This is a genomic window from Paenibacillus sp. GCM10023250 (assembly GCF_042653205.1).
Lineage (GTDB): Bacteria > Bacillota > Bacilli > Paenibacillales > Paenibacillaceae > Paenibacillus_Z.
In genome coordinates, this window is sequence record NZ_JBHSHY010000006.1 from 54,895 (window position 1) to 111,801 (window position 56,907).

The window sequence follows — 56,907 nt, forward strand, 5'->3', positions numbered from 1 at the left end:
GTATATCGGCGGCATTCCGGTGAAGATCACGTACGCGTGCTCCTGCATCGCCGCGGGCGTCGTCTCGCTCGGCCTGTACGTCGCGCTGCTCATTCTGCTCAAGGTCGTCACGCACGAGGACGTGCAGCAGTTTCCGGGCGCGCTGCGCCGGCTGCTGAACCCGCTCATGCGGATCGCGGGGCGCCGCGGACCGGAATCTAGCAGATAACGCTTAACCTTCCAAATATCCCCTGTTCATGGTAGAATAGGCCGTAGCCTTTTTACCTATGAAAGGGGATTTATTCGTTTATGAAATCATGGATTCTGCGCAAGAAAGCGCTGGGCGTGCTGCTGCTTTCGCTGGTCGTGCTCGTCGTGGCGGGCTGCCAGGCCGTGGGCGGCGTCGACTTCAACGCGATGTTGAAGCAGGCGATGAAAGTGACGGCCTACGAGGGCAGCGAATCGGTAGAGTTCAAGCTGCTGCCGAAGGAAGGCGCGGCCGATGTGTTCGAAGGCGAAGCAGGCGAGCTGCTGAAGCTGGTCTCCAACGTCAAGCTGACGCTGACCGACGTCAAGACGAGCGAGAAGGACGGCATGTCCGCCGCGGGCAATCTCGCGCTCGGCGAGAAGAACATCGGGTTCAGCCTGAAAATGAACAACGAGGCTGCCGAGCTCGACCTGGAGGGTGCCAAGCAGCCGATCCTCCTGCCGCTAGCGGAGGGCGGATTGGCCATCCCCGGCGCTGGGATCGGGACGGATGCCGGCGCGGCGTCCGTGACGGAAGCCGGCAAGGCGATCATTGACGCCGTCAGCGGCTACGCGATCGACAATCTGCCGAACCCGTCGCATCTGAAGGTGACGCCGGGCCAGGAGACGGTCAACGGAGAGTCCGTGACCGGGATGAGCGTGCATGCCGAGCTGACCGGCAAGGAGCTGTGGAACTGGCTGAAGTCGTACTTGGACGCGCTGATCGCCGACAAGGAAGGCCTGAAGGCATTGCTGAAGGGCGTGCTCGAGGCGGTGCGCAGCCAGGAAGGCGCCATCGCGGCGTCCCCGGCCGAAGAGCTGTTCGGCACGCTGCCGGAGGAGGATAACCTCGACGAGGCGGCCGACCAGATCTACGAAGCGCTGACGCAGCTGAAGGCCGAGCTGGCGAAGGCCGAGACGGAAGAGGCCGACGCGCTGAACAGCGTGTTCAACGACGGCACGTACGTGAAGGGCGATCTGTTCATCGACGGCAAACTCGACATTCGCAAAGCCGTGCTCGAAGCCGGCGTCAAATTGACGGACTCGGCCGCCGCCGAGGATGAAGAAGAAGCTATGGGACTGAGCGCCATGATGCCGTTCGAGGGCATCCAGCTGAAGATAACGTCGGACCGGTGGAACGTGAACGGCGACGTGAAGCCGCTTCAGCCGTCGGCCGGCAAGCCAGCCTTGAGCGCCAACGCGCTGATGTCGATGCAGGGCTACGAAGTGCTCCGCCAGTTCGAGCCGAACTCCGTCGTCTACGACCTGCTGCGCAATCAGGCGCATATCAGTCAGCAGATGGTCATCATGAGCGCGGACTACGACCGCAGCGCGCCGATCATTACGCCGGGCGGCATTACAATCGTGCCGCTGCGCTACACGGCCCAGTCGTTCGGCGCGACGCTGGCGAAGTCGGGCAGCTCGCTGATCGTGAAGGACGGCGCGACGAACGCGACGATCAGCTTGAAAAACGGCAGCGGCAATGCCATTATTAACGGTAAGACGGTCAAGTGGAGCTTCCCGACGACCGTCGTGAACGGCGTGACCTACGTGCCGGCGCGCGATTTCGCGAAAGCGCTCGGCGCCCAGATCCGCTGGGAGAACATGTTCGGAACCAAAGTGCTGATCATGGACCGCGAGCCTTAAGCCGCGAACCAAGGTCCGCGCGCATCAACCCGTTTCCCACGGCATCGCGATCGAAGGCACGCCACGAAAGGAGAGGGATATCGATGGAACGAATCACGACGGAAGAAGCCTTCCGCGAAGCGATACAAGCGGACGGCGTGACGGTCGCCGTTTTCAAGGCAACCTGGTGCAAGGACTGCCATTTTATCGAGCCGTTCATGCCGGACGTGGAGGCCGCGTACGGCGGCCGGATCCGCTTCCTGGAGATCGACCGCGACGAGATGGCCGATCTGTGCAGCGAGCTGAACATCCTGGGCATTCCGAGCTTCATCGCCTTCCGCAACGGCGCCGAGCTCGTCCGTTTCGTCAGCAAGCTCCGCAAGGACCGGGCCGAGATCGAGCAGTTCCTCGACCGCGCTCTGCAAGTATCCGAAGCGCTGGCGAAATAATCGCCGAATGCGCGAAAAAGCCCGCCGCGGCGGCCGTTTACGGCCGTCCGACGGGCTTTTTTTCGCGGCGCAGGCGTTCACAGTTTGAACATGGTATTTGTCGAATAGGTTCGTTATAATGGGAGTTGATTCTGAGGAAGCCAGGTGATGAAGTTGAATGACACCCGCTATCGCGCGCTTGCCATCTTGACGTGCATCGGCATGTTTCTCGTGCTGATCGCCGGCGCGTTGGTCACGAATACGGACTCGGGTCGCGGATGCGGCACGGATTGGCCGCTTTGCAACGGCAAATTCGTGCCGGCCTATACCGTCGAGTCGTTGATCGAATATTCCCACCGCGTCATCAGCGGCGGCGTCGGCCTGCTCGTGCTGGCGACGTTCATCGCGACGCTCATGCTGTACCGCAACGATAAGGAGCCGATCTATTATTCGGCCGGCGCGGGCCTCTTCACGGTGCTGCAGGCGCTGCTCGGCGCGGCCGCCGTCGTCTGGCCGACGACGCCCGCGGTGCTGGCGCTCCATTTCGGCATTTCGATTCTCGCGTTCATGTTTACGCTGCTGCTCGTCATCTGGTCGTATCGCAAGAAGCACGGGACGCTGACGGACAAGCCGTCCAGAGCGCTTCCCCAAGCGGTCTTTTGGTTGTCATTGCTGATTCTTGCCTATACGTACTTCGTCATCTATCTGGGCGCGTACATCCGCCATACGGAATCGTCCGGCGGCTGCGTCGGCTGGCCGCTGTGCAACGGCGAGCTCGTGCCGAATTTGGACGGCGCGACGCTTTACGTATTCATGCACCGCGTCGCCGCCGCGATCTTGCTGATCGTCATCGGCGCTTTAATGGTTTACGTGAACCGCGTCTGCGCCGATCCGGGCATGCGCCGGTCGATGACGGTGACGTTCGTGCTCGTCTGCTGCCAGGTGCTGAGCGGCGCGCTGCTGACGATGACGCTGCGCGACGAGGACTGGTTCGTCTTCACGAGCATTTTGCACAATATGATCGTATCCGGGTTGTTCGGCATCCTGAGCGATTTCATGATCCGGGCCTGGAAATGGCGCGAAGGGCGGTTGCAGGCATGAGTTTCACCGATTTGCGAGGCTTGATCGACACGCTGCGGCGCGAAGGCGATCTCGCCGTTATCGATGCACAGGTCGATCCGTACTTGGAGCTGGCGGAGATTCACCGCCGGGTCATCGACGAAGGCGGACCAGCGCTGCTCTTCACTAACGTCAAGGGGAGCCCGTTCCCCGTCGTGACGAATTTGTTCGGCACCGTGCGCCGCGTGGACCTCGCCTTCGGACCGCGGCCGGAGGCGTTCATGAAGCAGGCGATCGGCGCGATGGACCGGCTGCTGCCGCCGTCGCCGAAGGCGCTCTGGGGCGAGCGCAATTTGATCTGGGATGCCCTGAAGGTGGGCATCAAGGAAGTGCCGGCGAACGCGGCCCCGATTCTGGGCGCTGTGCGGAGAGAGCGGCCCCTGGAGGGCTTGCCCGCGCTGACGAGCTGGCAGCTGGACGGCGGCCCTTTCGTCACGCTGCCGCTCGTCTACACGGAGCATCCCGAGCACCGCAGCCAGCATAACCTCGGCATGTACCGGATGCAGATCTTCGATCATTCGACGACGGGCATGCACTGGCAAATTCATAAAGGCGGCGGCTTCCACTACCACGAAGCGGAGAAGCGCAATGAGGCGCTGCCGGTATCCGTCTTCCTCGGCGGGCCGCCGGCCCTGATCGCCTCGGCCATCGCGCCGGTGCCGGAGCATCTGCCGGAGCTGCTGCTCGCGTCGCTGATCATCGGCGGCAAGCTGCAGGTCGTGCAGGATCCGTACGGCCGGCACCGGATCCCGGCCCATGCGGAATTCGTGCTGAGCGGGAAGGTCGAGCCGCATGTACGGCGTCCGGAAGGCCCATTCGGCGACCATTACGGCTATTACTCGTGGACGCATGATTTTCCGGTGTTCGACGTCAGCCACATGTGGCACCGGAAGGACGCGATCTATCCGGCGACGATCGTCGGCAAGCCGCGCCAGGAGGATTACTACCTGGGCGACTTCCTGCAGCGCCTGCTGTCGCCGGCGTTCCCGCTCGCGATGCCCGGCGTCAAGGAGCTGTGGACGTACGCGGAGACGGGCTTCCACGCGCTCGCCGCCGCCGTCGTGCGCGAGAGTTATTCGCGGGAAGCGCTCGGCACCGCATTCCGGATCTTGGGCGAAGGCCAGCTGACGCTGACGAAATATTTAATGATTACCGACCGTCCGGTCGACCTCGGCGATTTCCCGCAGCTGATGGAAACCGTGCTCGAGCGCTTCCGGCCGGATACCGATTTGTTCGTCTTCGACAAGACGTCCCACGATACGCTGGATTACACCGGCGGTAAACTGAATCACGGCAGCAAGGCCGTCATGCTCGGCGTCGGCGAGCCGGTGCGCGAGCTGCCGGCCGTCTACGACGAAGGGCCGATCGACGAAATCGCGGACGCCCGGCCGTACTGCCGCGGCTGTCTCGTCGTATCAGGCGCATCATACGAGCAGGAGCCGGAGCTGGCGGTCCGGCTGCTCCGGCGGCTGCGCGAGCGCGGCACGGCTTGGCCGCTCGTCATTCTGGCCGACGACGCGTCGATCGCCGAGGCGCAGACGCCGTTCCTGTGGACAGTGTTCACGCGGTTTAATCCCGCCGACGACATCTACGCGGAGACCCAGCTGAACCGGCATCACGTCGGTTATGGCCTGCCGCTCGTCATCGACGCGCGCATGAAGCCAGGGTATCCCGACGAGCTCGTGCCGCGCGAGGACGTCGTGAAGCTGGTCGACGACAGATGGCATTCGTATTTTAACCGCTAAGCGCGTATACTGATAGAGAAGCCGCCCACGCTTGGACGCGCCGCCGCGCCGCATGATCGTGCCGTCGGCGGCGACAGATCCTTTTGGCCGAGGATGGAGGAACTTGACGATGCTCCGCATCTTGTTTGGCGAACCCCCGCGCAAGGACGAGGGCAAGCTGCTCGAGGCGTTTCAAGCGATGGAGCGGTTCGCCGCCCTGCTGCACGAGCGCATCGAGCGAGGCTTGGACCCCGACCATCAGCTGCGCAAATACGAAATTTACACGCTCGGGCTGATCTCGTCGTTGGACGAGCTGGAGCAGAGCGTCTACGCGGCGTCCAAGTACGCGGCATTGGTGACCTCTCCGACGCTCGAGGGCATGACGGATGAAGAGCAGGTCAACTACAACCGCTATGTCTACTTCGATAAGAACGCGTTCATCCGCCTCTTCTCGCTGCTCGACAAGCTCGGTACGCTGATGAACGATTACCTTCATTTGGAGACCGAGCGGGTCAAGCCGCATTTTTCGTATTTCACGGTGCTCCGCCGGATGCGGGAACGGCTGTCGGGCACCGAATTGACGGCCAAGCTGCTCGAGCTGAAGGAGAGCGGCATGGAGTCGATGAATCGGCTGCGCAAACGGCGCAACATGGAGATCCATTACATGAATTCCGAAATGAAGGACGATCTGCAGCAGAACCATGAAGCGTACTTCGAGCAGCACCGTCTCGAAAATCTAGCGCAGCAGACGCAGGACCTCGCGCGGATGCTGGACCTGGTGCTGGATACACTTAAGCTGACCTTTCATCATGCCTACAGCCAGATCAAGCATTGAATTGAACTGACCTGGGAGGGTGCTATGGAGCTGAGAGGAAGAACGGCCCTGATTACCGGGAGCGCCAAAGGCTTGGGCAAAATGACGGCGCTTACGCTGGCCGCGATGGGCTGCGATATCGTGCTCAATTACGTGAACAGCGAACGGGAGGCGAACGAGCTGGCCGCGGAGATTCAGCGGCTGCACGCGGTCAGGGCGACCGCCGTTCGCGCGGACGTCGCCGTGCAGCGCGAGGTCGACGCGTTGGCCGCGCAGGCGCTCGCATGGTCACAGACCGGCACCGTGGATATTCTGATTAACAACGCGGGTCCGTTCATCCGCGAACGCCGGCTCTTCGCCGATTACGACGCCGCGTCCATCACTGGCCTCGTCAATGGCAATCTGCTCGGCGTGATGCTGCTCGACCATCACGTGCTGCCGGGGATGCGCGGCAGGCAGTGGGGGCGCATCATTCATTTGGGCTTCGGCCATGCGGGGGAAGGCCGCGCCTGGCCGCACCGGGCGGTGTACGCCGCGGCGAAGACCGGCCTCGTCTCGTTCACGAAGACGCTCGCCGTCGAAGAAGGGGCGAACGGCATTACGGTGCACATGGTCTGTCCCGGCGATATTCGCGGCCTGAACAAGGAGCGCACGATCGCCGAGGTAGCGGGCGAGCGGGACGAGGAGTCGCCCCGCGGCCGTCCGGGCAGCGGCGAGGACATCGCGCGCGTCATCGCGTTCCTGTGCTTGCCGCAGTCGGACTACATGACCGGCAATATCGTCGACGTGACGGGCGGATTCGACCCCATCAAGACGTCCATCAAATCCAACGCCTGACGGCTGCCGTCAGGCGCACAGCAAAAAGCGTCTTGCCGCCGGCAAGACGCTTTCAGGTTTAGTAGGGCAAAAGGGGCAAGCTTAGAATACTTGCATAACCTCTTGGACGCCTTCGACTTCCTCGAGCAGAGCGCGTTCGATGCCCGCTTTCAGCGTGATCGTCGAACTAGGGCAGCTGCCGCAGGCGCCCATCAAGCGAAGCTTGACGATGCCGTCCTCGACGTCAACGAGTTCGACGTCGCCGCCGTCGCGCTGCAGGAACGGGCGAAGCTTGTCGAGCACGTCGAGTACTTCGTCATACATGGTGCTTTGTGCGTTTTCGCTCATTGCAATCCACTCCTTTCTCCCCTATTATAGTACAAAGCGACGCAATTGAAAATGGATATCAGTATCTAAAGGCCAGGTGATTCATCATGTTGAAACCCATCATCGAATTTTGCGCAAGCAATATGCACCACGGCACGGATAAGCTGATGAAGAAGCTTGAAGCCAATCCGGACTACGAGGTCATCGAATATGGCTGCCTCGGCAACTGCGGCGAGTGTTATCTCGCGCCGTTCGGCATGGTCAACGGCACGATCGTGTCCGCGGACACCGTCGAGGAGCTCGAAACGAAAATGATGGATGAGATCGAAGAACAGCAAGCCGTGCAAGAAGCGCTGGATCGGATCATCGACGATCTGTAAGACCGCCGCGCGAACCGCTTCTTACACGCATTCCTATAGGCTAACCGAAGTGATGCTTGGACATCCACAAGACGCCGCTCTTGACGAGCCGCGGCACGCGTCCGAGCATCGTCGCGCGGCCCATGAGGCCGAAGCCGTCCTTCTTCCCGAGGGAGCCGAGCGTGCCCTTCAGCTTGATCTTGCCGAGCTTCGGCATCTTGCCGGTCCAGAGCGCCTGCATGACTTCGGCGACTTGCTTGCCTTGGCCTTCGGCGGCCTGGGCGCTCGGCGAGAACGGCAGGGAGGCGCAGTCGCCGACGATGAACACGTCGTTGTAATCCGGCAGCTGGTGATATTCGTTGATGATGAGCCGGCCCTGATTGTCCTTCGGCAGGTTCATGCGCTGCACGAGCGCCACCGGCTGAATGCCAGCCGTCCATACCGTCACGTCGGAGAGAATCGGGCTCGTGCTGTTGGCGTCGTGCAGGACGCCGTCTTCGAGCTTGTGCAGGGACACATTGCCCCGCATTTCCACTTCGTGCTCGATAAACCACGAGGATACATATTCCTGCAGCTTGCCCGGGAACGCGGAGAGAATGCTCGGGCCGCGGTCGATGATGCGGATGTTGAGGTCCGGACGACTTTCGCGCAGCTCCGCCGCGACTTCCACGCCGCTCAGGCCCCCGCCGACGATGGAGACTTGGCCGTAAGGCTTCACGTCGTTCAGCGCCATGTAGGTTTTCCGGGACGACGACATCGTTTGGATACTGTTGGAGTACAACTCCGCGCCTTCGATGCCGTGGTACTTGTCCGTACAGCCGAGCGCGACGACGAGCCAATCGTAGGACAGCGGCTCTTGGCCGGCCATGACGATGTGCTTCTCATCGAGGTTGATGTCCGTCACTTCGCCATAGGTCACGATCAGCCGCGGATCCGATGGGAACGCCACCCGGAGATCGACTTCCGGCGACGTGCCGGCGACGAGCGCGTAATATTCTGTCTTTAAGCCTTGGAACGGCATGCGGTCGATCAGGACGACGACTGTATCGTCGGGCAGCTCGCCTTCGAGCAGCGCGTGCGCCACCGTCAGACCGCCGTAGCCGCCGCCGAGAATTACGAATCTTTTCATAATAAATCCCAACTTTCTATGGATGCGTAGTACTGCCGATTCGGATTTGTCATGTAGTATGCACACGACAGACCTTCGCAATGAGAGGTCCTCGTCGCGAAGGTCATGGGAATGACTGCTTATTCGTACACTTTGACTTCGTTGTAGAACGTGTCGCGTTCCACGGGAATGCGGCCCGCGCCTTTGATGAGCCAGATCAGGTCTTCGCGGGTGATGCCTTCCGGCGTCAGCGCGCCCGCCGCATGGCTGATCCGTTCCTTGACCATCGTGCCGTGGACGTCGGAGGCGCCCATCGTCAGCGCGACCTGGGTCAGCTGCGTGCCGATGTTGATGAAGTACGCCTTGATATGCTGGAAGTTATCGAGCATCAGCCGGCTGATCGCGATCGCCTTCAAGTCGTCGAACGCGGAATTGCGGCGACGAATGCTCGCCTTCGGGCTGATCGGCTGCATAGACAGCGGAATGAAGACTTGGAATCCGTTCGTCTCGTCCTGCAGCTCGCGAAGCTGAAGCATGTGGTGGATGCGGTCTTCCTTCTTCTCGACGGAGCCGTAAAGCATCGTCGTATGTGTGCGGAGGCCGAGTTGATGCGCAATCCGGTGCACCTCGAGGTACTGGGAGACGTCGGCTTTGTCGACGCGCATTTTTTTGCGATACTCGTCGGACAGAATTTCCGCGCCGCCGCCGGTCAAGCTTTGCAGTCCGGCCGCTATCAGCTCCTGCAGCACTTCCTTGTAGGTGAGTCCGCTGATCCGGGAGAAGAAATCGATTTCCGCGGCCGTGTAGGCTTTCAGCGCGACCTCCGGAAACCGCTCGTTCAGCGCCTTCAGGGAATCTACGTAATATTGGAACGGAACATGGGGATTATGGCCGCCGACGATGTGGAACTCCCGGACGTCCGGGTGAATATGCTGTTCCACGTAGGCGATCATCTCGGGTCCGCTCAGCGTATAGGCGCCTTCGTCGCCCTGATCCTTGCGGAAATTGCAGAACGCGCAGTGCGCTTCGCACACGTTGGTGAAATACAAGCTCATATTCTCAATAAAATACACCTTGCGGCCGTTCTTCTTGAGGTTGACCTCGTTGGCCAGCTGGCCGATCGTGAGCAGGTCGTCGGAGCGGTACAGGAACTCCCCGTCTTCCTGGTTCAGCCGTTCGCCGGAACGAACCTTTTCCACGATGGCCTGCATCTGTTTGTCTGCTGTCGGTATTGCCACATTCATGACGGCTTCCTCCTAAGTCCGCCGGGCACGCGTTTCGTTGCAGGTCCGGTGAATGATGTAAAGAACTGAAGCGACTTTGTGAAAAAAATTACTTATTCTTTCCCCAAAAAACCATTGAAACGACTTTCCTTATTATAAACCTCATCCCAACGGGCGGCAACCATTAACTCGTGGCAGCCCGGCAAGGAGCTGGAAGTCCCGTTCTTGCCGAAGCCGGCAGCTTTTGAACCGGCTGTCGAATTCACGTACAATGAAGACGGGGAGAATACAAGCTTGCATCGCGGAAAGAGGGAAGAAATGGCAAACACATATACCTATACCCGCAAAGAAGAAGCGGTAAACGCGATCACCCACGGCGTCGGCGCGGTGCTCAGCCTTGCGGCGCTCGTGCTGCTGATCGTCTTCGCTGCGCTGAAGGGCAGCGCGGAGCACGTCGTCAGCTTTACGGTCTACGGGTCCATGATGCTGCTGCTCTACGTGGCGTCCACGCTCGTGCACAGTTTTCCGGAGGGCAGGGCCAAGCAGGCGTTCGAAATCATGGACCATGCCTGCATCTACCTGTTCATCGCCGGCACGTACACGCCGATCGTGCTGCACGTCGTCCAAGGCGCCGCCGGCTGGACGCTGTTCGGCATCGTCTGGGGACTCGCGCTCTGCGGCGTCGTGTTCAAATTGTTTTACGCGTCCAAGTTTCTGTTCACGTCGACGTTGGTATACATTCTCATGGGATGGATGATCGTCTTCGTCTGGGACTCGCTGCGGACGAATTTGGCGCCAGAGGGTTTGCATCTGCTCGTAGCGGGCGGGCTGCTCTATACGGTCGGCACGGTGTTCTATGTGTGGCGCAGCTTCAAGCATCATCATGCGGTCTGGCATCTGTTCGTGCTCGGCGGGTCGGTGCTGCATTTCTTCGCGATCATGCTCTACGTCCTGCCGCGATAACGGAAGGAAGCGGCCGGGTTATCCGGCGGAAGCGCCCGATACCGTGCCGTACGCGTATTGAGTCCCGGACGGAAGTGCAGTATACTGATTACTATAGAATCGTAAGTAGGATTGCGCGGATTGACCCTAGGAGGGATAGCGATGATCAAGATCAGCGACACGGCCAACGAGAAAATCAAAGAAATGCTGGAAGCCGAAGCTTCGCCGGAGCTCTTCCTGCGCGTCGGCGTGAAAGAGGGCGGCTGCAGCGGGTTTTCCTATAATATGGGCTTCGACGACGAGCAGGCCGATACCGATAAAGCGATGGAGCTGAACGGCTTGAAGGTCGTCGTGGACGAAGGCAGCGCCAAGTACTTGAACGGCCTCGAAATCGACTTCAAGGAATCCGCCATGGGCGGCGGCTTTACCATCCATAATCCGAACGCCACGGCGACCTGCGGCTGCGGTTCTTCGTTCCGCACGGCGACGGAAGCGGGCAACCCTTCGGCCGAACCTTGCTGACCGGATGACCGGACGGCCTCTGCGGGCGGGACGCCCGCGGCAGCCATAAGCGCTTTGAGGCAGGAAGGCTCCCGGTTTCCGGGAGCCTTTTTCGCATGCTTGCGGGCGCTCCGGCCGGTGCCGGTCGAACAAAAAAGTTATTATTTAGTAAATGAAATATCTCTGTTATACTGAAAAAAATGCTAGTGACAAATTACTCATATCAGGATAGAACTTTGTTGCTAGATCGCTTATTATTAAGGTATACGAAGGCGCGGCCGCAAAAAGCAGCAGCAAACGGGGCGGCGCCGCCGGCTTGCGACATATCGCGCTTCATTTGCGCTTCACGGCTGATCGGGCGATGGTACATGCGGACGGTTCGTCCGGCGGCAGCGCCAGGGCGGGGCGAAGCGGAATCGAACCGGCGAACGGAATGTTGTTTAGTAGAAGGCGGAGGACGAAGACTATCATGAATTATGCACTGTTCTTATTGGGCTCTTTAATCGAGTATTGCACAACATTCGTTCTGATGTTCGCTTTATTCCGCTTCCCGCTCCGGGGAATCTTGATCCAGATCGTCATCATCGCCTTCATGATGAGCCATTTCTCCTACATAACGCGGCATTTCACCGAGATCAATAGTTATTCGTCCTATTTGCAATTGGTGCTGCTGATTATCGTCACTTGGGCGGTGTTTCGGGTGCCGCCGTTTTATTCCTTCATTATGAACGGAGCCGGGTTCATCAGCTTGTTCGCGGCACAGGGCATCACGATATTTCTGATCGTCATGACGGGCACCCCGTTCTCCCACATTACCAAGGATCCGGAAATCATCTTCGCCACGCAGCTGCTCTCCGGGATTATCCTGGTTGCCGTCAGCCGGTTCGTCGTCATCAAAAACTGGGGCTTCGACTACGTCCCCGCATCGCACCGGGTCTATATCGAATTCAACCGGACCAATTCGGCCCTGTTTGCCGTAATCGCTTCCAGCATCGTCATCGCGCTCGTCGCGGGCATCGCGCTCAAGGGCGATTTGGAGAAATACATCGTCGTCGCGGGAACGACGTTCCTCTGTTCCATTCCCGTATTCCTTTATTACAGCAGAAGGAAGGATGTCGAGGATGCTCGATAAGCTCGCCGTCGGCCTGCATAACCGGATGGTGGCCGCAGGTGTGGAGAAAGCGCCGTCCGCGGCGGTCATCAAATACGCGTTCGACATCTTGACGAATACATTGTCCGCGGCTATCGCCGCGCTGCTCATCGGCGCCTTCACCGGCGAATTCCGAAGCACGTGCTTCGCGCTGCTCGTGCTGGCCGTCATCCGCTACATGTCGGGCGGCTATCACTTGAAGTCGAGCCTGCTGTGCGCCTCCGTCTCCACGCTGACGCTCGTCGCGATCCCGCATATTCCGGTCGCGGACGCGTGGATGCCTTATCTCACGGGCTTTGCGGTCGTTATGATGCTGATTTTCGCTCCCGCGAACTACGACACCTACGCTACGCTGCCTGCTCGCTACTATCCGCTGCTCAAAGTCCTTTCGGCGTTATTCGTCGCTTCGAACTTTCTCGTTCATTCTGACATCATGACGGTTGTATTCGTCCTGCAGTCGATGCTTCTCTTATTCAAGGAAGGAGGTGAAGCAGAATGAAGAAGAACGTATACCGTTTGCTCGGGGTCGCTATCGCCGGCATCGCCACGATGTTCGTCACGACGGGCTCTTATGTTATTTTCCACAAGCCAAGAATCCCGGCTGAGCTCAGAAAGCAGGTGTAAGCATGCTGATTCCGCTGGTCAAACGCTATAACAAGAAGGATTTCGATATCGTTTACGTCCACCGCAACGACGTGCTGCTGATGCACAGCAATTACGGACAGATCAACTACCAGCACAAGGACGGAACGATTTTAAATCCGCTTTCCACGTTTGAGGAGCATGAACGCTTTTTGACGCAGGACAAGTTTGCCAGAGTCGACCGCTGCTACGTCGTCAACATGGACCGCGTCGAATTCTTCGACGAGGAACGGCAGCGGGTATTCTTCGATCCGGAACCGGTCGGCAAGACCGCGCCTAGCGCTCCGGTATCATTCTCCCGCATGGATACGGTTAAGGACGTTCGCCGAGGAATCGCGAACGGAAACCCCGTTCAATCCGGGAGTGCTCATTTCTCGCGATAAGTAAAAGTACAGGCTTTCCTGCCGAAGGAAAGCTTTTTTGTTTTTCCCGCCGATTTGGAGCCGCAGACCGCGCGTGAAGGAACGCAAAAATTGCCCGGGCAATATCGGACAATTCCCCATACGCGACATACGCGGGCGAATCTAGCATGCGCGATCTATCAGCCTACCAAATCAGGCGAGTTGACCATATCAATCATCCAAGAGACAGAAAGGGAGGAGGCATAAGCTATCGTATAGGAAACCAGGAAGGGGAGGACTTTGATGTCGGATGTACAACAAGGGAGGCAGCTGGCAAGCAAATGGGCCAAGACGGAGGCACTGCTTTCGCATGCGCAAATCGCGCCCCATATTCCGCCGACCCGGATGTTCACGAGGGATAACTTGAACAGCATGCTGAGCCAGCACGGCATGGTCGTCATCAAGCCGGTGAAAGGCGCGGGCGGGCACGGGGTCATTAAAGTCACCCGCGATGGAGGCAGCTACAAGTATACCTACTATTCGAAGACGAACCGGTTTCAAAGCTTCGACGGACTCTATCGGTCGTTGAACTCGAGACGGGGAAACCGCCGGTACTTGATCCAGAAGGGGATTCGTTTGGCGACCATCGGCGGACGGCCGATCGATTACCGGGTGAAGTACGTGAAGCAGCCGGGCGGTCATTGGGCCATCACGGCGATCGTCGGCCGATTGGCGAAGCCGGGACTGTTCGTGACGAACATTTGCCGCGGCGGCACGCTGCTCAGCGGGTCCGAGGGCATTCGCCGTTCGTTCTCCCAATCCGCCGTCGTCTCGAAGAAGCGTGAAATGCGAATGCTGACGCAGCTGTCGACCTCCGTGCTCGAAGGCCGTTTTCCCGGCATCGGGCAGTTGGGCTTCGATTTCGGCATCGACCAGTCCGGCAAGATTTGGATCTTTGAAGTCAACACCCGGCCTCAATAATATCGTAATATAATCGGTTGATAGGTTGATAGACGACCATTAAACTTTTTTATCAAATAGGGGAAGTCAAACCCTGTGTATAAACGTATCCACAAATCCCCACCGATATTTCCTGTTTTTTCGACGATTATTCACAGCGTATTCACATGCTGTCCACATGGGGATGTGGATAATCGGAACGCTTGTTCTAGGGCTCTGGGACATGCTAAGATGAACTGGAAGTAAGAGGAAGGGGGGCTGTGATATGGAACAGCTGTCTGATGAATTGCTGCTCGATGCTTATATCGCCGCAAACAAGTACAACCTGGAGCCTGAGTTTATCGAAATGCTGAAGGCTGAACTGCTGCGCAGGCAGATCAGTCCGGACGCTTATCGCAATTCGGCTTAATCCGGATCCGGCCCTTCCCGTTTAACTCCACTGCCGCACCGCGGCTTCGAACGCTGCACCGCATTGGCGACAATACGCGACATGGCTGCAGCTTTGAACCGCCCGCATCGGTTCCTCAACCGTCATTTCCGTCACCGGATCGGCATCATCCGGCTGGTAAGGCGAATACGGCCCCATGAAATCGGCCGTACGGCCCCAATCGTCGACCGCCGACGCGCACGCCGGACAACGAACGGCAAGCTGCTCCAACCCATTGCAGACCGGACATAACATAATTAAAGGGTACCCTCCTCAGCCCGAGCGGAATCGCTCGCATCATGTTGGCTAACGGTAGGATACCCTTTTTGTTTTCGTCTTGATACGCCGCATCGGTTACAGCTTCATGCTGCTGCTGTGGCCGGGCGACAGCTTGGCCGTCGGATCAACGTAGACCTTGGCGTTATTGATGGCCGTCGGGGCTTCGCCGAACCCGACGGCGATCAGCTTCAGCTTGCCGGGATACGTGGTGATGTCCCCGGCCGCGAAGATGCCCGGGATGCTCGTTTCCATACGCGAATCGACGAGTATGGAGCCGTTGTCGATCTCGAGTCCCCACTCCGCGATCGGTCCGAGCGAGGAGACGAAGCCGAAGTTCACGATGACGGCGTCGACGTCGAGCTGCTCGGTCTCGCCCGTCTTGACGTGCCGGAGCGTCGCGCTTTCGATCCGTTCCGGCCCGTTAAGCGCTGATATCTCGTATGGCGTAAGCACGCGGACGCTGGATTTCTTCAGATTCTCGACGCTATGCTCATGCGCTCTGAATTTGTCGCGCCGGTGGATCAAGGTAACGCTGGCCGCGATCGGCTCCAGCATGAGCGACCAGTCGACCGCCGAGTCGCCGCCGCCGCTGACGAGCACGCGCTGGCCGCGGAACCGGCTTAAGTCGCTGATAAAATAATGCAGGTTCTGCTTCTCGAAGCGAGACGCCTCCTCTAGCTCCAGCCGGCGGGGTTCGAACGCGCCGACGCCGGCCGTAATGATGACGGACTTGGCGTAATGGGTCGTCTTGTCCGTCACGATGGCGAAGTCGCGCTCGTCGCGCTTCACGACCTCCAGCACTTTCTCTTCCAATAATACTTCGGGATTGAACAGCGCCATTTGCTGCTTCAACTGTTCGACCAGCTCGCCCGCGGTAACTTTCGGAAAGCCGGCAACGTCGTAAATATGCTTCTCAGGGTACAAAGCCGCGAGCTGGCCGCCAAGCTGCGGCATGCTTTCGATGATTTTGACGGAAGCCTGGCGCATGCCGCCGTAAAACGCGGCAAACATGCCGGCCGGACCGCCGCCGATGATGGCGATATCGACTTGCGGGGAAGCGGGACTTGACACGGTTGACACCTCCAATAAGACTGAAATCATCACGGAAGAACGGCCTTTCTTTCAGTACATTATATATGGTTTACAAGCCTCTTTGAAAGAAGGAAATTGGATGTTATTCTAAAGTTTTTCGTATATTTTACCCTTGAAGTTTACGGGAAAAGTTTGTATCATGTGTGGTATTAGTAACGGGGTGTCGCAGGGCGACGGGCACGTCTCATACCATAAATGAACATAATGAACCGCACTCTACAGGCAAGAAATGATAAATGATTGTCTGTTTTTGCTTGTTTGTGTAAATTTTCACTTACTTAACCTAGAGAAAGAAAAAGACTTTACGAATGGATGGGATACTGGGATGAGCAACATACCGAAAATTGTGATTCTGGGTGCCGGTTACGGCGGCATCCTGACGGCGCTCCGGCTGCAGAAAGAATTAAATTATAATGAAGCCGACGTCACGCTCGTCAACAAGCACGACTATCATTATTTCACGACTCATCTGCATATGCCGGCCGCAGGTACGGACAAGACGGAAAATGCGCGCGTCAGCATCTCTAAGCTGATCGATGAGTTCAAAATCGATTTCGTGAAATCGACGGTCGTGCAAATCCGGACGCAGGACAAAAAGGTCATCCTCGAGGACGGGACGCTCTCGTACGATTATCTCGTCATCGGCCTCGGAGGCGAGCCGGAGACGTTCGGAATCCCCGGTATGCTCGAATACGCCATGAACATCCGCAGCCTCAATTCGGTCCGGTTGATCCGCGAACATATCGAATACCAATTCGCCCGCTACAAGCGCGAGCCGCACCGCACCGATTACCTGACCTTCGTGGTCGGCGGCGCCGGCTTCACGGGCATCGAATTCGTCGGCGAGCTGGCCGACCGGATCCCGGAGCTGTGCAAGCAGAACGACGTGGACCGTTCGCTCGTCAAAATCCACAACGTCGAAGCGGCGCCGACGGCGCTTCCGGGCTTCGATCCAGAACTGGTGGAATACGCGATGAACGTGCTGACGAACAAAGGCGTCACGTTCCGCATCGGCACCGCCATCAAGGAGTGCACGCCGGACGGCGTCATCGTGGGCGACAACGAAGAGATTCGCGCGGCGACGGTCATCTGGGCGGCGGGTGTCCGCGGCAACCGGCTGATCGAAGAAGCGGGCATCGAGACGATGCGCGGCCGCGTGAAGGTCGATGATTTCCTTCGCGTGCCCGGTCACGAAAACATTTACGTCGTCGGGGACAACTCCCTGATGTTCAATCCCGAAGGCCGTCCGTATCCGCCGACGGCGCAAATCGCCATGCAGCAGGGCGTCGTTTGTGCGCATAACCTGGTCGCTTCCATTCGTAATCAGCCACAGAAGAAGTTCGAGTTCAAGAACAAAGGCACGGTCGCGTCCTTGGGCAAAGGCGAGGCGGTCGGCCTGGCGTTCGGCAAGAAATACAAAGGCCGCGTGGCGGCATGGCTGAAGAAGATGATCGACATCCGCTACCTCTATATTATCGGCGGCATTCCGCTCGTGCTCCGCAAAGGGAAGTTCCTGTAATGCGGCACTGCAGCGTGCAGGTGCGCGGGCTGCTGACGCGCGACGAGCTGGACCGGTACAACGCGCTCATGGAGGTCGGATCATTCCTCGAGTCGCAGAGCCGGTACGATCTCGCGTACACGGTGCAGAAGGAAGTCGACCTGCTCATCATGCCGGCGATCGAGCGGCTGAAGGAGAAGAGCCGCGAGCGCGACCGTCAGACGGAAGCGTATCTGGAAGCGAAGCGGCTGCTTGAAGAGGACGACGAGGATTAGTGCAACGGACATCTAATATAATAGAAGAAAAGCGGACGGAACCCGAAGGTTCCATCCGCTTTTTTTGGCATTATCGCAAGTCATCGACTTATACGCGGAACATCTCCGCGAGCTTCTCTTCGGTCAATCGGTTGCCGACGTAGAAGTCGCCGAAGTCGCCGAAGCGCGCGCTCACTTCATCGAAGCGCATCTCGTAGATCAGCTTCTTGAACTGCAGCGCCTCGTCCGCGAACAGCGTGACGCCCCATTCCCAGTTGTCGAAGCCGACGGAGCCGGTGATGATCTGTTTGACCTTGCCGGCGTACTTCCGGCCGATCATGCCATGGCTGCGCATCATCTCTTTGCGCTCTTCCATCGACAGCATGTACCAGTTGTCGCTGGCTTGGCGGCGCTTGTTCATCGGGTAGAAGCAAATATGGTTCCATTTCGGCAGGATCGGCTTCAGGCGCGCGACGATTTCCGGGTTTTGCAGCGGATCGGAGCCCGGCTGGCCCATGTAGTTGCTCAGCTCGACGACGCTGACGTACGAATGCGCCGGAATCGTGAACGCGGCGAACGCAGATTTGTTGAACGCCGTCTCGAGCTCGTTCAGCTCCTCCAGCGTCTCGCGCAGATGCATCAGCACGAAATCCGCTTTCTGGCCGACGATGGAATAGAATGCCGTGCTGCCTTGCTTCTCATCTTCGACGGACTGCCACTGCTTCAGAAACGCGTTCAGCTCGTCCAGCGCGAGGCCGCGCTCTTCGTCGTCCGCCGCGGTCCACGCGATCCAGTCGATCGTGCGGAAATCATGCAGCGCGTACCAGCCATCCAGCGTTTGAGCTGCTTCACTCATAATCATCTCTCCCTGTCTGTTTGTGCGATACTAACCCGCGGGTTCATGTCGCCTTCATTGTATCCCAACGGCGGCGGCAAGAGCAAATGACGGACTTGTGACAACATGGCATTTGAAATTGACTTCCATTTCGCCATCTACTACACTATTTGTAGCGAAAGGGGAAGAGTTTCCGCCATGAATACGGACGTTAACATTTTGCAGCTCGTCATCGCGACGGTATTGTTTTTCGTGATGATGTTCGGAATCGGGTTCATCTTGAATATGCTGCTCAAAACGACCTTTTTTCCGATATATTTATTCCTGATCGTGCTGGTGCCGGTCTTCATCTGGCAAACCTGGGACAACACGAAGACGTTCTCGGGCAATTTCACGTCCTTCACGTTCGTCGATATCTTGCCGGGCATCGGCGCCTTGATCGGCGCGTACGTCAGCGGCACGACGATCCGCCTGCTTCGCCGCGGCGGCTACAAAATGTTCTAGGACGCAAGAACGGCTTCCGGTACGGCCATACTAAGGGAAAACGCGGGCGATGACGGCCGCGGCACGCGGTGCCGCGGATAGTCCGATTAGCCGCGCGGTAACCGGGGTGAGGGGCTGTGCCGTTTTTTCGTATTGAGGAGGTCCGGCTGCATCGGCATGTGCCGATCGGGCGGCGGGAAGGACGGGACGTTTTCTTGCGTCCATCCGCCTGTCTGACGAGCCGGCTGGCGGCGCACGAACCGAAAACGACGGCATTCGTCATGCGGCAGAGGGCGGACAAACAAGCGCATCCGGAAATCGCCGACACGCACGAGGAGCGCGAGCAGCTGCTGGCGGGAGCTGGCTTAGCACGGCGTCCAAGAGCCGGGCCGAGCCGGGCTGGAAGACAAACACGAATCGAGGGAAAGTTCCCTGGCCCAAGGGGAATTTTCTTTTTTTTGCGTCCTGATAAGCAAGTCTCTTTTATGATAAACTAGGTACAAGAATCCAAGACGGACGGAGTCGAGGAACGAGATGCGGATTGGCAGCATGCACCAATTTACGGAACATCACCGCTTTTACACCTTTCGCGCTTTTTCGCTAAGCGCCGTCGACCGCAAAATGCTCGGGCTAATCTATCAATCCATGGTCGGCGCGTTCGCGGGCGGCCTCTATCAGCTGCTCTATCAGCAGGTGGCGGAGGACCGCGTGGGATACTCCGGACTGGAACCGCACCGGAAGCTGCTGCTCGGACTCGGGCTCGAGATGAACGAACGGGGCCGGCAGGAGCTGGCGAATCAGGCATCGCGGCTGGAAGCGGTCGGCCTGCTTCAGGTGTCGCGTCTCGGCGTGCCGGATAACGACGACGTCGTCTACGAATACGAGGTCGCGAAGCCGCTGTCGCCGGACGAATTTTTCGACAGCCCGCATTTGACGCTGCTGCTGCGGGACAAGGTCGGCAAGCATGCGGTCATCGCGCTGCGGGAGTCGTTCTACGCGAAGGAAGCCGACGAGCTGGCGGGCGCGGAGCTGACGCGGGAGAATATTTCGGTACCGTTCTACGAGCTGTTCCGGCTGAACGCGCAGGGCTTCGATCCGGAGCTGGAGCAGGCGCTGACGGAAGTGGCGCCTGCGAGACAGCCGGCGCAGAAGCCGCTTCAGACCGAAACCGCCGGCATCCAGTACGGCGACATCATTATCCGCTTCCCGCGCAATTCCGCTAACCGGCAGTACGTCGAGCGGCTGCGGGGCAACGAGGACGCATTGGCGCAGCTGAACTACGTGGCGTACAAGTACAGCCTGAGCGTCGTGGATCTATGCCGCCTGCTCGACGAGGACGACGTATTCACGGCCGGCGGCGAGCTGCTGCTCGACGAGCTGCAGCTGCGCGGCAATCAGCTGTATCGGCAGGACCGCAAGCGCAGCGACGAACGCCAGCGGCTGTACGGCCGTCTGGAAGCTGTCAAGGCAGAGGATAGCAAACGTGCCGACACGGGCGACGAGGTGCCCGAGGAAGTGGCGGTGCTGGCCGAATACTATATGGACGTGCCCGCGCAGCTGGCCGGGCGCTGCGATATTCACCAATACAACATGCTGATGCGCAACGAGCCGCATACCCGGTTCATTGCTCGCTTCTTCCCGGGGGCCGTGCCGGAATGGCTCATTCGGGTATTCGAGGTCATCGATCATAATTACCGGCTGCAGGGCGCCGTCATCAACGTGCTGATCCACTACGTGCTCGGCATGAACGACGCGCAGCGCGTGACGAAGACGTACATCGATGCCGTCGCCTCGAACATGCTGGTGAAGGGCATCGATACCTTCGAACGGGCCGTCGGCTACGTGAGGGAACAGATGAAGCTGGAGCAGGACAAGGAACGCCGCAGGGAGCTGGGGCCAGGCGCCGCCGCCTCTCGTAGAAGCGGCGGAAGCGCCGCCGCCGCGAAAGTCAGGCGCAAGCCTCAGATTCCGATCATGCCGGATACGCCTAGCGGCGCGCCGGTGACGGAAGAGGAATTGGCGGAAATTCTCCGAGTGGCGCGAAAGCTGGACGGAAAATCAACGTAAGATGAGGTGAGACCGCGATGGCGATGGAATCGCTGGGCAACCTGCTGAAGGCGATGCCGGGCGGCAGGAACGTGAGGGAGCAGGCCGACAGGCTGATGGCTGAGCTGCTGGAGGACCCGCTGGTCGGAAGGCTTCGCGGCAAATATCCGGAGCTCGACGAAGCGACGATCCGGCTGAATTTGAACCGCGTGTATCAATGCGCGAAGGAATACCGGAACTGCTCGAATTGTCCGGGGCTCGATCAATGTCCCAACGACTTCGAAGGGCATTACACCGAGCTCGCGGTCGAAACGGTCGCCGGGATCGTGCAGCTGAACGATCGCAAGGTGCCTTGCAAGAAGCTGACGGCCCGACAAGCGGAGAACCGGATTCGCAGCCGCATTCGCAGCTTCTACATCGACGATCGGGCGCTGTCCCAAGGGTATTCCGCGGACGAGATCGTTAAGAAAGACTTGGAGCGCGTGAAGGCCGTCGGACAGATCGTCAACTATATCGACCGCACGAAGGAACAAGGACTGCAGACGGAAGGATTGTACCTGACCGGCTCGTTCGGGACGGGCAAGACGTTCCTGATGTGCTACATGCTGCACGAGCTGGCAAAGGCGGGGCATACGGGCGCGATCGTGTACATGCCGGAATTCGTCGAGGACATGAAGGCGCTCATGTTTGAGCAGGGCAAGCTGAAGGAGACGATGGACATCCTGAAGGAGACGGATCTGCTCGTGTTCGACGATATTGGCGCGGAGAATTTGAATCCGTGGGTACGGGATCACGTGCTCGGCTCGATCCTGAATTACCGGATGAACCGCAAGCCGACCTTTTACACGTCCAATTACAGCCTCGACGACATCGAGCAGCATTTCAGCTTCACGAACAAGGACGGGGACGATCTGCACAAAGGCCAGCGGCTGATGGACCGCATCCGGCCGTACGTGCAGCCGGTTCACGTGACGGGGCAGAATAAGCGCGGCCGATAACTCGGTCGTACACATTCGCGTGAAGCGGCCGAGCCAACGATGCGGTGGAACGTTAAGAACCGATGGAACGATAGTATTAAGCCAAATGCACTGATAAGCGAATGATTCGCAATAAAAGAGCCTGCCGTTCGATGAACGGCAGGCTCTTTCGTTGCAGTTTATCGGCTACCTGCGCAATCAAGCGAACAGCAGGTTGTACAGTACCTTCGCCGCTTCCGCACGAATGGCGTTGCTGCGCGGCGCGAAGCGACCGTCGCTGCCGGTCATCAGGCCGGCGCGAATGGCGTCCTGCACGGCTGCCTTCGCCCAGCCGCTTACCGCGCCCGCGTCCTTGAAGCCCGCGAGGTCGGAGGCGGTGCCGCCCGCTGCCGAGCCGCTGCGCTTCTCGTAGACGTTGACGATCATGATCGCCATCTCTTGGCGCGTGATCGCCTTCGACGGCTCGAACTTGCCGCCGCCCGTTCCGGTGACGATGCCGTTCTCGTAGGCCGCGGCGACGGTGCCGGCATACCAGCTGCCGGCCGGCACGTCGCTGAACGGAGCGGCCCCGGCTGCCTGAAGGCCCAGCGCGCGGACGAGCATTGTCGCGAATTCAGCGCGCGTGACGTTCGTCTTCGGTCCGAAGGCATCGGCCGAGACGCCTTCCACGATATGCTTCGCCGTCAGCTCTTGAATGACGTCGGCCGCCCAATAGGAGGACGGCACGTCCTTATACGTCTTCAGATACGCGTAGACGCCGTATGTGCTGAAATGGCTGACGCCCGCCGTGAGGACGCCGTCCTTGACGGTGCCGCCGGCGTATTCGATCGCGCCTGCATCGGAGATGAAGTAGATGCCGGCAAGACGCGCGTTTGCGTTGGCCGCCACGCGCAGCTGCAGCTGCACCGGCTTGGCGAAGCGATCCAGCTTCTTCGCGGTGCCGTCCTTAAGGACGACGCCGAGCGACAGCTCGTACGCTTGGCCTTGCGGCGAGAGCCCTGCGCCGGCGGCGCCGGCGACGGCGGAGGCCGCTTCGTCCGCGCTCAGCGCGCGCACGTTCAGCGCGAAGCCGGCGCCAGTATCCGTGCCGGCCAGCTCCGCAAGCGCGGCGAGCACTTCTTTCGGCAGCGTGACGCTGCCGCCGGCGAGCGCGATGCGCAGGCTGTTGTCGCCGACCGTCTGGCGAACGGCCGGCGGGAACAGGAGCTGCAGGTTCGCGGCTGCCACCTTGCTCGCATCGAGCGTCGCGACGCCGTTAACCGGCGCGGAAACGTCGGACGTTCCGAACTTCACCTGCTGGAACGCAGGATCGACGGGAGGCGCGACTGGCGGGATATAGACGGAACCGCTGCCGCTCGTGACGCTGAACGTCGCGGTGGCGACGTCGGTTCCTTGGCCCGCGACGACCTGATAGCTGCCGGCTGCCGCGTTCGGCGAGAGCGCGAACGAATCCCGGTACTTGCCTTCGCTCGCCTTGACGGCGTCGAAGAACAAGACGGTTCCGTCCGGATTCAATACCTTGATGATGACTTCTTGGGCGTTCGTCGTGCCGCTGATCGTGACGGTGCCGCCTGGCGCAACGCTGGCGATGGCGTCAATGGTCGTGCCGGCAGCCGCGCTGATCGATGCTTCGGCCGCGAAGACGGCGGACGGCATCGCCGCCGGAACCGCAAGCGACAGGGCAAGTGCCGCGAGAAGGGCTGCTTTTCTCTTCAACGATGATGCTCCTTTCTGAGGGGGCGGCCCGGAACGATCGCTGGACCGGTCCGGGCGCGCCTTCGGCATAAGATTAAGGGGTTGTCGTATTGATGTTCGTAATACGGCCTTTCACGTCGGCCGTAATCGTGCCGTGGTTGAACGTCTTCAGCACGTATTGGTAGAACGCTTCGATATCCGTGCTGCCGGCCTCCGGGTTCTTGCCTTCCGTCAGCACCGTGTAATTGTCGCCGCCCGCGGCCATGAAGTTGTTGACGACCGCCGTGTATTCGGCAGTGTCCTCGATCGGCGTGCCGTCTTCCTTGGTCAGGGACGTGACGCGCTCCGCGATCGGCTTGCTGAAATCAGCCGTGTACTTCAAGCCGGAGATTTGCAGCGTCTTCGTGTCGGACGGCGAGGCGCCCCATTGCTGCTGGAGCAGCGTCTTGATCTGCGCGCCCGTCAGCGTCATCTTCACCAGCTGATTGCCGAACGGTTGAATACGGAACAGATCGGAGTACACGATCGGCCCTTTCGGCAGATCCGCGCGAATGCCGCCCGGGTTCATGAAGGCGAAGTCGGACTGCATGGCGTCCTTCATCGCGTCGGCGATCAGGCTGCCGAGGGCGTTTTCCTGCGTGTACGCATTGGCTTTGGAAATGATGTCCGTCGTCGTGCCGACAGGCTCCAGCAGCTCAGGGTGGCGATCCAAGGAATCCGATATGATCTTGGCGACTTGCGGATCCGGCGTGATGCCGGCTTGCCTCACGTCGACGATGGCCGCTTCCTTCTTCACGATATCGTGCGTCTTCGGGTCGATCTCGAGGTCGACGTCCGCGAACGCCGTGCCGTACGAGTACGCTTGGAAGATCAGCTTGTTATCCACCGTGCCGTTGACCTTGGCGTGGTTGTCGCCGGCGAAGATCACGTCGACTTCATCGTCGACCGCGTTCGCCAGATCGGCCGCTTCGCCGGTAATCGCCGTGCCGCTTTGCGAAGCGGGATCATGCGCCAGGACGACGATCGCTTTCACGCCTTGCGCCTTCAGCTCCGCGACGGCCGCGTTGACGACCGGCGCTTGATCCACGATGTTGACCGGCGCGAGCGCAGCCGGCGACACTTTGCTCGGCGTAAGCATCGTGACGACGCCGATGAAGCCGATTTTCTCGCCGCCGATTTCTTCAACGACGTAAGGCGCGATGATCGGTTTGCCCGTTGTTTTGTCGATCACGTTCGCATTCACGTAGTCCATCGTCGTCGGATTGAACGTGACCTTATCGTTGATCGGGTCCTTGCCGCCGTTCAGCTGCGCCATCAGTGCCGGCACGCCTTGATCGAACTCGTGGTTGCCGAGCGTGGCGACGTCGAAGCCGAGCAGGTCGAGTATGTCGAGCGTCGGCTTGTCGCGGTCGAGCGCGGATACCGGCGAGCTGGCGCCGACGGAGTCGCCGTTATGCACGAGCAGCGTATTCGGGTTCATCGATTCGTAATTTTTGAGGTATGTGGCCAAGTAAGCGGCGCCGCCCAGAACATTGCCGCCGGCAGTCGTGGAATAGTCCAATTGGCCGTGGAAGTCGTTAATGCCGAGCAGCTGCACCTTGACGTTCTCAGCCGGCTCCGGAGCTTCGCCTTTCAGATTCAGCTTGAACAGGCCGAAGCCTTTTTCGTCCTGCTTATCCAGATACGTGATGTTCGGGTTGTCTGCCAAATAATCTTTCGCCGCAGGAGATGTCGTGAACGTGACGTCGGCATCGCCCGGAATCGGCGCGATCGACCAGTTCCCGTCCGCGGACGGGTTGATCGTCTTTTGCTCCGTAATGTAGTCCATCAGAATTTGGCGGTTTTCGTCAGCGGAATCCACGACGAGCGGAGAGCCTTTCACGCCCGGGAAATTGCCGCCGCCGTTCACGCGGTAGTTGTTGCTGACGACGATGAATTCTTGATTCGGATCGACCGGTTCGCCGTTGTACTGCAGGTTAACGATCCGGTTGGATGCGACGTTGTTGAGCGTCCCGTCCGATTTGTACCTTGCAGGCTTCGTCACGTCGACCTGGTACGTCACGCCGTCGATGACGTCGAAGTTGTATACCGGGAAGGACGCGTTAAGCAGCGATTGCTCGCCGGTCTTGTTCGGATCGATCTGGTTGAACATGCCGGCGGACATCTCGAGCCACTCTTTCACGACCGAGCCCTTCACTTTGATCGCCTTCAGCGTGTTATCGTACAGGTACAGGTCGCTCGCGCTCTTGATCGCGAGATCGCCGGCTTTGATATCGGTGTATTCCGTCGGGCCGTTGCGTCCCGCCTTGAACGGCGCGCCGACGGACAGGATCGGAAGGTCTTTGTCCGGCGAGTTGTCCGTTTCCAGCTTCTTCTGGACGTACCACTTCTGCGCCTGCGTCACGATTTGGACGGAAGGATCGTCCTGCACGAGCGCGAAATAGCTGTAGATCGGCGCCGTCGTTTGACCGATGGCCTGGTTGACGTACGCAATCGTTGCTTGGTGCTCGTCCTTGATTGCGTCGACGATCGCCGGATCCGCGTCGACAAGCGGCTTCTTGCTGCCCGAGTCGTAAATGGATGTATTGGAAGATTGCGAATCGACGACTTTCCATTTGCCATCCGTCTTGTTCAGCGTCAGGTCGATGATGCCGAGGTTCGCGCCGCCGAAGCCGGCCTGGACGGCCGCGACGCCGTTGATCGTGCCTTTGTCGTTGTCGACGCCCGGATACGGCTCACCTTGCGCGTTCTTGAAGATCGGATCAAGCGCGCTCACGCTGGCGGCGGGGAACACCTTGTGCGTATGGGAGAACGTGATCGCGTCGATGCCCGGCACCTTGCTGAGCGGATAGACGGCATCCTCGAAGCTTTGGCCGGCGACGGCGGAGCCGTTGAACCCGGAGTGTGTCAGGGCGACGACGATGTCCGCGCCTTCAGCCTTCATCTTCGGGACGAATTTCTCGGCGGTCGCGATGATGTCCTTCGCGATGACTTTGCCGCTTAGATTGTCCTTGTCCCAATCCATGATTTGCGGCGGGGCGAAACCGATGAAGCCGACCTTGACGGTCTGCGGGTTGCCGTTCTCGTCCTTGAACGTCTTGTCCATGATGACGTAAGGCTTATATTGATTGACGTCGTTGTCGGGATTGCCGTCGTGATCGTCCACGTACACGTTTGCGTTCACATAAGGGAAAGCGGCATCGTCCGTTGCTTCGTCCAAATAATCGAGACCATAATTGAATTCATGATTGCCGTAAGTCGCGATATCGTAGCCCATCAGATTCATCGCTTTGTAGGCCGGGTGGACTTGTCCGTCCTGAAGCGGATTGATTTTGGCCATATAGGTGCCTAGCGGCGTGCCCTGCAGCAGGTCACCATTGTCGACCAGCAGCGAGTTCGCGGCTTCCGCACGCGCTTGTTTGACGAGGGAAGCGGTCTTCACAAGGCCGACCGTATCGGCTGGCGCGTCCTTGAAGTAATCGTAGTTCATGAAGTTGGTGTGCACGTCCGTCGTCTCCATGATGCGGAGCTTCAGGCTCGTGCCCCCGATCGAGATCGGCTCGGCCAGGCTGGTGCCGACGTCGGTGAGTTTGCCGGAATAGCTGTCGACGACGAACACTTTGAGCGACAAGCTGCTCCCGGTCGAATTGAAGTGGGCCGTCAGCCGCTCGCTGCCGGTAATATCATGCGTGACCGCGGCGATGCCGACGGGCGTCGTGCCGTCGAACAATTCGAAAATGACCGTTTCATCGCCTGCATGTCCGATGGACGTAGGCGTGACGGTGACGGATGCCTTGACGCCGCCATCGGTCGACATGGACGGATTCGCGATAACAAAGGCGCGATCGCTTTCCTGCGCGCCGTTCGCCGCGACGGCTGACCGGGCGGTGACGCTGCCGATTTCCATGGCGGTTTGGGCATGAACCGGAACGGCGACATAAGACGAGGTCAGAAAACCGGCGAGAAGGGATGCGGCAACAGCGGTCCGCGTCATTCTCTTTTGAAGAAAAGCCATTTTCTAACAATTCCACCTTTCATTTGGTATAAGGGTATTATAACAATTACAGTGTCATGCCAGGTTTAAAGACATGTTAAAATTTCGAAAAGTTTGTCAATTTTAACGATCAGCGAAACGGCAGCTTTAACCAAACAACGGCAAAAAACCGCACGCTTCTGGCGTACGGCATCAAACGGGTTCCGCGCGCTACGGCTTATCTATGCTGTCAAAAAGTCGCTAAAGAAGAGGCCCCGAACCTCGGGCCGCTAATTATGCCCGAAGCATGATTGATGGCGAGTAAATTCGGGTCTTCCGGCATACCTCGGCTCGTTGGACATATCGCGGACCAATAATCCCCACCTGAAAACTCAGAATTTGTCGATTGCCGAGCGGGCCGCGGCTACCGGTTGGAGGCCGTATGGACGCTTGATTCTCCCTGGATATCGATCCGACTCGTGTAGTTATAGAAGTTTTATAAGTGTTATTGATAAGTTCGATCAGGTTTCTTAAAAAATGAATTGACAAGAAAGCAAGTCCATTGCTATTATGGCTCCATAAACCAACTAAACAGGTAGGATTAATTTTGTTTTTACGACCCGGCCACGCGGAGTAGGAACACGTTAGTCATCCCTAAAACAAGTCTGAGGGGTGCTTTGTGACATGTCCAACATGAAAAAGAGAAACGTATTGCCGTTGAAAACATTGATGATCGTGATTGCGTTCGCGTTTGCCCTGTCCGGCTGCGGATGGAATTCGGGCCCGAACAACGCGGCGAATACTTCGAACGGCGCCGATCAGTCCGGCGGCAACGCCGCAAACGATGCGGCTGGCGCCGCGAACGGCAACGAACCGGCGGCAGCCGACGACGGCGGCTCGAAGAAGCCCGTTGAATTGCTCAACGTCTCTTATGATCCGACGCGCGAACTTTACGATGCGTACAACAAGCTCTTCGCAGATTATTGGAAGCAGGAGAAGGGACAGGACGTCACAATCAAGCAGTCGCACGGCGGCTCCGGGGCGCAGGCCCGCTCGGTCATCGACGGGCTGAAGGCCGACGTCGTCACGCTGGCGCTCGGCTACGACATCGATTCTATCGTGCAGAAGGGGCTGATTAAGGAGGATTGGCAGCAGCAATTCGACCACAACAGCTCGCCGTACACGTCGACGATCGTCTTTCTTGTCCGCAAGGGCAATCCGAAGGGCATCAAGGATTGGAGCGACCTGATCAAGCCGGGCGTCCAAGTCATTACGCCGAATCCGAAGACGAGCGGCGGGGCTCGCTGGAATTACCTCGCGGCATGGGGCTACGCGCTGAAGCAGAACAACGGCGACGAAGCGAAGGCGCAGGAATTCGTCAAGGCGCTGTTCAAAAACGTACCGGTACTGGACACGGGCGCCCGCGGATCGACGACGACGTTCGTCGAGAAGGGAATCGGCGACGTACTGCTCGCATGGGAGAACGAGGCGCTGCTGTCGGTGAAGCAGCTGGGCGTCGACAAGTTCGAGATCGTCTATCCGTCCCTCAGCATTCTGGCGGAACCGCCGGTCGCCGTTGTCGACAAGAACGTCGACAAGAACGGCACGCGCGAAGTGGCCGAAGCGTACCTCAAGTATTTGTATACGGAGCCTGCCCAGCAAGTCATCGCGAAAAGCTTCTACCGCCCGCAGCTCGCCTCCGTGGCGGAACAGTACAAGGACCAATTCCCGGATCTCCCGATGCTGAACATCAACGACGACTTCGGCGGCTGGGCGGAGGCACAGAAGAAACATTTCAGTGACGGCGGCGTATTCGACCAAATCTATACGCCGGGGTCATAAGCGATAACGAGGAGCTGACTCTACACATGACGAGTTCCGCAACGAAGAAGGCGAAGGCGCGCAGCGTGCTGCCGGGCTTTGGCCTCTCGCTCGGCTTCACCGTGTTCTACTTAAGCATCATCGTTCTCATTCCGCTCATCGGCGTCTTCGTCAAAACGTCCGGCCTGACGCCGGAGCGGTTCTGGGAAACCGTCACGAACGCCCGCGTGCTGGCGTCTTACAAGATCAGCTTCCTGACGTCCTTCTACGCGGCGCTCGTCAATCTCGTGTTCGGCCTTATCATCGCCTGGGTGCTCGTCCGCTATAAGTTTCCGGGCAAGAAGCTGATCGACAGCCTGATCGACATGCCGTTCGCGCTGCCGACGGCCGTGGCGGGGATCTCGCTCACCGCGATCTACGCGCCGAACGGCTGGGTCGGCAAGCTGCTCGAGCCGCTCGGCGTCAAGGTCGCCTTCACGCCGCTCGGTATCACGCTCGCACTGATCTTCATCGGCCTGCCGTTCGTCGTGCGCACGGTGCAGCCGGTGCTGCAGGATCTCGACAACGAAGTGGAGGAAGCCGCGGTCATGCTCGGCGCCTTCCGGTGGCGGACGTTCCGGCGCGTCATCCTTCCGGAGCTGCTCCCGGCGCTCCTGACGGGCTTCGCCCTCGCATTCGCGCGCGGAATCGGCGAGTACGGCTCCGTCGTCTTCATCTCCGGCAACATGCCGATGAAGACGGAGATCGCGCCGCTGCTCATCATGACCAAGCTGGAGCAGTTCGATTACCGGGGCGCGACGGCCATCGCGCTCGTGATGCTCGTCGCGTCGTTCCTGCTGCTGCTGCTCATCAATTACCTGCAATGGCGGAGCAATCGCCGCGTTGCGGTCGCATAGGGGGGATCGATTTGGCTGGCGCGGTAACGGTACATTTGGCCGAGAAGGCGGCACGACCGAAGCATATCAACGAATCGCTCGCCGTGCGCATCGTGCTCATTAGCATTGCCCTGTTATTCCTGGGGCTGGTGGTCCTGCTTCCGCTGATCTCGATCTTCATCGAAGCGTTCAAGAAGGGCGCTGACGTCTACTTCGCGGCGCTGCGGGATCCGGATGCGCTGTCGGCGCTGAAGCTGACGCTGCTCACGGCGGTCATCGCGGTTCCGCTGAACACCGTGTTCGGGGTCGCGGCGGCGTGGGCGATCAGCAAATTCCGCTTCCGCGGCAAAAACGTGCTCATCACGCTGATCGATCTGCCGTTCGCGGTATCGCCGGTCATCTCCGGCCTTGTGTTCATCCTGCTGTTCGGCGCGCAAGGGTTCCTCGGACCGTGGCTGTCGGATCATAACATCCAGATTATGTTCGCGCTGCCGGGCATCGTGCTCGCGACGACGTTCGTCACGTTCCCGTTCGTCGCCCGGGAATTGATCCCGCTCATGCAGGCGCAGGGCGTCCAAGAAGAAGAAGCCGCCGCGAGCCTCGGGGCGAAGGGCTGGCAGATCTTTTGGCGCGTCACGCTGCCGAACATCAAGTGGGGCCTGCTCTACGGCGTCATCCTGTGCAACGCGCGGGCCATGGGGGAATTCGGTGCCGTGTCCGTCGTCTCCGGCCACATCCGCGGCGAGACGAACACGCTGCCGCTGCATATCGAAATTTTGTACAACGAATATCAATTCTCCGCGTCGTTCGCCGTCGCGTCGCTGCTCGTCATGCTGGCTGTCATCACGCTCGTCATCAAGAGCTTCATCGAGTGGCGGACGGCCAAGCAAGCTCCGAGGGAGGAAGGCTGATATGCATATCGAGGTTCGCAACGTCAACAAAGCGTTCGGCGCCCATCAAGCCGTCCGGGACGTGAGCTTCACGATTGAACGCGGCAAGCTGATCGGCTTGCTCGGCCCGAGCGGCGGCGGCAAATCGACGCTGCTCCGCATCTTGGCCGGGCTCGAAACGCCGGATTCCGGCGACATCTTCATCGATGGCAAGCGCGTCAACGACGTCAAGCCGCAGCTGCGCGGGATCGGCTTCGTCTTCCAGAATTACGCGCTGTTCAAGCACATGACCGTCTTCGACAACATCGCCTTTGGGCTGACGATCCGCAAGGCAAGCAAAGCGGAGACCCGGAGCCGCGTGAACGAGCTGCTCGAGCTGACCGGATTGCGCGGCTTCGAGCACCGCTATCCGCATCAGCTCTCCGGCGGACAGCGGCAGCGGGTCGCATTCGCCCGGGCGCTCGCGCCGAAGCCGGAGCTGCTGCTGCTCGACGAGCCGTTCGCGGCGATCGACGCCAAGGTCCGCAAGGAGCTGCGCACGTGGCTGAAGAATCTGATCGCGGAGCTCGGCATCACGTCGATCTTCGTGACCCATGATCAGGACGAAGCGGTCGAGGTCGCGGACGAGATGCTGATCGTGCAGCAGGGCCGCCTGGAGCAGCAGGATTCGCCGATCCGGATCTATACCGATCCGCAAACGGCGTTCGTGGCCGGGTTCATCGGCCATTCCAGCGTCGTCGAGGAGCCGGGCAGCCTGCGCGGCTTTGAGAAGGTCGTGCAGGCGGCGGGCGCGCGGGCGATCGTGCGGCCCGAATTCGTCGAGGTCGGGCGCACGGACGAGATCCCGTTCCCGTCCGCCGCGGTTACGGGCAAGGTGCGCCATGTCTTTTTCCGCGGGGCGCATCTGGAGCTGGACGTCGAGGTCGGCGCCAACCGGCTGTCCGCCCACCGTTCGCTGGACCAGGAGCCGCTGCAGCCAGGGGACGAGGTGGCGGTCCTCATCCACCGCTTGTACGTCATCTCCGACGAATCCGCGACGATGGTGGAAAATCCGTTGAAAGTCGATCCGCTTCCGGTCCATATTTGAACCTCGGGCACGAAGGCGTTAAGCCGTTATGCGGACGCCTGCCGCGCTCAACACTATTAGGAGGGATTTATGATGGCGAAGCCAATCGTACTGGATCAAGAGTGGTTAGATCGCATTGCGACGCAGGTGAACGGACTGGAATACGGCTCGGTGCTCATTACCGTTCACGACGGCCGGGTCGTCCAGATCGACCGAACCGAGCGCAAGCGTTTCGACGCCAATGCCGCGAAGCAGAGCCAGCAGGCGCCGGCGCAGAACGCCGCGGAGAAATTGAAGGCGGCGAATGGCTAACGTCCCGGACGGTTGTCCGCGCACGAAGAACGCCCGATGACTCGTTGGTTGCGAACGAGCATCGGGCGTTTTGTCTTGCCGCCGCCCCCGCTGCCGGCGGGGCAAGCTGCTCCGGCAGCGAGGGGTTAGCTGCGACGGCGGCGAGTGGGGAGCCATCGCGGCGGCGCGGCCGGGGTTCGCGCCGGCAAGCGTTGCGCGGCTGCGAATATGCGCCGGCTGTCAGTCGAAGTCGGTCGCCTGCCGGCGAGGCGGATGGGCGCGGGCATTCTGCCGCTTGTCGGCGCTCTTCTTCGCGCGCATCGTCACGGATTGTTCCTTGCGGGTCTGGCGCGCGAGCTCCCGGCCGGTCTTCTTGTAGCTCAAGTAGCGCTTCTCGTCGAGCGTGCCGTCCCGGAGCGCCTCCTGGACGGCGCAGCCGAGCTCCTTCTCGTGCCGGCAGTCGCGGAATCGGCAGGCGGCCGCGAGCGCCTCGATGTCCGCGAACGCCTCCTGCCGGCCGGCATCGGACTCCCACAGCTGCAGCTCGCGCATGCCGGGGGTGTCCATCATCACGAAGCCGCCCGGCAGCGGGAACAGCTCGCGGTGCGTCGTCGTATGGCGTCCTCGCGCGTCGTCCTCGCGGACGCCCTGCACGAGCTGCCGGTCCTCGCCGGCCAGCCAGTTGAGCAGCGTCGATTTGCCGGCGCCGGACGAGCCGGTGACGGCGATGGTGCGGCCCGGCAGCAAATACGGCTGAAGCTGCGCGCGGCCTTGGTCCTCGAGCGCGCTGACGGCATGAACCGGCACGCCGGGCGCGGCGGCTTCGACTTCCGCGACGCGGCGCGCGGCGTCCTCGCACAGGTCGGCCTTCGTCAGCAGGACGACCGGCGCGGAGCCGCTTTCCCAAGCCGCGACGAGGAAGCGTTCGATTTTGCGGACGTTGTAGTCGCCGTTCAGCGCGTTGACGATGAACAGTGTGTCGATGTTGGTGCCGATGACCTGCTCCTCCGGCACGGTGCCGGAGGCGCGCCGGATCATCGCCGTGCGCCGGGGCAGCACGGCGTGGATAATGGCGCGGCGCTCGCCGGGCAGCGGCTGCGCGGCGACCCAGTCGCCGACCGCGGGGAATTCGCCGCGGGACGCGGCCTGGAATTGGAACTTGCCGCTTACTTCCGCGGCGAGCTCGCCTTCTTCGGCCCAGACGCGGTACTGGTTCGCGAACTGCGCCGTGACGCGCGCGGGCACGAGCCCGGCGCCGCCGGCCGGCGAAGCGGCCGGCAGCGCGGCGAACGTCTGCCGCCAGCCGTCGTTCCAGCCTAGTGTTTCCAGCGCGGAGCGGCCTGGCGCGCTGGCGCCGCCGCCGGCTTCGGCAGCGAAGGGCGCGGCCGGAATGGCCGTTTCGGGCAGGCCGGATGGCGTGTTTGTTTCTTCGGTTTCAAGTACGTTGCGGATCGCTTGGCGATCGGTGTTTGGATTCAAATCGGAAAACCCCTTTTTCATGGAATGGTTGGTATGGTGCATAGACGGGACGTTCGCGGTCGCGCCGCGGCCGGGCAGGGCGGCGGGCGCCGACGAAAACAACGACAAAAAGACCGCAGGAAAGAAGCTCCTGCGGTCTATCGCGGCATCGCCGGCCGCCGATCGTTTCCTTCGGCGGCCGGACGGCCGGACAGCAAAAAAACCGCAGGAAACCGGAGCATCCGGTTCCCTGCGGTTACGACGGTCAAGAAGCGGACGAAGCCGCGAATCCCGTGTTTGTTATCCGACCGAGACCGATGCGCATGCGATTTCCGTTACCGTTACAATCGATGTCATGTTCGCCATTTCACATCAGCCTCCTTTAGTAGATATTGCCATTCTATGTGGAATCCCACCGTTTGTCAACCGTTCCCGCTTACGAAAAACGGCCCCGCTTCGGGCAGCTGCCGAAACAAGGCCATGGATTACGAAATCGCGTATTTGATAATCACCGCAACGGCGAAAATAACGAACAGAATACCGAAGAACCCGCCAAAGCCCATCGCGACGTCGAAAAAGTCATCGCGCGGTTCCTCGTTCACGTGCTCGCGCGGATCTCTTACATTTTCCATGGTTTCATTATCCTCCTCTGGGGCGACGATTGCTCCCCATAGTATACCCAACTTCCAGAATAATTGTAAAGGCGCCGGACGTGACAAAATTGAGGACATTTTCCAATCGGGGGTCTAAGGCGGACAAGTTCGGCCGCCGCAAAACGCGCGCGCATGTGGTACAATGAAAGGTAGCGAAAGTCCGGGAGGAGGACGACAATGGGGGATCAACACGCCGCCGAGACGGCCGCCGACAGGCGTCTCGCGGAAGAACGGATTCGCAGCAAGCTGGCTCTGCTGCCCGATCAGCCGGGCTGTTATTTAATGAAGGATGCCGGCGGCACGATCATTTACGTCGGCAAAGCGAAGGTGCTCAAAAATCGCGTGCGCTCGTATTTCAACGGCAGCCACAATGGTAAAACGCTGCGGCTCGTCTCGCTCATCCGCGATTTCGAATATATCGTCACGTCCAGCAACATGGAGGCGCTCATTCTCGAGTGCAACCTGATCAAGCAGTACCATCCGCGCTACAACGTGCTGCTGAAGGACGACAAGACATTTCCGTATATTAAGATCACGGGCGAGCAGCATCCGAAGCTCGAGGTGACGCGGCGTATCGTGAAGGACAAGGGCAAATATTTCGGTCCTTACCCGAACGCGTTCGCGGCCCAGCAGACGAAGAAGCTGCTCGACCGGCTGTACCCGCTCCGCAAATGCGGCACGCTGCCGGACAAGGTATGCCTGTATTATCATTTGGGCCAATGCGTCGCGCCTTGCGAATTCGAGATCGAACCGGGCACGTACGAGAACATGGTGCAGGAAATCACGCGCTTCCTCGGAGGCGGCCACGACGAAGTGCGCAAGGCGCTTCAGGCCAAGATGGAAGCAGCCGCGGAAGCGATGGAGTTCGAACGAGCGAAGGAGTACCGTGATCAGATCATCGCGATCGACGCCGTCATGGAGAAGCAGAAGATTACACTGAACGACGCGATGGACCGCGACGTGTTCGGCTTCTCGGTCGACAAGGGCTGGATGTGCGTGCAGATCATGTACATGCGGCAGGGCAAGCTGATTGAGCGGCGGGCGACGATGTTCCCGTATTACGGCAATGCCTACGACGACTTCATGACGTTCGTGACGCAGTATTATTCCGAGAATCCGGCGCTGCCGAAGGAGATTTTCCTGCCGTCGCAGCCGCTGGCGGGCGATGCAAAGCCGGATGAGTCGTTGGCTGCGGAAACCGAAGCCGAAGCTGTCGCGGCCGGCACGAGGCCGGATGCGGCGGTCGGCCTTGCGGCCGCGGAAGCACAGGAGCCTTATGGCTCCGCCGCCGGAACGCCGGATGAGGAACAGGAGGAACCGGCCGCGGATGGCGATCAGCCGGCCGCCGGCTCGCCGGAGGAGGAGCTGCGCAGCTCCCTGCAAAAATGGCTCAAGGTGAAGGTGTTCATCCCGCAGCGCGGCAAGAAGAAGGACGTCGTGGCGATGGCCGTGCACAACGCGAAAATGACGCTGGAAGAGAAGTTCAAGCTGATTGAACGCGACGAGGACCGCACGTTCAAGGCGGCGGAAGGGCTGGCGGAAGCGATCGGGCTGCCGCAGGTCGGCCGCATCGAGGCGTTCGACAACTCGAACATTCAAGGGACGGATCCCGTATCGGCGATGGTCGTCTTCACGGACGGCAAGCCGGACAAGAAGGAATACCGCAAGTACAAAATTAAGACCGTCCAAGGTCCCGACGATTACGATACGATGCGCGAGGTGATCCGCCGGCGTTACGAGCGCGTGCTGAAGGAAGGGCTGCAGCTGCCGGATCTCATCATCGTGGACGGCGGGCGGGGGCAAATCTCCGCGGCGCTCGACGTGCTGGAGAACGAGCTCGGCTTGTTCGTGCCGGTCTGCGGACTCGTCAAGGACGCGAAGCATAAGACGGCGCAGCTCATGACCGGCGACCCGCCGGAGGTGGTGCCGCTGGCCCGCGACAGCCAGGCGTTCTACCTGCTGCAGCGGATCCAGGACGAGGTGCACCGCTTCGCCATCACCTTCCACCGCGAACAGCGGGGCAAGTCGATGGTGGCGTCGCGCCTCGACGCCATCCCGGGCATCGGCGAGAAGCGCCGGAAGGCGCTGCTGAAGCATTTCGGCTCGATCAAAAAAATCAAAGAGGCCGCCGTCGAAGATTTCCGGCCGCTCTCGATCGGCGAGAAGCTCGCCGCGCAAATTATCGAAGCGTTAAACAACGAGGAGCCGTCCTGAGGACGGCTCCTTTTTTGCTGCCAGCGGGCGGCGGCGCGGTGCTGCTGGCGCATGCTGCCTTCACGAACGCGGCAGCTGCGTGTCGATCGCGTCGATCGCAAGCGGCCCCGTTCGCTTGTTTCGGCGGTCCCAGGCCCGGAACAGCCAGGCGATCGGAATCGGCAGCAGGATGTAGACGATGCCGGCCGCGATATTTTCGGCGCCGCCCATGAAGACGAGGGAGAGCGCCATCATGGTGCTGTCGAAGATGGCGTGCGCGAACAGCACCGTAATGAAGCCGAAGCGCAGGAACATGAAGCTGAAGACGAGGCCGATGACCGTCAGCTCCAGCAGCCGGGTGGTCGACGGGAAGATCGGATAGGTGACGTGCCCGAGCGCCCAGATGACCGTCGGAATAAGCGAGGCGACGAAGCTGTTCCGGAACCAGCGCTTCATGAGCCCGATGCCGAACAGCCGGAACACCGCCTCCTCGGAGATGGCGGCGCACCAGGCGAGCAGCGGGAACGCCCACGGCACCGCGAGATTGTAGGTCGACTGCGTCACGTCCGTCGTCGACCAGGAGCCGTACGCGCGCATGAGCACGAGGAAGATGACCGTCTGCAGCCCGAGCAGCGCGAACGCGGTCAGGTAGCCGAGCCACATGCTCCGCCACACATGGTCGCCATAGCCGGGCTGTCCGCTGCGCGGCCACGGATTGCGGCCCATGGCCCGCCATAAGCCGTCGCCGCCGACGAGGGAGAAGTAGACGGCGAGCGCCATGACGACCGTGACGAGGCAGGTGACGGCGACCGCCGCCGCGGCCAGCACGCTGCCCTCGGACGTTTCTCCGTAACCGGCGAGGAGGCCGTCCTTCATGTTGATGTCGTTGACGAGATACATGGCGAGGAACAGCAGCGAGATGACGATGCCGCGCGCGAAGGAGCTGTGCTTCCGGTACAGGGACGCGTAAATGATGGCCAGAATGAACAGCACGAACGATAGGAACAGGCTGCCGAGCGTCGACAAGTAATTGGCGAGCTTCTTCTGCTTCGCGACGTAATCGGCATAGCTCTGCGGCACGACGAACGCCGGCTTGAACGCCTCGATGCGGATGCTGCCGTTCTCTTGCTTCTCGGCGCGGACCGTCAGGCGGAGCTTGGCATCCCCGGCGCCGGCCGCGTTTTTTTGCTCGAACACGACGGTCCCGGTTTCCGGCTGCTCGCGGTACACCGCCAGCTCCGCCTTCGGATATCCTTTGGAGGTGAGAAAGGCGAGCGCGGCATCGGTCAGCTCGTTTCCTTGGGCCGGTTGGCCCTGAAGCCTGCCCAGCCGGTTCCAGCCGACGACCGAGCCCGTTTGCATGTGCAGATAGACGAAGATTTCGCTGCCGTCGGGCATGGCGGCCGTCGTCTGGTACGTCTCGGTCGGCAGCGTGCGGTCGTAGCGGTCGTCGTAGCCGCGGGTCAGATTGTTCTTCTCCAGGTAGCCGTACAGCAGGCTGTCCGATTGATGCACGGCATGGGCGGCTAGCGGCCGGCTCGCGAACTGCTTCTCCACGAACGCCGCCGCCTTCGCCTCCGCGACGCGTTTGTCCATGACCGGCTTGCTCCCGCTGTCGAAGAAGGAGTCGGCCGTCGCCGGAACGATTTGCACGAGCAAATACACGAGCAGGCCGATGCCGCCCAGCAAAACGTACCATTTCCAATTCGGGTGTAACCGCAATGGGTCCATTCAGCACCTCGTCTGCATAGAATCTTCGTTCGCCGCCGCGCGGGCGCGGGCCGGCTTGTCATATTCATATTCGGGATGACGGGTCGTTAACACGTCCGGCCGAAGCAAACTTTGCGGAGAGGGAACTCCGGCATCCGGCTCGGCATCTTGAACGAACCTCGAATCCTTATGATTGCCTTGCTTTTATCATCGGCAGCTTCGCGCCGTCCATCCATGGTATTGGATACGAAAAATGGCAAACAATAAATAAGGGGCATTGTTTCCGCTTGCCGCTCAGGCGGTAAAGGACCCGGACGCCGCTAGACGGGCTTGTATTGGGCGGAGACTTCTTCAATCCAGCGGCGCACGGCGGGATTGAACCCGTCCGACGGGTCGTAGATGAGCGACGTCGTCCGCTTCGACGCCTCCAGCTCGCGGATCGGGACGACTTGCAGGTCGTTGTCGGCCAGCATCTGCGGCCGCAGGTACGACTTGGGGAGCAGCGTCGCAGCGCGGCACGTATGGAGCAGGCGGAGAATCGCCTCGAACGAGTCGATTTCCATCCGGACGTCGGGCAGCAGCCGGTATTTCTCGAACAGCTCGTCCGTCAGGATGCGGTACCAGGTTCCCTTGGAGAACAGAATCATCGGCAGGCCGTTCAGGTCGGTGATGACGGGCGCGTTTTTCTCCATTATAAAATGGTTGCGCGGCAGGACGAGGACGAGGTGGTCGTCGAACAGCGGCACGCACGTCAGCTGGGTATCCTCGATCCGGGAGGCGACGATGCCGAGGTCGGCCTTCCGGTCGCGGACGAGCGTGACGATCTCATGCGTCTTGCCCGTAATCGCCTTGATGTCGAGCTCCGGGCTGCGGGCCGTCAGCGCCTGGATGAGATCCGGCAGCGAGGTTTGCAGCGTCGTGAGGCTCGCGCCGATCGTGAAGGTCGCCCGCCCGGCATGCTTGTACTCCGCGAGTAGCTTCAGGAAGCGCAGATGCTGCTGCCGCGCCTCCACCGCGTAGTCGTACGTCAGCTGGCCGATACGGGTCAGCTCCAGCCGCTTGCCGACGCGCCGGAAGAGCAGGGCGCCGAGCTCCTGCTCGAGCTTGGCGATCTTGCGGGAGAGGGCAGGCTGGGACAAATTAAGCGCTGCCGACGCTTTGTTCATGCTGGACTGTTCGACGACGACGGTAAACATATTCAATTCTTCGAGCACGTGGGTACAGCCCCTTTCTACGTGTCGTATATGCGAATAGGTTATAACTTTTAATGAATAATACGCAATTCCATTATAAGCAGAAAAGGAGTATGATGTGAAATGTGACCATTTTGTGTGAATCTATTATTTATTGACGCTCATCTGGGCTGGGGTTACAATGGAGAATGGTTTTGGCGAATGGCGAAAATTGGCGAATGGAACGCCGCAGTTTGGAAAGGAGAACGTTTACGTTATGAAAGGAAATTCGTATTTATCGCGCAAGATTCACTCCTTGCTCGGAGTCATCCCGCTCGGCCTGTTCATTATCGAACACATGGTATCGAACTTCTCGGCCGTCGAGAAAGGGCCGCAGGGGTTCAAGGATACCGTCAAGTTCCTGAATGACTTGCCGTTCGTCTTCGTCTTGGAGCTTGTCGGCATCTGGCTGCCGCTGCTGTTCCACGGAGTGTACGGCCTGTATGTGGCGTATCAGTCCAACCTGAACACCAGCCGCTTCCAATACGGCCGCAACTGGGCGTTCACGCTGCAGCGGATCACGGGCGTGATCACCTTCATTTTTGTTTTCTGGCATATGTACCAAGCGAGATTCCAAGTCATGATCGGCAACCTCACGCATGAAGAACTCGGTAATCAGATGCACACGATTACGACGAACGGGTTCTATTTTGTGCTCTATGTCATCGGCATCCTGGCTGCCACCTTCCACTTCAGCAACGGCATGTGGGCATTCCTCGTCAGCTGGGGCATCACGGTCGGCCCTCGCGCGCAGCGCGTCTCCTCTTACATTTGGATGGCCGTGTTCGTAATCGTGGCCGCATTGTTCTTGGCGTCGCTGGTGGCGTTCCGCGGCGACGAATTCAAGGAGGCGGCTTCCGCCGCTCTGCAGCTGACGAATCTCGTTTGAGTTTAAGACAAGGAGCGAAATGCAATGGCTAAAAACAGAATCATTGTCGTCGGTGGCGGTCTCGCCGGCCTGATGGCTACCATAAAAGCCGCGGAAGCGGGCGTGCACGTCGACCTGTTCTCGGTCGTGCCCGTGAAGCGGTCCCACTCGGTCTGCGCGCAGGGCGGCATCAACGGCGCGGTCAACACGAAGGGCGAAGGCGACTCCACGTGGGAGCACTTCGACGATACGGTCTACGGCGGCGACTTCCTGGCGAACCAACCGCCGGTTAAAGCGATGTGCGACGCCGCTCCGGGCATCATCCACCTGATGGACCGGATGGGCGTTATGTTCAGCCGGACGCCGGAAGGCTTGCTCGATTTCCGTCGGTTCGGCGGCACGCAGTACCACCGGACGGCGTTCGCCGGTGCGACGACCGGCCAGCAGCTGCTGTACGCGCTCGACGAACAAGTCCGCCGCTGGGAAACGGCCGGCCTCGTGACGAAGCGCGAGCATTGGGAATTCACGGGCGCAGTGCTGGACGACGACGGCGTCTGCCGCGGCATCTCCGCGCAGGACCTCCGCACGATGGAGGTCCATACGTTCGCCGCGGATGCGACGATACTGGCGACGGGCGGCCCCGGCATTATTTTTGGCAAAACGACGAATTCCGTCATCAACACCGGTACGGCCGCGAGCGCGGTGTACCAGCAGGGCGTGTACTACGCGAACGGCGAGTTCATCCAAATCCACCCGACGGCGATTCCGGGCGACGATAAGCTGCGCCTGATGTCGGAATCCGCGCGCGGCGAAGGCGGCCGGATCTGGACGTACAAGGACGGCAAGCCGTGGTACTTCCTCGAAGAGAAATACCCGGCCTACGGCAACCTGGTGCCGCGCGACATCGCGACGCGCGAGATCTTCGCGGTCTGCGTCGACGAGAAGCTCGGCATCAACGGCGAGAATATGGTCTACCTCGACCTGTCGCATAAGGATCCGAAGGAGCTCGACGTCAAACTCGGCGGCATCATCGAAATCTACGAGAAGTTCATGGGCGACGACCCGCGGAAAATTCCGATGAAGATTTTCCCGGCGGTTCACTATTCGATGGGCGGCATGTGGGTCGACTACAACCAGATGACCAACATTCCGGGCCTCTTCGCCTGCGGCGAATGCGAGTACCAATACCACGGCGCGAACCGTCTCGGCGCGAACTCCCTGCTGTCTGCGATCTACGGCGGCATGGTCACGGGACCGAAGGCCGTCGAGTATATCAAGGGCTTGAAGAAATCGGCCGAGGATCTCCCGTCCTCCGTGTACGACCGCGAGAAGAAGCGCCAAACGGACAAATACGAGAGCATTCTTAAGATGGACGGCACGGAAAACGCGTACGTGCTGCATAAAGAGCTCGGCGAACTCATGACGAACAACATGACGGTCGTCCGCTTCAACAAGCGTCTGGAAGAGACGATCTCGACGATCAAGGAATTGAAGCAGCGCTATCGCAACATCAACATCAACGATACGGCGCGCTGGAACAACGCGGGCGTGGCGTTCACCCGCCAGCTGTGGAACATGCTGGAACTGTCCGAAGCGATGACGCTCGGCGCCCTGATGCGGAACGAAAGCCGCGGCGCCCACTACAAGCCGGATTTCCCGGAGCGCAACGACGAGGAGTTCCTCAAGACGACGAAGGCCAAATGGACGGCGGAAGGGCCGCAAATCTCGTACGAGGATGTCGACGTGTCGCTGATCACGCCGCGTAAACGCGACTATTCCAAGAACAAGTCCTAGGAAGGAAGGAGAATCACGATGGCGGAAGCAGCAGTAGCAACGAAAACGGTCAAGCTGGTCATCACGCGCCAGGATGCGCCGGATTCGGCGCCGTATACGGAAGAATTCGAAGTGCCGTACCGCGCGAACATGAACGTCATCAGCGCGCTGATGGAAATCCAGCGCAATCCGAAGAAGAGCGATGGCCAGAAAACGGCGCCCGTATGCTGGGAGTCCAACTGTCTGGAGGAGGTTTGCGGCGCGTGCTCCATGGTGATCAACGGCAAGCCGCGCCAAGCGTGCAGCTCGCTGATCGACAAGCTGGAGCAGCCGATCCGGCTCGCGCCGATGAAGACGTTCCCGGTCGTGCGCGACCTCGTCATCAACCGCGAGCGCATGTTCAACGCGCTGAAGCGCGTGAAGGCGTGGATCCCGATCGACGGCACGTACGATCTCGGACCGGGTCCGCGGATGGCGGAGACGAAGCGCCAATGGGCGTATGAGCTGTCCAAGTGCATGACGTGCGGCGTCTGCCTGGAATCGTGCCCGAACGTCAACGACCGGAACAGCTTCATCGGTCCGGCTGCGATCTCGCAGGTTCGCCTGTTTAACGCGCATCCGACGGGCGAAATGCACAAGGAAGAGCGTCTGGACGCGCTCATGTCCGACGGCGGCATCGAAGGCTGCGGCAACTCGCAGAACTGCGTGCGCTCGTGCCCGAAAGGCATTCCGCTGACGACGTCGATCGCGGCGATCAACAAGGATACGACGAAGCACCTGTTCAAGAAATGGCTGGGCATGTAGCTTCGGGTTAGGACATAGCCCCCGCTGAGCCAGCGGGGCGGAAGAGGCATTGCGGCGGGAGACCTGCGGCGATGCCTCTTTTTTGTCCGCCGCGGCAGGAAGCGGAGGTTTGGCAATGACGAGTCAAACTGGCGCGGCCAACAAGCCCCTAAAACACGAAACAGGCAGTTCCCAAAGGGAACTGCCTGTTTCGTTATAAGAGCATCAGCCGCGCGCTACGGCCGCTTTAGCACCAATTTTCGCCCCAATCTTGAATGGAGCGGATAACGGGTTCTAATCCTTGCCCTTTGACGGTCAATTCGTATTCGATCCGGACGGGCATCTCCGGGTAAACGTTCCGTTTGATGATGTCGCACTGCTCGAGCTCCTTCATCCGATCCGTGAGCATTTTATCGCTCATTTCCGGAATCTGCTCTTTGATTTCCTTGAACCGTTTCGGTCCGCCCAAGAGCACGCGTATAATCAATCCGGTCCATTTCTTGCCGAGCAGCTCGGTAGCGCATTCGTACTTCGGGCACATTTTGGAATAATCCACGTTATCACCCCGCTTTCTGTTCTTCCTATTGTAACACAGGACGATTTATAAAGGGAATGGATATTCGGTTTTCGCTAAAATACTTTTTAATTTGTATCAACTATACTTAAGTAAGCATAAATGCACCCCGAAAATCGATCCAGCGCGCTTGTTTTTATTTTGGTTTATTCGGAAGTTGCGCTTATCGTTGCCGGGTGCGAATCCGAAATATTTTCTAGTACGCTGTCGAAATCGGCCTGCTATAATAGGGGAGCATGGAACGAATCGAAAGAAAGCCGCACGAGGGCGGCATAGAGGTGCTAGCATGCCAGACAATTGGGGATTCTACGAACGGCGCGCCGGCGGCGAACAGCTGCGCGTGCTTGTCAATACAGTGTATAAAGGCGATGAGCCGGCTGCGGAGTATCCGGAGCTGCTGTCGATTACGGTTAACTTGTATCCGGTCCGCGATCAGTCGAAGAACCGGCGGCAGTTCATCGCGCAGCTGGAGGAACTGGAATCGAAGCTGGAGTCGTGGCTCGAGAACGGGAGCGGCGCGATCTACGCCGGGCGAATCAACGCGGCGACTCGCTTGGAGTTCTACTATTATTTGCCTGCGGACCGGCCCGAAGAAGAGGCGGTGCGCGCCTGGCTGCTCGAGCATTGGCCGCACCGGGCGCAGTGCTACGTGAAGCCGGACCCGGCTTGGGAATTTTACCGTTACCTGCTCCCGGATACGCTCGAGGAGCTGTTCGTCCATAACGCGCAAATGATCTACGCGCTGATTCATAAAGGAGATCAAATCGCGCAGCCGCGCAACGTCTATCATTGGCTGCTGTTCCGGGAGGACGAGGACCGGCTCGCGATGGAGCGGGTGCTCGAGAAGCAGGGATATGTGATCGAGAAGGAGAAGGAGAGCAAGCCGGAGCAGGATTATCCGTATCCGCTCGTCATCAGCAAGTTCGAGGACGTGAAGCTCGACACGGTCAACGCCCGCGTCCGCGAGCTGCACCGGCTGCTGGCTGACCGCGACGGGCGATACGACGGCTGGGGCGCGGTGATGCGCCTCTCGCCGGCGAAGCGGTTCCGCCGCTACGTCCGCCGGCGGAAGGAATCGGCGCATCTGGCGCTGCGGCGCGTGCTGTCGTGGCGCTGCTCACAATCGAATCAGAACGAGACCAGCAAACATTAAGACGAACGCCGACCACTGCAGCGCGTTGAGCCGTTCGCGGTAGAGCAGGATCGAGCCGGCTGCGACGACGAGGCTGTTCGCGGCGAAGATCGGCCCGGCGATGCTGGCTTGTCCCGTGCCGAGCGCGACCGCATAGAGCTGCAAGCCGGCATAGGAGAAGAGCCCGGCGATCAGCCCCCATTTCAAGCCGGTGCCGGCGCCGGGCACGGCGGGCGGTCCCGTCCTGACGAAGTCCCCGATCCGGCCGGCCGGGCGGATCCGGATCCGCTCGCGGTAGGCGAAGGCGACGAAGCCGGCGAACGACAGCGCATAAGCGACGAACAGAATGGGGGAGCTGGCGAGTCCCAGCTCCTCGGTCACCTTCATGCCGCCGTTGCGCAGGGCGAACAGCACGATGCTGAGGCCGACGAACAGATGCCACGGCGGCCGGATTCCTTTCCGGCGTCCGCCGGACTTCATGGAGATCAGCGCGACCGCGGCGAGCAGCAGCAGCACGCCGGCGAGCTCGTACGCCGACAGCGTCTCGCCGTACGCCGCCATGCCGAGGACGACGACAAGCAGGATATTCATGTTCGTGATCGGCGAGGTCAGACTGGCCGGACCGTAGTCGAGCGCCTTCATGAACAGGGCGTTGCCGAGCGCGGAGCCGGCGCCGATGACCGCGCCGGCGAGCCAGACGCGGGCATCGGCCAAGCCCGCAAGGAGGCTGTGCTCCGCGGCGCCGTTCGCGGCGAATCCCGCCGCGCCGGCGCAATAAAGTCCCAGAAACAGATAGACGGCGGAGCCGCCCTGCATCTGGGACACCTTCATCCACCAGCCCGCAAGCCCGAAGAGCAGTGCACTGCCGACGGCCGCTGCAAACCACATGCCATTCACCTTTCTGCCGGGACGCGCGATAATTTGTCACATAATTGAAATGTTCCTGTTATCGTCCCTTTACATTCGCGGGGTAAGATACTAACCAAGACCCCCTTTTGATTTATATATGCGTTGTTGGACCTGCCGCGTGCAGGTCCCTTTTTTTGTCCGGGGTCAGAGCGGAACGACGACGGGCCGGCGGTTTTTGTAATATTGCCACTGCGTAAAGCCGATTTCCTTCAGCCGCTTCGCGACCCGGTCCCAATCCTCGCCGACGCGGCTCGGCTTGTGGGCGTCGGAGCCGAATGTGACGGCCACGCCGAAATGAAGGGCGCGTTCCAGAATGGCGTCCGACGGATACCAGCCGCCGACGTCCTTCGTGCCGCCCGAGGTGTTGATCTCGATGGCGGCCAGGCTGTCCGCGATCAGCTTCAGCGCTTCGTCGACGGCGTCCTCCGCCGGAATGTCCGAGAACGCCGGGTAATAGCCTTTCATGGCGTCGATATGGCCGAGGACCTGGAACATGCCGGACTGCGCGGACTGGCCGATCAGCTTGTAATAGTGACGCTTCTGCTCCAGCTGCTTCTCCGCCGACAAGCCCTTCCACCGGTTGCGGTTGAATATGCTGACACCGCCCGACTGGTGCACGGAGCCGATGACGTAATCGAACGGATATTGCTCGTAGACGGTCCGGTAGACGTCGGCGTGCTCCGGGAAGAAGTCCGATTCCACGCCCAGCAGTACGTCGATTTTGCCCTCGTACTTCGCTTTCAGCCGCTGGACTTCCTCGATGTAACGCGCGAATTCGCTGCGGGCCATCGCAATGCCCGGATTCGGGTGGTCGTGCTCGCTCGCGAAATAAGGCGAGTGGTCCGAAATCCCGATGACGCCGAGCCCTTCCTTGATTGCGGCCTGAATATAGGCCTCGATCGTGCCGTCCGCGTGTCCGCACCGGAAATGATGCGTATGTAAGTCGAATTTCATGATTGCTCCTCCTATTCGCTGCTAATGAATTGATCCTCCGGCATCCCCTTCAGATCGCTCAAAAACTGCTGCATCGCGGAATTGATGTATCTTCCCGACTTGTAGACGAGTCCGACGGGATGGCTCATGTCCAGCTCGTTGACTTTGATGCGCTTCAGGGTGCCGAGCCGCACTTCGTTGGCGATGGACAGCTTGGAGACGACGGCGGCGCCGAGGTTGATTTCCACCATGCGCTTGACTTCCTCGCTGCTCGACAGCTCCATGACGATGTTCGGCTGCAAGTCGTACTTTCGGAAAATTTGATCCAGGAACCGCCGTCCTAACGTGTCAGGCGACAGCATAATCATGGGTATGTCCTTCAGCGATTCTACGGTAGTATGCTTCAATCCGCTCATCGGATGCTCCGGCGCGACGACCAGCTCGTACGTGTCGTAGTACAGAATCGCCGTCTGCACGTTCGGATTGCGTTCGCTCAGATACGTGATGCCGATATCGACGGTACCGTTCTCGACGCTGGCCATGACGCCGGTCGACGGCATGGAATGGATGGTCGTCTTGATGAGCGGGAATTGGTTTTGAAAATAAGACAGGACGCGCGGCAAAATTTGAATGGCGATGGAGGAGGTGGTGCCGAGCACGATGTGGCCTTGCGGCGTCTGGTTGAGGTCGGACAGCTTCTGTTTGAGCTCCTCCACGATGGCGAGAATCCGTTCGGCGTGGTCCAAAAATACTTGGCCGCGGTCGGTGAGCGTGACGGGCTGATTCCGATCGATTAACACCGTCTTAAACTCGTCCTCGAGACTTTTGATTTGCGCGGAGACGGCAGGCTGCGTCAAATTGAGCAGTTCGCCCGCTTTGCGGAAGCTCATGGTGCGGGAAATCGTCAACAACGTTTCAAGCTGGTTAATGTTCACGGAATCCCTCCCTATCCATTAAAGTTTTTTATCACCCTGCCTAACTATTATAAATGATAATCCCGCGAACAGCAAAGAACGGGAGAAGCACTGCGCCGGCTTCACAATACCTTTAGAAGGATTCATGGGACAATTGTCGAATGGTCTGGTAAAGTGTAAGCCAAAAGAGCTATAAAGGAGCGAAACGACCGCATGGATCCGAAGGCAGTCCGTAGCTGGATCATGTACGACTGGGCGAACTCCGCGTTCGCCACGACGATTATGGCCGCGGTGATGCCGGTCTTCTACAAGGAAGTCGCGGGCGCCGGGCTGACTGGCAATACCGCGGAAAATTATTGGGGCTTCACGCAGACGATCGCGATGATTCTGGTCGCGGTGCTGTGCCCGATTCTGGGCGCCGTCGCCGATTATACCGGTTCGAAGGTACGGTTTTTGTCGGCCTTCATGCTCATCGGGGCCGCGTCCTGCATCGGCATGGCCTTCATCGGCGAAGACGGGTGGCTGCTCGCGTCGATTCTTGTCGTTATCGGCACGATCGGCTTTGCTGCGTCGAATACGTTTTACGACGCGCTGCTGCCGAGCGTCTCGACGCCGGACACGATGAACGCGGTCAGCAACAAAGGGTATGCGATGGGCTATTTGGGCGGCGGATTGCTGCTGCTGGCGAATCTTGTTATGATATTATTTTACGATAAGCTGGGCTTTCCGTCGAAGACGGCGGCGACGCAGACGGTCTTCGCAACGGTCGGCGTCTGGTGGATCCTGTTCTCGCTTCCCATCATGCGCAACGTCAAGGAGAAGGCGGGCGAGCGCGTCTCCGGCTTCGTCTCGGCGATCGGCGGCGGTTTTGCCCGGATCCGCGTGACGGCGGGTACCTTGAAGCGCTATCCCGAGCTGCTCAAATACATGGCAGCGTTCTGGTTCTTCAACGACGGCATCAACACCGTCATCGTCATGGCGACGATATACGGCAGCGGCATCGGCATCGAGTCGAACGACCTGATCGCCGCGCTGCTGATCACGCAGTTCGTAGGGTATCCCAGCACGCTGCTGTTCATCAAGTTCGCGAGACGGATCGGCATCAAGCCATCCCTTTACAGCTCGCTGCTCGTGTACGTGCTCATCGTCATGTTGGGGTTCTTCATGACGAACGCCCTTCATTTCTACTTGCTGGCCGCGCTGGTCGGCCTCGTGCAGGGCGGGAGCCAGGCGACGGCCAGATCGCTGTACGCCGAGCTCGTGCCGCCTTCGCGGACGGCGGAGTTTTTCGGCTTCCTTAGTCTCTCCAGCAAGTTCGCGTCCGTTGCGGGACCGTTCGTCTTCTCGGTCGTGGGCACGCTGACGGGCTCGAGCCGTTACGGCATTTTGGCGCTGCTGGCCTTTTTTATCTTGGGCATCGCGATCTTGGTCGTCGTGAACGTAGACAAGGGACGGCAGGAAGCGCTGGCGGGGGAAGCGGCGTCGTAGAACGGATCGGGAAAGCACCGGAGTCAGTCGAGAGAGGGAGAGGACACGCAACATGAAAGGAACGACGCATCTCGCGATCGGCGTCGCGATCGGCGTCGCGGCCGCGGCAAGCCACCCGTTCGAGGCTAAGCATGCCGCGCTCTACGTCGCGGTGGCGGCGTTCTCGTCGCTCAGCGCGGACTTGGACGGCACGAGCTTGCTGAGCGGCAAGCTGAACCGCACGGCCAAGATCGTCCATTGGCTGATGATCTGGGGCGGCATCGCGCTCGTCTCCGCTGCGGCCGGCGTATACATCGCGCAAGGGGAACTGCGCCTGACGTGGGCGGTGCCGGCGGTGACCGTACTGCTGCTCGGGCTGGTGCTCGGCAACGGCGCCATCCGCAACGCGCTCGTATGCGCGATCGGGCTCGGGCTTATATATGGCGGGTACGCCGGGGACATGAACTGGCTGATCGGCCTCGGCGCCTTCATCGCCTGGGTGCCTTGGCTGAACCATCGGGGCTTAACCCATACGGTCTGGGCGGCCGCGGCCTGGTGGGGAATCGGCTTGGGGCTGGAGCGGCAGCTGCCGCTGGACGGCATCGCCCAGACGGCGCTGTGGGGCTATCTGTCCCATCTGATCGCCGACACGCTGACGCCGAGCGGCGTCAAGTGGCTGTATCCGCTGACGAAGAAGACGTTCAAGCTGCCGATCGGCAAGCTGTAATATCCGCCAAGCGGGCACGGTGGTGACCCGCGCACATACGAAAAAGCTCTCCAAGGACTTGGTCCGCGGAGAGCTTTTTGTCGCTTCAGAGCCATTCAATTCAGTCAGAGCCATTCCTTCTTGCGGAAGATGAAGAACATGCCGAAGCCGAGCAGCAGCATGAACGTCAGCAGGACGTATGAGCCGCCGTGCAGATGAAGCAGCGGAATGTAATCGAAGTTCATGCCGTAGATTCCGGTCAGGAACGTGAGCGGCATGAAGATCGTCGTCAGCGCCGTGAACACCCGCATGATTTCGTTGGCGCGGTTGGCCAGGCTGGACTGATAGGCCTCGCGCAAGTTGCCCATGAGATCGCGGTACGTCTCGAACGTCTCGGCGATCTTGACGGCGTTCTCGTAAATGTCGCTGAAATATTTTTGCAGCTGGTCGTCGATCAGCTTCAGGTCTTTTTTGTTGAGCGTCGCGATCAGTTCCTTCTGCGGGCCGAGCACCTTCTTCAGCCACAGAATTTCGGACCGGAGCCCGATGATTTCGTTCAGATGCGATTTCTTCGTATGCATGAGGATATCTTCCTCGAGACTTTCGATGCGCACCTCGATCCGGTCCCCGACGAGGAAGTAATTGTCGACGACGATGTCGACGAGATGATACAGGAAATAGTCGGGCCGGCTGACCTGCTCCTCGAGCAGAATCGGCTTCAACGTGCGGAGTTCGTTGATTTTTTGCTTCGTAACGGTAATGATATAATGGCGGCCCAAAAAAATGTTAAGCGCCCGCAGGAAAATTTCTTCATCGTCGAACCGGATGCTGTTGATGACCAGGAAGTAATGGCCTTCGTGAATTTCGATTTTCGGACGCTGCTCCTCTTCGCTCAAGCAGTCCTCGACCGCCAGATCGTGCAGCGAGAACAGCGGCTGCAGGACTTCCAGATCGTCAACGCCCGCGTCGATCCAATAGAACCCTTCGGCAGGCGGGGTCGTCGCCGTCATAATGTCTTCGACCGGCGTGAACACGCCTTGCGTTACGTGACGGATTTTCATCCGCGCTCCTCCTCTCTTGCCCTAGTGCTGTTTGTTTCCCGGATGCCGGCATGAGGAAGGAAGCGTGAGCGAATACGCCTGTCGGCCATTCGCTTCACCGCATTGTATGTAAAGCGGGGAGGTACGAATAGGATCGAACGGGCGCAAGCGGACACGCTGCTGTTCCTGCAAGCCGGTAATCGATGCGGACGCGCGCATGAACCGCGGCGAAATGCGCGGATTCTATGCGGTTGTCCGCAGGCCTCGGGTCGCCTTCCATATTCGCAAACACCCCTTCGTACGTTCGATTTCGATCGCATTCGCGCAATCCTTGTCTAGTATACTCCGACAATGTCTTTCCATACAAGAAGAAAAGCGGCGCGCATCCCTACGTCTTACCATATGCGGGGAAAAGCCCGCCGTGACAGGTTTTTTGCCCGCTCCGGCGGGTTTGCCTTGACGGCAACCGCGGAATGAATTAAAGTATTTCCATAACGTGATTCCACAATTAAATAAGCAAGCTTTCTTATCAAGAGCAGGCGGAGGGACTAGCCCGATGAAGCCCGGCAACCGGCGTGCGAACGCACGGTGCTAATTCTTGCGGAAACGTTACGTTTCTGAGAGATGAGAGGCGCATGTACGATAAAGTGATGCCCCTCTCTGCGGAGAGGGGCTGTTTTCGTTCCGCGCTCCTCAGGGAAAATACACGACTGGAGTGACTAGACATGCCGATTAAAGTACCTGATCAATTGCCCGCGAAAGACATCCTCTCGGAGGAGAATATCTTCGTGATGGACGAGAGCGTCGCGTATCACCAGGACATCCGCCCGCTGCGGATCGCCATTTTGAATCTGATGCCGAACAAGGAAGTGACCGAGACGCAGCTGCTGCGGCTTATCGGCAACACGCCGCTTCAGGTCGAGGTCGTCCTGATCCATCCGAAGACGCATACGTCGAAGAACACCTCCGCGCAGCATCTGGACTCGTTCTACAAAACGTTCGACGATATCAAGCATTTGTATTTCGACGGCATGATCATTACAGGCGCGCCAGTCGAGACGATGGATTTTGAAGACGTCAACTATTGGGAAGAACTGAAAGATATCATGGATTGGTCCGCGCGCAAAGTCACGTCGACGTTCCATATCTGTTGGGCTGCGCAGGCGGGCCTGTACCATCACTACGGCGTGCCGAAGCATGACCTGCCCGAGAAAATGTTCGGCGTCTTCCCGCATCGGATCGAGAAGCGCAACGTGCCGCTGATGAGAGGCTTCGACGAGTTGTTCTTCGTGCCCCAGTCGCGCCATACGGAAGTGCGACGCGAGGATATCGAGAGCGTAGGCGATCTGGACATTCTGTCGCATTCGCCGGAAGCCGGCGTCTACCTCGTCGCTTCCCGCAACGGGCGCCAGATCTTCGTGACGGGCCATTCCGAGTACGATCCGACGTCGCTGAAAGCCGAATACGACCGCGACCAGGCCAAGGGCATGGACATCGCCATACCGAAAAATTACTACCCGAACGACGATCCGTCGAAGCTGCCGCTGTCCACCTGGCGCGCGCACGCGAACCTGCTGTTCTCGAACTGGCTCAACTACTACGTGTACCAGCAAACCCCTTACGACCTGGGGGCAGGCATTTAAGCTTCATCTAAATACGCTACGGAGAGGGAGAGACCGCAGTCCATGAAAATCGAAAGCCGCCTCGCGCAAATTGGATCCATTAAAGAGCCCGTTACCGGAGCCGTCAGCTTCCCGGTGTACCAATCGACCGCCTTCCGCCACCCGCGCCTCGGAGAGAGCACCGGCTTCGACTATGCACGCACGAAGAGCCCGACTCGCACGGTCTTGGAAGAAGCCGCGGCGGAGCTGGAGTCCGGCGACGCCGGCTTCGCCTGCAGCAGCGGCATGGCCGCGTTGACGACGATATTTTCGCTGTTCGGGCAGGGCGACCACCTGCTCGTGTCGCTCGACCTGTACGGCGGCACGTACCGTCTGCTGCAGCGGATCCTGTCCCGTTATGGCGTGACCGCTTCCTACGCGGACACGAACGATCTCGACGCGCTGAACATGCTCGTCACGCCGTCGACGAAGGCGATTCTCATCGAGACGCCGACCAATCCGCTCATGATGATCACTGACCTCGAACGCGTCTGCGCTTGGGCGAAATCCAAGAACCTGCTCAGCATCGTCGACAACACGCTGCTGACGCCGTTCTTCCAGCGTCCGATCGAGCTCGGCGCCGATATCGTCGTGCACAGCGCGACGAAGTACCTCGGCGGCCATAACGACGTGCTGGCCGGCCTCATTGTAACAAAGGGCAAGGAGCTGTCCGAGCAAATGGCGTTCCTGCACAACTCGCTCGGCGCGGTGCTCGGGCCGCAGGATTCATGGCTGCTCATGCGCGGCATGAAGACGCTCGCTCTGCGCATGGAGCGCCATCAAGCCAACGCGACGGCGATCGCGAACTGGCTGCTGACGCACGAGGCGGTCGACGCGGTGTATTATCCGGCGCTTCCGCATCACCCCGGGCACGAGACGCAGAGCCGGCAGTCGTCCGGCAACACCGGCATTTTCTCGTTCCGCCTGAAGAACGCGGCGTACGTTGAGCCGATTTTGCGCCACGTCAAGCTGATCGCGTTCGCCGAGAGCCTGGGCGGCGTCGAGTCGCTCATGACTTATCCGGCGGTGCAGACGCACGCGGACATTCCGCTCGAGATTCGCGAGCGGATCGGCGTCGACGACCGGCTGCTGCGCTTCTCCGTCGGTATCGAGCATCAGGACGACTTGATCGCGGATCTGGCGCAGGCGTTCGAAGCGGCCAAACGCGAAATCGGGGAGGTCTAGGACATGTCGAACCAACAAGAGCGGGAACCGAACAAGAAGCCCGAGACGCAATTCGCCACGAAGCTGATCCATTTCGGCTCGGAAATCGACGAGCATACCGGCGCGTCCAGCGTGCCGATCTATCAGGCGTCGACGTTCCACCATCACGATATTTTCAACCCGCCGGTCCATGATTACAGCCGTTCCGGCAATCCGACGCGGCAAGCGCTGGAAGACTACATCACGGTGCTCGAAGGCGGCGTCCGCGGGTTCGCCTTCGCCTCCGGCATGGCCGCGATCTCGACGGCGTTCCTGCTGTTCTCGGCCGGCGACCACGTCATCGTGACGGAGGACGTGTACGGCGGCACCTACCGGCTGCTGACCACGGTGCTGAACCGGCTCGGCATCGATTCTACGTTCGTGGACATGACGGATTTCGAAGCGGTCCGGGCGGCGCTGAAGCCGAACACGAAGGCCGTCTTCATGGAGACGCCGTCGAACCCGACGCTGAAGATCACCGACATCGGCGAAATCGCGGCGTGGGCGAAGCAGCATGACCTTATCACGCTGCTGGACAACACGTTCATGACGCCGTATCACCAGCGGCCGATCGAGCTTGGCGTCGACATCGTGCTGCACAGCGCGACGAAGTTCCTCGGCGGCCACAGCGACGTGCTGGCGGGACTGGCCGTCGCGGCGAGCGACAGCCTCGGCCGCCGCTTGAAGCAGCTGCAGAACGGGCTCGGCACGGTGCTCGGCTCGCAGGAATCGTGGCTGCTCATGCGCGGCATGAAGACGCTGCAGGCGCGCATGGAGCACAGCGAGCGCAGCGCGCGCAAGCTGGCGGAATGGCTGAACGCGCATCCGGCTGTGACGCGCGTCTACTTCCCGGGCTTGGCGGACCATCCGCGCCGGGACGTGCATGAGAAGCAGTCCAAGGGCTACGGCGCAGTCGTCTCGTTCGACGTCGGCGACGGCGAACGCGCGAAAGCGGTGCTGTCCCGCGTGAAGATTCCGCTCGTCGCGGTCAGCCTCGGCGCCGTGGAGAGCATCCTGTCGTATCCGGCGATGATGTCCCACGCCGCGATGCCGCGCGAGGTGCGCCTCGAGCGCGGCATCACGGACGGCTTGCTGCGGTACTCGGTCGGCCTGGAAGACATCGACGACCTGATCGCGGATTTGGAGCAAGCGCTGAACGGATAAATAGCGCAAAAAATGCAATGCGCGGCAGTCCGGACGGACTAGCCGCGTTTTTAGTCAAGTTGGCGGAGATTGCTCGCCCGGACGTCAAATGACGGCCGCTATCGTTTTATGGTAGACTGAAGTGAACCGATTAGAACCGATAAGGTACGGAATTGGATAGAGAGAAGGAGGTCTCCGCATTGCAAAACGTGGACCGCATACTGGATCAAGCATTGCAGGGGAATCGCATCGGATTGGAAGAGATCGTGACGCTGTTCGAATCCGACGAAATCGAAAAAATGGGTCATGTCGCCAATCAGCTCATGCTGCGGCGCCACCCGGAGCCGATCACGACGTTCGTCATCGGCCGCAACATCAACTATACGAACATCTGCGACGTCTATTGCCGCTTCTGCGCGTTTTACCGTCCGCCGGGCTCGAAAGAGGGCTACGTGCTGCCGGATGAGACGATCTTGCAGAAGATCAAGGAAACGACGGACGTGAACGGAACCGAAATCCTCATGCAGGGCGGCGTCAATCCGGATCTGCCGTTTACGTATTATTTGGAGCTACTGCGCAAGATCAAGCAGCAGTTTCCGAAGATTACGATGCATTCGTTCTCGCCGGCGGAGATTCAGAAGATGGTGACGCTGTCGGGCTTGCCGCTGGAGCAGGTGCTGATTGAGCTGAACCAAGCTGGTCTCGATTCGCTGCCGGGCGGCGGCGGCGAGATTCTCGACGACCGCACGAGACGGAAGATCAGCCGCCTGAAGGGCTCCTGGACGGATTGGATGGACGTCATGCGCACCGCGCATAAGGTCGGCATGAACACGACGGCGACGATGGTCATCGGCTTCGGCGAGGAGATGGAGGAGCGCGCGCTCCATCTGCTCCGCGTCCGCGACGCGCAGGACGACTGCATCGCGAACGGCTACAATTCCAAAGGCTTCCTGGCGTTCATTCCGTGGACATTCCAGCCGGAGAACACGAACATGAAGCGGGAGAAGGCGACGCCGGAGGAGTACTTGAAGACGCTGGCGATCAGCCGCATCGCGCTCGACAACATCGACAACTTCCAGTCGTCCTGGGTGACGATGGGACCGGAGATCGGCAAGCTGACGCTGTCCTACGGCTGCAACGACTTCGGCAGCACGATGATCGAGGAGAACGTCGTCTCCGCGGCAGGCACGACGCACAAGGTCAACATCGGCTCGACGCTGCAGATCATCCGCGAAGCGGGCAAAATTCCGGCGCAGCGGAACACGAAATACGAGATTCTGAAAGTTTTCGAGGGATCCGAACAAGCCGCCAACGATTTCATCATGCAAAATTAAATCATAATAGCGAAAAGCTTCCTTTCGGCGAAACCGACGTTTTGCCGAAGGGGAGCTTTTTTGCGTGCCAGCGGCCCGGCTTCGCCATCCAGGCGTACGCCAGATGCTGCGGTTCCTGCTGCCACATCCACCCTTTCATCCCAAGCTCCCGCCAGTGCAGCCAGCGCATTCATCGTATATCTGGTTTCGCTGAACCATATACTGTTAAGGAACCTCGAAGTCGCGGATTCGGCCCGTAAATGCAGGACGTTCCGGCTTGCGGAAAGCCTCGCGCCGTACCGCGGTTTACGGCATGCATGGCCGGCAAAGCGCCCGGCTGAAACCGAATCGCAACCCATGTGCGCTGACCTTTGCAGGCCCGATTAAGGACCTTGCACTCGCCTCAAACCAAATAACGGCGCAGCTTATGCGTTC

The 56,907-nt window shown here is 59.8% G+C and carries 54 protein-coding genes and 1 riboswitch (1 of these 55 only partly in view); of the genes, 37 read left to right on the forward strand and 17 right to left on the reverse strand.

Features of this window, described 5'->3' with window-relative positions; all coding sequences use genetic code 11:
• From ACFPB1_RS07680 to ACFPB1_RS07710, 7 genes are all read left to right on the forward strand, one after another.
• Positions 1–208, forward strand: the final stretch of a protein-coding gene (locus tag ACFPB1_RS07680) for a putative polysaccharide biosynthesis protein (protein WP_379223676.1). It extends 1,442 nt beyond the left edge of the window; 208 of the gene's 1,650 nt are visible here — the last part of the coding sequence; its start codon lies off the left edge, out of view; its stop codon occupies positions 206–208.
• 80 nt (positions 209–288) lie between these two features.
• Positions 289–1,872, forward strand: a complete 1,584-nt coding sequence (locus ACFPB1_RS07685; RefSeq protein ID WP_379223678.1) for a copper amine oxidase N-terminal domain-containing protein — start codon at positions 289–291, stop codon at positions 1,870–1,872.
• Between the two features lie 83 nt (positions 1,873–1,955).
• The gene (locus ACFPB1_RS07690) at positions 1,956–2,300 is read left to right on the forward strand and encodes a thioredoxin family protein (protein ID WP_379223680.1); all 345 of its coding nucleotides are present in this window, start codon (positions 1,956–1,958) and stop codon (positions 2,298–2,300) included.
• Positions 2,301–2,447: 147 nt separating this feature from the next.
• Positions 2,448–3,380, forward strand: a complete 933-nt coding sequence (locus tag ACFPB1_RS07695; protein ID WP_379223683.1) for a COX15/CtaA family protein — start codon at positions 2,448–2,450, stop codon at positions 3,378–3,380.
• Positions 3,377–5,143, forward strand: coding sequence for a UbiD family decarboxylase (locus ACFPB1_RS07700; RefSeq protein ID WP_379223685.1), 1,767 nt, complete (start codon positions 3,377–3,379; stop codon positions 5,141–5,143). Before ACFPB1_RS07695 ends, ACFPB1_RS07700 begins: the two co-directional genes overlap by 4 nt.
• 109 nt (positions 5,144–5,252) lie before the next feature.
• On the forward strand, positions 5,253–5,957 hold the full coding sequence (locus tag ACFPB1_RS07705; RefSeq protein ID WP_379223927.1) for a Cthe_2314 family HEPN domain-containing protein: 705 nt from the start codon (positions 5,253–5,255) through the stop codon (positions 5,955–5,957).
• Between the two features lie 30 nt (positions 5,958–5,987).
• A complete protein-coding gene (locus tag ACFPB1_RS07710) occupies positions 5,988–6,773 on the forward strand; it encodes an SDR family oxidoreductase (protein WP_379223929.1) in 786 nt (261 codons plus the stop codon).
• 81 nt (positions 6,774–6,854) lie between these two features.
• Here ACFPB1_RS07710 and ACFPB1_RS07715 read toward each other — a convergent pair whose 3' ends face one another.
• Positions 6,855–7,100, reverse strand: coding sequence for a NifU family protein (locus tag ACFPB1_RS07715; protein ID WP_048744982.1), 246 nt, complete (start codon positions 7,098–7,100; stop codon positions 6,855–6,857).
• Positions 7,101–7,189: 89 nt separating this feature from the next.
• On the opposite strand from ACFPB1_RS07715, the gene ACFPB1_RS07720 reads away from it, so the two are divergent.
• Complete coding sequence (locus ACFPB1_RS07720; RefSeq protein ID WP_379223931.1) at positions 7,190–7,459, forward strand: YuzB family protein; 270 nt, start codon at positions 7,190–7,192, stop codon at positions 7,457–7,459.
• A gap of 40 nt (positions 7,460–7,499) precedes the next feature.
• Here ACFPB1_RS07720 and ACFPB1_RS07725 read toward each other — a convergent pair whose 3' ends face one another.
• Both ACFPB1_RS07725 and mqnE read right to left on the reverse strand, forming a co-directional pair.
• Entirely contained in the window at positions 7,500–8,567 is a 1,068-nt protein-coding gene (locus ACFPB1_RS07725; RefSeq protein WP_379223688.1) for an NAD(P)/FAD-dependent oxidoreductase, read from the reverse strand.
• 119 nt (positions 8,568–8,686) lie between these two features.
• Positions 8,687–9,790: an aminofutalosine synthase MqnE gene (gene mqnE, locus ACFPB1_RS07730; protein WP_379223691.1), complete on the reverse strand. Its 1,104-nt coding sequence runs from the start codon at positions 9,788–9,790 to the stop codon at positions 8,687–8,689.
• A gap of 297 nt (positions 9,791–10,087) precedes the next feature.
• Between mqnE and trhA the strand changes: the two genes are divergently transcribed.
• From trhA to sda, 8 genes are all read left to right on the forward strand, one after another.
• Entirely contained in the window at positions 10,088–10,732 is a 645-nt protein-coding gene (trhA, locus tag ACFPB1_RS07735) for a PAQR family membrane homeostasis protein TrhA (RefSeq protein WP_379223693.1), read from the forward strand.
• Positions 10,733–10,873: 141 nt separating this feature from the next.
• On the forward strand, positions 10,874–11,233 hold the full coding sequence (erpA, locus tag ACFPB1_RS07740) for an iron-sulfur cluster insertion protein ErpA (protein ID WP_379223695.1): 360 nt from the start codon (positions 10,874–10,876) through the stop codon (positions 11,231–11,233).
• 448 nt (positions 11,234–11,681) lie between these two features.
• Positions 11,682–12,344 (forward strand): hypothetical protein, encoded by a 663-nt coding sequence (locus ACFPB1_RS07745; protein ID WP_379223697.1) that lies wholly within the window; start codon positions 11,682–11,684, stop codon positions 12,342–12,344.
• Entirely contained in the window at positions 12,334–12,861 is a 528-nt protein-coding gene (locus ACFPB1_RS07750; RefSeq protein WP_379223699.1) for an accessory gene regulator B family protein, read from the forward strand. Before ACFPB1_RS07745 ends, ACFPB1_RS07750 begins: the two co-directional genes overlap by 11 nt.
• Positions 12,858–12,986, forward strand: a complete 129-nt coding sequence (locus tag ACFPB1_RS07755; protein ID WP_379223701.1) for a cyclic lactone autoinducer peptide — start codon at positions 12,858–12,860, stop codon at positions 12,984–12,986. Before ACFPB1_RS07750 ends, ACFPB1_RS07755 begins: the two co-directional genes overlap by 4 nt.
• A 2-nt stretch (positions 12,987–12,988) precedes the next feature.
• Positions 12,989–13,387, forward strand: a complete 399-nt coding sequence (locus tag ACFPB1_RS07760; protein WP_379223704.1) for a LytTR family transcriptional regulator DNA-binding domain-containing protein — start codon at positions 12,989–12,991, stop codon at positions 13,385–13,387.
• Positions 13,388–13,648: 261 nt separating this feature from the next.
• Complete coding sequence (locus ACFPB1_RS07765) at positions 13,649–14,326, forward strand: YheC/YheD family protein (protein ID WP_379223706.1); 678 nt, start codon at positions 13,649–13,651, stop codon at positions 14,324–14,326.
• 244 nt (positions 14,327–14,570) lie between these two features.
• Positions 14,571–14,714: a sporulation histidine kinase inhibitor Sda gene (gene sda / locus ACFPB1_RS07770; protein ID WP_090640736.1), complete on the forward strand. Its 144-nt coding sequence runs from the start codon at positions 14,571–14,573 to the stop codon at positions 14,712–14,714.
• A 21-nt stretch (positions 14,715–14,735) separates the two neighbouring features.
• Here the strand turns inward: sda and ACFPB1_RS07775 are convergent, their stop codons facing one another.
• Both ACFPB1_RS07775 and ACFPB1_RS07780 read right to left on the reverse strand, forming a co-directional pair.
• Positions 14,736–14,987: a hypothetical protein gene (locus ACFPB1_RS07775; RefSeq protein ID WP_379223709.1), complete on the reverse strand. Its 252-nt coding sequence runs from the start codon at positions 14,985–14,987 to the stop codon at positions 14,736–14,738.
• 99 nt (positions 14,988–15,086) lie between these two features.
• Positions 15,087–16,082 carry an NAD(P)/FAD-dependent oxidoreductase gene (locus ACFPB1_RS07780; RefSeq protein WP_379223711.1) on the reverse strand — a complete coding sequence of 332 codons (996 nt, stop codon included), beginning with the start codon at positions 16,080–16,082 and terminating at the stop codon, positions 15,087–15,089.
• Between the two features lie 346 nt (positions 16,083–16,428).
• Here ACFPB1_RS07780 and ACFPB1_RS07785 point away from each other — a divergent pair, with 346 nt between their 5' ends.
• Entirely contained in the window at positions 16,429–17,622 is a 1,194-nt protein-coding gene (locus ACFPB1_RS07785; protein WP_379223713.1) for an NAD(P)/FAD-dependent oxidoreductase, read from the forward strand.
• Positions 17,622–17,876: a hypothetical protein gene (locus ACFPB1_RS07790; protein ID WP_379223715.1), complete on the forward strand. Its 255-nt coding sequence runs from the start codon at positions 17,622–17,624 to the stop codon at positions 17,874–17,876. Before ACFPB1_RS07785 ends, ACFPB1_RS07790 begins: the two co-directional genes overlap by 1 nt.
• An 88-nt stretch (positions 17,877–17,964) precedes the next feature.
• On the opposite strand, the gene hemQ is transcribed toward ACFPB1_RS07790, so the two are convergent.
• Complete coding sequence (hemQ, locus tag ACFPB1_RS07795) at positions 17,965–18,711, reverse strand: hydrogen peroxide-dependent heme synthase (RefSeq protein ID WP_379223717.1); 747 nt, start codon at positions 18,709–18,711, stop codon at positions 17,965–17,967.
• A gap of 177 nt (positions 18,712–18,888) precedes the next feature.
• On the opposite strand from hemQ, the gene ACFPB1_RS07800 reads away from it, so the two are divergent.
• The 3 genes from ACFPB1_RS07800 to dnaI all read left to right on the forward strand — a co-directional run bounded on the left by ACFPB1_RS07800 (position 18,889) and on the right by dnaI (position 22,217).
• Positions 18,889–19,194: a YuiB family protein gene (locus tag ACFPB1_RS07800; RefSeq protein ID WP_379223719.1), complete on the forward strand. Its 306-nt coding sequence runs from the start codon at positions 18,889–18,891 to the stop codon at positions 19,192–19,194.
• Between the two features lie 513 nt (positions 19,195–19,707).
• Complete coding sequence (locus tag ACFPB1_RS07805) at positions 19,708–21,240, forward strand: helicase DnaB (protein ID WP_379223721.1); 1,533 nt, start codon at positions 19,708–19,710, stop codon at positions 21,238–21,240.
• Positions 21,241–21,263: 23 nt separating this feature from the next.
• On the forward strand, positions 21,264–22,217 hold the full coding sequence (gene dnaI / locus ACFPB1_RS07810) for a primosomal protein DnaI (protein WP_379223933.1): 954 nt from the start codon (positions 21,264–21,266) through the stop codon (positions 22,215–22,217).
• A gap of 177 nt (positions 22,218–22,394) precedes the next feature.
• On the opposite strand, the gene ACFPB1_RS07815 is transcribed toward dnaI, so the two are convergent.
• Entirely contained in the window at positions 22,395–23,912 is a 1,518-nt protein-coding gene (locus ACFPB1_RS07815) for an S-layer homology domain-containing protein (protein ID WP_379223723.1), read from the reverse strand.
• Positions 23,913–23,985: 73 nt separating this feature from the next.
• Entirely contained in the window at positions 23,986–27,906 is a 3,921-nt protein-coding gene (locus ACFPB1_RS07820; RefSeq protein ID WP_379223725.1) for a bifunctional 2',3'-cyclic-nucleotide 2'-phosphodiesterase/3'-nucleotidase, read from the reverse strand.
• A 642-nt stretch (positions 27,907–28,548) separates the two neighbouring features.
• Here ACFPB1_RS07820 and ACFPB1_RS07825 point away from each other — a divergent pair.
• From ACFPB1_RS07825 to ACFPB1_RS07845, 5 genes are all read left to right on the forward strand, one after another.
• A complete protein-coding gene (locus tag ACFPB1_RS07825) occupies positions 28,549–29,706 on the forward strand; it encodes a sulfate ABC transporter substrate-binding protein (RefSeq protein WP_379223727.1) in 1,158 nt (385 codons plus the stop codon).
• Positions 29,707–29,732: 26 nt separating this feature from the next.
• On the forward strand, positions 29,733–30,581 hold the full coding sequence (cysT, locus tag ACFPB1_RS07830) for a sulfate ABC transporter permease subunit CysT (RefSeq protein ID WP_379223729.1): 849 nt from the start codon (positions 29,733–29,735) through the stop codon (positions 30,579–30,581).
• An 11-nt stretch (positions 30,582–30,592) separates the two neighbouring features.
• Positions 30,593–31,471, forward strand: a complete 879-nt coding sequence (cysW, locus tag ACFPB1_RS07835) for a sulfate ABC transporter permease subunit CysW (RefSeq protein WP_379223732.1) — start codon at positions 30,593–30,595, stop codon at positions 31,469–31,471.
• A gap of 1 nt (position 31,472) precedes the next feature.
• Complete coding sequence (locus ACFPB1_RS07840; RefSeq protein WP_379223735.1) at positions 31,473–32,537, forward strand: ABC transporter ATP-binding protein; 1,065 nt, start codon at positions 31,473–31,475, stop codon at positions 32,535–32,537.
• 72 nt (positions 32,538–32,609) lie between these two features.
• Positions 32,610–32,828: a YezD family protein gene (locus ACFPB1_RS07845; RefSeq protein ID WP_379223737.1), complete on the forward strand. Its 219-nt coding sequence runs from the start codon at positions 32,610–32,612 to the stop codon at positions 32,826–32,828.
• A 219-nt stretch (positions 32,829–33,047) separates the two neighbouring features.
• Here ACFPB1_RS07845 and rsgA read toward each other — a convergent pair whose 3' ends face one another.
• Both rsgA and ACFPB1_RS07855 read right to left on the reverse strand, forming a co-directional pair.
• Positions 33,048–34,136, reverse strand: coding sequence for a ribosome small subunit-dependent GTPase A (gene rsgA, locus ACFPB1_RS07850; protein ID WP_379223935.1), 1,089 nt, complete (start codon positions 34,134–34,136; stop codon positions 33,048–33,050).
• A gap of 614 nt (positions 34,137–34,750) precedes the next feature.
• Positions 34,751–34,897: a YqzM family protein gene (locus tag ACFPB1_RS07855; protein ID WP_379223739.1), complete on the reverse strand. Its 147-nt coding sequence runs from the start codon at positions 34,895–34,897 to the stop codon at positions 34,751–34,753.
• A 198-nt stretch (positions 34,898–35,095) separates the two neighbouring features.
• Between ACFPB1_RS07855 and uvrC the strand changes: the two genes are divergently transcribed.
• A complete protein-coding gene (uvrC, locus tag ACFPB1_RS07860) occupies positions 35,096–37,132 on the forward strand; it encodes an excinuclease ABC subunit UvrC (protein ID WP_379223741.1) in 2,037 nt (678 codons plus the stop codon).
• Between the two features lie 60 nt (positions 37,133–37,192).
• Here uvrC and ACFPB1_RS07865 read toward each other — a convergent pair whose 3' ends face one another.
• Positions 37,193–38,842 carry a CPBP family intramembrane glutamic endopeptidase gene (locus ACFPB1_RS07865; RefSeq protein ID WP_379223743.1) on the reverse strand — a complete coding sequence of 550 codons (1,650 nt, stop codon included), beginning with the start codon at positions 38,840–38,842 and terminating at the stop codon, positions 37,193–37,195.
• 299 nt (positions 38,843–39,141) lie between these two features.
• Entirely contained in the window at positions 39,142–40,035 is an 894-nt protein-coding gene (locus ACFPB1_RS07870) for a LysR family transcriptional regulator (RefSeq protein ID WP_379223746.1), read from the reverse strand.
• 235 nt (positions 40,036–40,270) lie between these two features.
• Between ACFPB1_RS07870 and ACFPB1_RS07875 the strand changes: the two genes are divergently transcribed.
• Genes ACFPB1_RS07875 through sdhB form a run of 3 tightly spaced genes read left to right on the forward strand, consistent with a single transcriptional unit; the run spans position 40,271 to position 43,498 of the window.
• On the forward strand, positions 40,271–40,942 hold the full coding sequence (locus ACFPB1_RS07875) for a succinate dehydrogenase cytochrome b558 subunit (protein WP_379223748.1): 672 nt from the start codon (positions 40,271–40,273) through the stop codon (positions 40,940–40,942).
• Between the two features lie 24 nt (positions 40,943–40,966).
• Positions 40,967–42,715 carry a succinate dehydrogenase flavoprotein subunit gene (gene sdhA, locus ACFPB1_RS07880; RefSeq protein WP_379223750.1) on the forward strand — a complete coding sequence of 583 codons (1,749 nt, stop codon included), beginning with the start codon at positions 40,967–40,969 and terminating at the stop codon, positions 42,713–42,715.
• Between the two features lie 18 nt (positions 42,716–42,733).
• On the forward strand, positions 42,734–43,498 hold the full coding sequence (gene sdhB / locus ACFPB1_RS07885; RefSeq protein ID WP_379223752.1) for a succinate dehydrogenase iron-sulfur subunit: 765 nt from the start codon (positions 42,734–42,736) through the stop codon (positions 43,496–43,498).
• A gap of 226 nt (positions 43,499–43,724) precedes the next feature.
• On the opposite strand, the gene ACFPB1_RS07890 is transcribed toward sdhB, so the two are convergent.
• The gene (locus ACFPB1_RS07890) at positions 43,725–44,033 is read right to left on the reverse strand and encodes a winged helix-turn-helix transcriptional regulator (RefSeq protein ID WP_379223754.1); all 309 of its coding nucleotides are present in this window, start codon (positions 44,031–44,033) and stop codon (positions 43,725–43,727) included.
• 304 nt (positions 44,034–44,337) lie between these two features.
• On the opposite strand from ACFPB1_RS07890, the gene ACFPB1_RS07895 reads away from it, so the two are divergent.
• Positions 44,338–45,204: a DUF695 domain-containing protein gene (locus tag ACFPB1_RS07895; RefSeq protein ID WP_379223756.1), complete on the forward strand. Its 867-nt coding sequence runs from the start codon at positions 44,338–44,340 to the stop codon at positions 45,202–45,204.
• Here the strand turns inward: ACFPB1_RS07895 and ACFPB1_RS07900 are convergent.
• The 3 genes from ACFPB1_RS07900 to ACFPB1_RS07910 all read right to left on the reverse strand — a co-directional run bounded on the left by ACFPB1_RS07900 (position 45,169) and on the right by ACFPB1_RS07910 (position 47,960).
• On the reverse strand, positions 45,169–46,071 hold the full coding sequence (locus tag ACFPB1_RS07900) for an EamA family transporter (protein ID WP_379223758.1): 903 nt from the start codon (positions 46,069–46,071) through the stop codon (positions 45,169–45,171). The two genes, ACFPB1_RS07895 and ACFPB1_RS07900, sit on opposite strands and share 36 nt — an antisense overlap.
• 165 nt (positions 46,072–46,236) lie before the next feature.
• Positions 46,237–47,046: a histidinol-phosphatase gene (locus tag ACFPB1_RS07905; RefSeq protein WP_379223760.1), complete on the reverse strand. Its 810-nt coding sequence runs from the start codon at positions 47,044–47,046 to the stop codon at positions 46,237–46,239.
• Between the two features lie 11 nt (positions 47,047–47,057).
• On the reverse strand, positions 47,058–47,960 hold the full coding sequence (locus tag ACFPB1_RS07910) for a LysR family transcriptional regulator (RefSeq protein ID WP_379223762.1): 903 nt from the start codon (positions 47,958–47,960) through the stop codon (positions 47,058–47,060).
• A 192-nt stretch (positions 47,961–48,152) separates the two neighbouring features.
• Here ACFPB1_RS07910 and ACFPB1_RS07915 point away from each other — a divergent pair, with 192 nt between their 5' ends.
• Together ACFPB1_RS07915 and ACFPB1_RS07920 are read left to right on the forward strand one after the other, a co-directional pair.
• Positions 48,153–49,427: an MFS transporter gene (locus ACFPB1_RS07915; protein WP_379223765.1), complete on the forward strand. Its 1,275-nt coding sequence runs from the start codon at positions 48,153–48,155 to the stop codon at positions 49,425–49,427.
• A 52-nt stretch (positions 49,428–49,479) separates the two neighbouring features.
• Positions 49,480–50,133 carry a metal-dependent hydrolase gene (locus ACFPB1_RS07920; RefSeq protein WP_379223767.1) on the forward strand — a complete coding sequence of 218 codons (654 nt, stop codon included), beginning with the start codon at positions 49,480–49,482 and terminating at the stop codon, positions 50,131–50,133.
• 104 nt (positions 50,134–50,237) lie between these two features.
• Here ACFPB1_RS07920 and corA read toward each other — a convergent pair whose 3' ends face one another.
• The gene (gene corA / locus ACFPB1_RS07925; RefSeq protein WP_379223772.1) at positions 50,238–51,173 is read right to left on the reverse strand and encodes a magnesium/cobalt transporter CorA; all 936 of its coding nucleotides are present in this window, start codon (positions 51,171–51,173) and stop codon (positions 50,238–50,240) included.
• A gap of 502 nt (positions 51,174–51,675) precedes the next feature.
• Positions 51,676–51,783: riboswitch (SAM riboswitch) on the forward strand.
• Positions 51,784–51,877: 94 nt separating this feature from the next.
• Between corA and metA the strand changes: the two genes are divergently transcribed.
• From metA to mqnC, 4 genes are all read left to right on the forward strand, one after another.
• Positions 51,878–52,795 (forward strand): homoserine O-acetyltransferase MetA, encoded by a 918-nt coding sequence (gene metA / locus ACFPB1_RS07930; RefSeq protein ID WP_379223774.1) that lies wholly within the window; start codon positions 51,878–51,880, stop codon positions 52,793–52,795.
• A 42-nt stretch (positions 52,796–52,837) separates the two neighbouring features.
• Entirely contained in the window at positions 52,838–53,998 is a 1,161-nt protein-coding gene (locus tag ACFPB1_RS07935) for a PLP-dependent transferase (RefSeq protein ID WP_379223776.1), read from the forward strand.
• Positions 53,999–54,001: 3 nt separating this feature from the next.
• Positions 54,002–55,180: a trans-sulfuration enzyme family protein gene (locus tag ACFPB1_RS07940; RefSeq protein WP_379223778.1), complete on the forward strand. Its 1,179-nt coding sequence runs from the start codon at positions 54,002–54,004 to the stop codon at positions 55,178–55,180.
• A 179-nt stretch (positions 55,181–55,359) separates the two neighbouring features.
• The gene (gene mqnC, locus ACFPB1_RS07945) at positions 55,360–56,493 is read left to right on the forward strand and encodes a cyclic dehypoxanthinyl futalosine synthase (protein ID WP_379223781.1); all 1,134 of its coding nucleotides are present in this window, start codon (positions 55,360–55,362) and stop codon (positions 56,491–56,493) included.
• The last annotated feature ends 414 nt before the right edge of the window (positions 56,494–56,907 follow it).

Excerpts from the sequence above, each read along its gene's own strand:
- mqnE (WP_379223691.1), bottom strand. The coding sequence starts at position 9,790 with ATGAATGTGGCAATACCGACAGCAGACAAACAGATGCAGGCCATCGTG.
- ACFPB1_RS07940 (WP_379223778.1), top strand. The coding sequence starts at position 54,002 with ATGTCGAACCAACAAGAGCGGGAACCGAACAAGAAGCCCGAGACGCAA.
- ACFPB1_RS07905 (WP_379223760.1), bottom strand. The coding sequence starts at position 47,046 with ATGAAATTCGACTTACATACGCATCATTTCCGGTGCGGACACGCGGAC.
- ACFPB1_RS07865 (WP_379223743.1), bottom strand. The coding sequence starts at position 38,842 with ATGGACCCATTGCGGTTACACCCGAATTGGAAATGGTACGTTTTGCTG.
- ACFPB1_RS07755 (WP_379223701.1), top strand. The coding sequence starts at position 12,858 with ATGAAGAAGAACGTATACCGTTTGCTCGGGGTCGCTATCGCCGGCATC.
- corA (WP_379223772.1), bottom strand. The coding sequence starts at position 51,173 with ATGAAAATCCGTCACGTAACGCAAGGCGTGTTCACGCCGGTCGAAGAC.
- ACFPB1_RS07725 (WP_379223688.1), bottom strand. The coding sequence starts at position 8,567 with ATGAAAAGATTCGTAATTCTCGGCGGCGGCTACGGCGGTCTGACGGTG.
- ACFPB1_RS07790 (WP_379223715.1), top strand. The coding sequence starts at position 17,622 with ATGCGGCACTGCAGCGTGCAGGTGCGCGGGCTGCTGACGCGCGACGAG.
- ACFPB1_RS07845 (WP_379223737.1), top strand. The coding sequence starts at position 32,610 with ATGGCGAAGCCAATCGTACTGGATCAAGAGTGGTTAGATCGCATTGCG.
- ACFPB1_RS07935 (WP_379223776.1), top strand. The coding sequence starts at position 52,838 with ATGAAAATCGAAAGCCGCCTCGCGCAAATTGGATCCATTAAAGAGCCC.
- ACFPB1_RS07875 (WP_379223748.1), top strand. The coding sequence starts at position 40,271 with ATGAAAGGAAATTCGTATTTATCGCGCAAGATTCACTCCTTGCTCGGA.
- ACFPB1_RS07805 (WP_379223721.1), top strand. The coding sequence starts at position 19,708 with ATGCGGATTGGCAGCATGCACCAATTTACGGAACATCACCGCTTTTAC.
- ACFPB1_RS07700 (WP_379223685.1), top strand. The coding sequence starts at position 3,377 with ATGAGTTTCACCGATTTGCGAGGCTTGATCGACACGCTGCGGCGCGAA.
- ACFPB1_RS07760 (WP_379223704.1), top strand. The coding sequence starts at position 12,989 with ATGCTGATTCCGCTGGTCAAACGCTATAACAAGAAGGATTTCGATATC.
- ACFPB1_RS07690 (WP_379223680.1), top strand. The coding sequence starts at position 1,956 with ATGGAACGAATCACGACGGAAGAAGCCTTCCGCGAAGCGATACAAGCG.
- ACFPB1_RS07900 (WP_379223758.1), bottom strand. The coding sequence starts at position 46,071 with ATGTGGTTTGCAGCGGCCGTCGGCAGTGCACTGCTCTTCGGGCTTGCG.
- ACFPB1_RS07915 (WP_379223765.1), top strand. The coding sequence starts at position 48,153 with ATGGATCCGAAGGCAGTCCGTAGCTGGATCATGTACGACTGGGCGAAC.
- ACFPB1_RS07920 (WP_379223767.1), top strand. The coding sequence starts at position 49,480 with ATGAAAGGAACGACGCATCTCGCGATCGGCGTCGCGATCGGCGTCGCG.
- sdhA (WP_379223750.1), top strand. The coding sequence starts at position 40,967 with ATGGCTAAAAACAGAATCATTGTCGTCGGTGGCGGTCTCGCCGGCCTG.
- ACFPB1_RS07745 (WP_379223697.1), top strand. The coding sequence starts at position 11,682 with ATGAATTATGCACTGTTCTTATTGGGCTCTTTAATCGAGTATTGCACA.
- metA (WP_379223774.1), top strand. The coding sequence starts at position 51,878 with ATGCCGATTAAAGTACCTGATCAATTGCCCGCGAAAGACATCCTCTCG.
- ACFPB1_RS07775 (WP_379223709.1), bottom strand. The coding sequence starts at position 14,987 with ATGTTATGTCCGGTCTGCAATGGGTTGGAGCAGCTTGCCGTTCGTTGT.
- ACFPB1_RS07695 (WP_379223683.1), top strand. The coding sequence starts at position 2,448 with ATGAAGTTGAATGACACCCGCTATCGCGCGCTTGCCATCTTGACGTGC.
- ACFPB1_RS07800 (WP_379223719.1), top strand. The coding sequence starts at position 18,889 with ATGAATACGGACGTTAACATTTTGCAGCTCGTCATCGCGACGGTATTG.
- ACFPB1_RS07840 (WP_379223735.1), top strand. The coding sequence starts at position 31,473 with ATGCATATCGAGGTTCGCAACGTCAACAAAGCGTTCGGCGCCCATCAA.
- trhA (WP_379223693.1), top strand. The coding sequence starts at position 10,088 with ATGGCAAACACATATACCTATACCCGCAAAGAAGAAGCGGTAAACGCG.
- erpA (WP_379223695.1), top strand. The coding sequence starts at position 10,874 with ATGATCAAGATCAGCGACACGGCCAACGAGAAAATCAAAGAAATGCTG.
- hemQ (WP_379223717.1), bottom strand. The coding sequence starts at position 18,711 with ATGAGTGAAGCAGCTCAAACGCTGGATGGCTGGTACGCGCTGCATGAT.
- uvrC (WP_379223741.1), top strand. The coding sequence starts at position 35,096 with ATGGGGGATCAACACGCCGCCGAGACGGCCGCCGACAGGCGTCTCGCG.
- ACFPB1_RS07785 (WP_379223713.1), top strand. The coding sequence starts at position 16,429 with ATGAGCAACATACCGAAAATTGTGATTCTGGGTGCCGGTTACGGCGGC.
- ACFPB1_RS07750 (WP_379223699.1), top strand. The coding sequence starts at position 12,334 with ATGCTCGATAAGCTCGCCGTCGGCCTGCATAACCGGATGGTGGCCGCA.
- cysT (WP_379223729.1), top strand. The coding sequence starts at position 29,733 with ATGACGAGTTCCGCAACGAAGAAGGCGAAGGCGCGCAGCGTGCTGCCG.
- ACFPB1_RS07825 (WP_379223727.1), top strand. The coding sequence starts at position 28,549 with ATGTCCAACATGAAAAAGAGAAACGTATTGCCGTTGAAAACATTGATG.
- ACFPB1_RS07705 (WP_379223927.1), top strand. The coding sequence starts at position 5,253 with ATGCTCCGCATCTTGTTTGGCGAACCCCCGCGCAAGGACGAGGGCAAG.
- sdhB (WP_379223752.1), top strand. The coding sequence starts at position 42,734 with ATGGCGGAAGCAGCAGTAGCAACGAAAACGGTCAAGCTGGTCATCACG.
- sda (WP_090640736.1), top strand. The coding sequence starts at position 14,571 with ATGGAACAGCTGTCTGATGAATTGCTGCTCGATGCTTATATCGCCGCA.
- dnaI (WP_379223933.1), top strand. The coding sequence starts at position 21,264 with ATGGAATCGCTGGGCAACCTGCTGAAGGCGATGCCGGGCGGCAGGAAC.
- ACFPB1_RS07855 (WP_379223739.1), bottom strand. The coding sequence starts at position 34,897 with ATGGAAAATGTAAGAGATCCGCGCGAGCACGTGAACGAGGAACCGCGC.
- ACFPB1_RS07765 (WP_379223706.1), top strand. The coding sequence starts at position 13,649 with ATGTCGGATGTACAACAAGGGAGGCAGCTGGCAAGCAAATGGGCCAAG.
- ACFPB1_RS07895 (WP_379223756.1), top strand. The coding sequence starts at position 44,338 with ATGCCAGACAATTGGGGATTCTACGAACGGCGCGCCGGCGGCGAACAG.
- ACFPB1_RS07685 (WP_379223678.1), top strand. The coding sequence starts at position 289 with ATGAAATCATGGATTCTGCGCAAGAAAGCGCTGGGCGTGCTGCTGCTT.
- ACFPB1_RS07820 (WP_379223725.1), bottom strand. The coding sequence starts at position 27,906 with ATGGCTTTTCTTCAAAAGAGAATGACGCGGACCGCTGTTGCCGCATCC.
- ACFPB1_RS07715 (WP_048744982.1), bottom strand. The coding sequence starts at position 7,100 with ATGAGCGAAAACGCACAAAGCACCATGTATGACGAAGTACTCGACGTG.